Consider the following 57671-nt stretch of genomic DNA (forward strand, 5'->3'; position numbering starts at 1 on the left):
TGGTTTTAGCGATGACACCGTGATTGTGAATGTGCAAGGTGATGAGCCAATGATCCCTCCAGCGATCATCAGCCAGGTTGCCAGCAATCTTGCGAACAGCGAGGCGGGTATGGCAACGCTTGCTGTGCCAATCGATTCTGCTGAAGAAGCGTTTAACCCGAATGCAGTAAAAGTGGTGATGGACGCGCAGGGCTACGCCCTCTATTTCTCTCGTGCGACCATTCCATGGCACAGAGACCGCTTTGCACAATCGCGTGAACAGATCGGTGATTCCCTTTTACGCCACATTGGTATCTACGGCTACCGCGCAGGTTTCATCCGTCGCTACGTGACCTGGGAGCCAAGCCAGCTTGAGCAAATCGAAATGCTCGAACAGCTGCGCGTACTGTGGAATGGTGAAAAAATCCATGTTGCGGTTGCGAAAGAAGTCCCGAGTATTGGTGTTGATACACCAGAAGATTTAGAGCGTGTGCGACAAGCGATGATTTAATCCTCAGTTATCAATGCTTAGAAAAAAACCGGTGCTTAGCGCCGGTTTTTTACTATCTGAAGGCATATTGATCTGAGAGTGATGACAACCTCTGCCTTCAAGCTCATTATAAAAACACCAGTGTTGTAAGGGGTAATGAGTCATGGAGTTACTACGCAAGGAGTTGAGTCATCTGCTGGGTGAAAAACTAAGCCGGATTGAATGTATCAATGAACAGCCAAATAGCACCTTGTGGTCGCTGTATGACAGTGACGGCAATGCGATGTCATTGCTGGCTAAAAGTTTTAGTACTCCAGGTCTCGCCGCTCAGCTAGCCTGGAAAATGTCCATGCTAACGCGTTCCGGAACGATTCGCATGCCTGTGGTTTACGGCGTGGTGACACATGACGAGACGCCGGGGCCAGACGTATTATTAATGGAGCGTTTACGGGGGGTTCCCGTCGAAGCGCCAACCCGCACACCCGATCGCTGGGAGCATCTAAAAGATCAAATTGTTGAAGGGCTTCTTGCATGGCATCGTGTCGATAGCCGTGGGTGTGTCGGTAACGTCGATAGCACACAAGAAAATATCTGGCCTTCATGGTATCGGCAGCATGTAGAAACATTGTGGGCAACCATCAATCAATACCCCAATAATGGCCTGACGATGCAAGACAGGCGCATTTTGTTCCGCACCCGCGAATGTTTGCCCCGTTTATTCGAAGATTTTAACGACAACTGTGTACTGGTGCATGGCAACTTTACGCTTCGCAGTATGTTAAAAGATGGGCGCAGCGATCAGCTTCTGGCAATGGTCAATCCCGGAATAACGCTTTGGGCGCCGCGTGAATATGAAATATTCCGTCTGTTTGAACCTGGTCAGTCTGAAAGCCTGATGTGGCACTACTTACAACGAGCTCCGGTTGCGGAGTCATTTCTATGGCGACGGTGGTTGTATATTCTGTGGGATGGTGTAGCGCAGTTATTACAGACGGGCCGACTTAATCGACCCGCCTTCGATGTGGCTGCAAAAAACTTACTTCCCTGGATCGCCTGACGGACCTTTCAACCACTGCCAGATGCGGCCGAGGGTTTCGTAGCCAACCCGGTCGCTATGCATTAACCAAATTGGCGATGGAATTATGCGCTCCCAAGGATTCAGCGGTGATTCGATGGCCAGTTGGTTAGCGGGGGCTGGAATAGGGTGCAAACCGGCATTGCGGAAGAAAATCATCGCCCGTGGCAGATGAGAAGCAGAAGTCACTAATAAGAATGGTTGCTGGCCAATCGTTTTTGCTACCGCAGCGGCTTCTTCTTCAGTGTCTTTTGGTTCATCAAGGGTAATGATTTGCGAGCGCGGGACACCTAAACTTTCAGCAACTCTCGCTCCCGCCTCAGCAGTACTCACCGGGTTGGTCATTGCTCTTGCGCCCGTGAAGATAATTTTTGCCCCAGGATTTGCCTGCCATAAGCGTACCCCTTCGGCCAGCCGAGGCAAACTATTGCTGATGAGATTGGAACTTGGTGCCCAATCAGGGTTCCATGTATAGCCGCCACCGAGTACCACAATGTAGTCCACTTTTTCGCTGCCACGCCATGTTGGGTAGGTGTCCTCGATGGGCTTGAGCATTTTATCGGCCACCGGTTGTAGGCTAATCAGCAGCAAAACTAACCAACTCACGCTTAATAGCGCTTTGGCGCTTTTTTGCCAACGAGTGAACCACAACAAGCAAAGTGCTACCCCCATCATCAATAATAAAAAAGGGAGGGGCAGCAGCAGCCCGCCGATAAATTTTTTCAGGATAAAAAGCATGAATTATGGGTCCTTTTTAGCCATATAGTAGGCAAACGCTGGTGATATTACACCAGACGGGTTCATTCCTGGCGCAGCTGTGCCAAAATACCCACTTTCTCGTATGAACCCTTTTCCCTCATGGAGCCGTACCCGTGCGTGACCGCAATTTTGATGATATTGCTGAGAAGTTCTCACGCAACATTTACGGTACAACCAAAGGGCAGCTCCGCCAGGCCATCTTATGGCAAGACCTTGATGCTTTGCTGGCAACTATGCCTGAAAAAATCCGCGTTCTGGATGCGGGTGGTGGCGAAGGGCAAACTGCGTGTGGTCTTGCTGAGCGGGGCCATGAAGTTCTGCTTTGTGATGTTTCTGCACAGATGATTTCTCGTGCTCAAGCTCTGGCTGATGAGAAAGGTGTGAGCGGCAACATGCATTTCGTACATTCCTCTGCTCAGGATATTGGCCAACATTTGGAAAAACCGGTTGATCTGATATTGTTTCACGCGGTGCTGGAATGGGTCGTAGATCCGCAAGCCGTACTCAAAACACTATGGGATTGCCTTGCACCCGGCGGTGCCTTATCCCTGATGTTCTACAATGCTAACGGCTTGCTGATGCGGAACATGTTTGTCGGCAACTTTGAATATGTTCTTCAGGGTATGAAAAAGAACAAACGGAAAACGCTTTCGCCTGACAATCCGCTACAGCCAGAACAGGTCTATCACTGGCTGGAGCAAATTGGCTGGCAGATTACCGGTAAAACCGGTGTGCGAGTATTCCACGATTACTTGCGCGATAAGCATAAACAACACGATGGTTTTGAGAATTTGCTTGAACTGGAAACGCGTTATTGCCGCCAGGAACCTTTTGTTAGCCTCGGCCGCTATATCCACGTGACAGCAATCAAGCCGCTTGAGCCAAGGAAAAATTATGAGTGATGTTTCCCAGACAGTGCCGGAGCTGGTTGCCTGGGCCAGGAAAAATGACTATTCGATTTCGCTACCTACAGAACGTCTGACGTTTCTGTTGGCGATCGCGACCTTAAACGGTGAGCGGCTAGATGGCGAAATGAGTGAAGGTGAGCTGATTGACGCTTTCCGTTACGTGAGCGAAGGCTTTGATCAAACCAGCGAAACAATTAACGTTCGTGCCAATAACGCCATCAATGACATGGTGCGCCAGCGTTTGATCAACCGTTTCGTCAGTGAAATCAATGAAGGCAATGCAATTTATCGCCTGACGCCTCTCGGTATCGGCATTACCGATTACTACATTCGCCAGCGTGAGTTTTCAACGTTGCGTTTATCTATGCAGCTATCGATAGTTGCTGGTGAATTGAAACGTGCTGCCGACTCAGCAGATGAAGGTGGTGATGAATTCCACTGGCATCGCAACGTGTTCGCGCCATTAAAATATTCCGTCGCCGAGATTTTTGACAGTATCGATCTCACGCAGCGCATCATGGATGAACACCAGCAACAGGTTAAAGATGATATTGCACAGCTGCTGAACAAAGACTGGCGTGCAGCCATCTCTAGTTGCGAAATGCTGTTGTCCGAAACATCGGGTACGTTACGTGAGTTACAGGACACCCTGGAAGCTGCGGGCGATAAATTGCAGGCAAATTTATTACGTATTCAGGATTCGATTCTGGGGCGCGATGATCTGCACTTTGTTGACCGTCTGGTGTTTGATCTGCAAAGCAAACTCGACCGTATCGTCAGTTGGGGCCAGCAGGCTATCGACCTGTGGATTGGCTATGACCGCCATGTTCATAAATTCATTCGTACCGCTATCGATATGGATAAAAATCGCGTCTTTGCGCAACGTCTGCGTGTCTCGGTTCAAAACTATTTCGATGCGCCATGGGCTCTGACCTACGCTAATGCCGATCGTCTGCTGGATATGCGCGATGAAGAAATGACGTTGCGTGACGATGAGGTGATGGGCGAACTGCCAAGCGATTTGGAATTCGAAGAGTTCAATGAAATCCGCGAACAACTTGCCGCCATGATTGAAGCTGCCCTCCAGGTCTATAAAACCAGACAAGTGCCACTAGATTTGGGCATTGTCATGCGGGACTATCTGGCGCAATACCCACGCGCACGCCATTTTGATGTGGCGAGAATCGTAGTCGACCAGGCGGTACGTCTGGGTGTGGCTGAAGCAGACTTTACTGGCTTGCCGCCACAGTGGCAGGCAATTAACGATTACGGAGCCAAGGTACAGGCGCATGTCATCAACAAATATTGAAAAAGTGATGCCAGTAAAACTGGCACAGGCGTTGGCCAATCCGTTATTTCCGGCACTCGATAGCCAACTGCGCGCAGGTCGCCATGTCGGGCTCGATGAACTGGATAATCATGCTTATTTGATGGACTTCCAGGATGAACTGGAAGAGTTCTATACCCGTTATAATGTGGAGTTGATTCGAGCGCCTGAAGGTTTCTTCTATTTGCGCCCACGCTCCACCACGCTGATCCCGCGCTCAGTACTGTCTGAGTTGGACATGATGGTAGGTAAGATTCTCTGTTACCTCTATCTCAGTCCAGAACGGTTGGCGAACGAAGGTATTTTCACACAGGCCGAGCTGTACGATGAGCTGTTGACGCTTGCGGATGAAAGCAAGCTACTTAAGCTGGTAAACAACCGTTCTACTGGCTCAGATCTTGACCGTCAAAAGCTGCAAGAGAAAGTCCGTGCCTCATTAACGCGTTTACGCCGTCTTGGCATGATCTGGTTTATGGGCCATGACAGCAGCAAATTCCGCATTACCGAATCAGTATTCCGCTTTGGTGCAGACGTACGTGCTGGCGACGATGCGCGTGAAGCGCAACTCCGCATGATCCGTGATGGTGAAGCGATGCCGGTAGAAACTCGTTTGCAACTCAATGATGAAACTGAAGAGTCGCAATTGGCTTCAGATAACGCGGAGGATGAACAGGAATGATTGAACGCGGTAAGTTTCGCTCACTAACGCTGATTAACTGGAACGGTTTCTTCGCGCGTACTTTTGATTTAGATGAACTGGTGACCACGCTTTCTGGCGGTAATGGTGCCGGTAAATCCACTACTATGGCGGCGTTCGTAACCGCGCTAATCCCCGACTTAACCCTGTTGCACTTCCGTAACACTACTGAAGCGGGAGCGACATCAGGTTCACGTGACAAAGGTCTGCACGGCAAATTAAAAGCGGGTGTCTGCTACTCCTTGTTGGATGTGGTCAACTCACGTAATCAGCGTGTTGTGGTAGGTGTGCGCCTGCAACAAGTGGCCGGACGTGATCGCAAAGTCGACATCAAACCGTTTGCGATTCAAGGTTTACCGTCTTCCATTCAGCCAACTCAGTTGTTAACGGAAACATTAAATGAGCGTCAGGCTCGCGTACTGAGCTTGCAAGAACTGAAAGATAAAGTGGAAGCCATCGAAGGCGTTCAATTTAAACAGTTCAACTCGATTACCGATTACCACTCGTTGATGTTCGATTTGGGCATTGTTGCACGTCGTCTGCGCAGTGCTTCCGACCGTAGTAAGTACTACCGTCTTATCGAAGCCTCGCTATACGGCGGGATTTCCAGCGCTATTACTCGTTCACTGCGCGACTATCTGTTGCCAGAAAACGGCGGTGTGCGTAAAGCTTTCCAGGATATGGAAGCGGCTTTGCGTGAAAACCGTATGACGCTTGAAGCGATTCGCGTCACCCAGTCAGACCGTGATCTGTTTAAGCATTTGATTTCTGAAGCGACTAACTATGTAGCTGCTGATTACATGCGCCACGCCAATGAACGTCGTATCCATCTGGATAAAGCGCTCGAATTCCGTCGTGAATTATTGACCAGCCGTAAGCAACTGGCTGCGGAGCAATATAAACATGTCGAAATGGCCCGCGAGCTTGCAGAACATAGCGGTGCGGAAGGGGATCTGGAAACTGATTATCAGGCGGCCAGCGATCACCTGAACTTGGTGCAAACGGCGATTCGCCAGCAGGAAAAAATCGAGCGTTATGAAGCTGACCTCGACGAACTGCAAATGCGCCTCGAAGAACAAAATGAAATCGTTGCCGAAGCATCAGAGCAGCAAGAAGAGAACGAAGCTCGCGCAGAAGCCGCAGAGCTGGAAGTCGATGAGCTGAAAAGCCAGCTGGCCGACTACCAACAAGCACTCGATGTACAACAGACGCGTGCTATTCAATACCAGCAAGCATTGCAAGCACTTGAACGTGCGCGCGCACTTTGTCACTTGCCAGATTTGACTGCTGACAGTGCGGAAGAGTGGCTTGAAACCTTCCAGGCGAAAGAACAGGAAACAACCGAAAAACTGCTGACACTTGAGCAGAAGATGAGTGTGGCACAAACGGCGCATAGCCAGTTTGAGCATGCTTATCAGCTAGTCACCGCTATTAATGGTCCGGTGAGCCGTAGTGACGCCTGGAATGTTGCACGTGAATTACTGCGTGACAGCAATAACCAGCGCCACCTGATGGAACAAGTTCAGCCGCTCAGAGCACGCCTTAATGAACTTGAACAACGCCTGCGTGAACAGCAAGAAGCCGAACGTATGTTTGCTGAGTTCTGCAAGCGTCAGGGCAAACACTTTGATCCTGAAGATCTGGAAGTGTTGCACGAAGAACTTTCTGAACGCATCGAGACATTGCAGCAACGTGTTTCTGATGCCAGCGATCAGCGTGCAAATTTACGCCAGGAACAAGAGCAAATTCAAGCGCGCATCAAACGCCTCCAGCAGCGTGCGCCAATCTGGCTTTCCGCACAAACCAGCCTTACCCAGTTGTGCGAGCAGAGTCATGAGCAGTTTGAAAGTAGCCAGCAAGTTACTGAATACATGCAGCAACTGCTTGAGCGTGAGCGTGAAGTCACGGTTGAACGTGATGAAGTGGGAGCGCGCAAACGGGCCATTGACGAGGAAATCGAACGCCTTAGCCAACCAGGTGGTGCTGAAGACCCACGTTTAAATGCCCTGGCTGAACGTTTTGGCGGCGTGTTGTTGTCAGAGATTTATGACGACATTAGCATTGATGACGCACCGTACTTCTCTGCGTTGTACGGCCCATCACGTCACGCGATTGTGGTTCCAGATTTGTCACTGGTTCGCGATCAACTGGATAATCTTGAAGATTGTCCGGAAGACCTATATCTGATTGAAGGAGACCCATCTTCCTTCGATGACAGCGTGTTTACCGTCGAAGAGTTGAATGCTGCCGTTCTGGTAAAAACGGCAGAGCGCCAGTGGCGTTATTCTCGTTTGCCGGTGTTGCCTCTGTTTGGCCGCGCAGCACGTGAGAATCGCCTTGAAAACCTCCATGCTGAGCGTGAAACCCTGGCGGAGCGTTTTGCCACACTGTCGTTCGATGTTCAGAAATCTCAGCGTTTGCACCAGGCATTTAGCCGCTTTATTGGACAACATTTGGGTGTGGCATTTGATGATGATCCAGAAGTGGAAATTCGTCAGCTCAATACTCGTCGTGGTGAAGTTGAACGCGCTATCAGCAACCACGAAAATGACAATCAGCAACAGCGTCAGCAATTTGAACAGGCTAAAGAAGGGGTTGATCAACTTAACCGCCTGTTGCCTCGCATCAGTTTGCTCAATGACGAAACGCTGGCCGATCGTTGTGACGAAATTCGCGAACGTCTGGATGAAGCCGATGAAGCCGCGCGTTTCCTCCATCAGTTCGGTAATCAACTGGCTAAGCTCGAAGCTGTGGCTTCGGTGTTGCAAAGTGACCCTGAGCAGTTCGAACAGCTAAAAGAAGATTATCAGTACGCACAACAGGTTCAGCGTGATGCACGCCAGCAGGCGTTCGCGTTGACCGAAGTGGTGCAACGTCGTGCGCACTTTGGTTACTCTGACTCAGCCGCTATGCTCGATGGCAATAGCGATTTGAATGAAAAATTGCGTAACCGCCTGGAGCATGCTGAAGCTGAGCGTACCCGTTCGCGTGAGGCACTGCGTAGCCATGCCCAGCAGCTGAGTCAGTTCAGCCAGTTAATGGCGTCGTTGAAAAGCTCCTTTGATACCAAAAAAGAGCTGCTAACCGATCTACATAAAGAGCTGCAGGATATAGGCGTTCGTGCTGATATCGGTGCAGAAGAACGCGCCCGCGCCCGCCGGGACGAATTGCACACTGCTTTGAGTAACAACCGCTCACGCCGTAATCAGCTCGAAAAAGCGCTGACCATGTGTGAAGCAGAAATGAGCAACCTGACCCGCAAGCTCAAGCAACTAGAGCGCAGCTATTTCGAAATGCGTGAGCATGTTGTTACTGCGAAAGCAGGCTGGTGTGCCGTGATGCGCATGGTGAAAGAAAACGGCGTAGAGCGTCGTTTGCACCGTCGTGAGCTGGCCTATGTCACCGGCGATGAGCTGCGTTCAATCTCGGATAAAGCATTGGGTGCCTTGCGCCTTGCTGTAGCGGATAACGAACATCTGCGCGATGTGCTTCGTATGTCAGAAGATCCAAAACGACCTGAGCGCAAAATTCAGTTCTTTGTCGCGGTTTATCAGCATCTGCGCGAACGCATTCGTCAGGATATTATCCGTACCGATGATCCTGTTGAAGCCATCGAGCAGATGGAAATTGAGCTGAGCCGTCTCACGGAAGAGTTGACCTCTCGTGAGCAAAAACTGGCAATCAGTTCACGTAGTGCGGCGAACATCATTCGCAAGACGATTCAGCGCGAACAGAACCGCATCCGCATGCTTAACCAAGGATTGCAAAGCGTCTCCTTTGGCCAGGTAAACAGCGTGCGTTTAAATGTGAACGTTCGTGAAACGCATGCGACATTGCTGAATGTGCTGTCGGAACAACATGAACAGCATCAGGATCTGTTTAATAGCAATCGCCTGAGCTTCTCGGAAGCATTAGCGAAACTGTATCAACGCCTGAATCCGCAAATTGATATGGGCCAGCGCACACCACAAACTATTGGGGAAGAGCTGCTCGATTACCGCAACTACCTGGAAATGGAAGTTGAAGTAAACCGTGGTTCAGATGGCTGGTTGCGTGCGGAAAGTGGCGCATTGTCGACAGGTGAAGCTATCGGTACCGGTATGTCAATTCTGGTAATGGTCGTTCAAAGCTGGGAAGAAGAGTCACGCCGACTGCGTGGTAAAGATATCTCCCCATGCCGTTTACTGTTCCTCGATGAGGCGGCACGACTGGATGCGAAGTCAATTGCTACACTGTTTGAGCTGTGTGAGCGACTTGAAATGCAACTGATCATTGCTGCACCTGAGAACATTAGTCCGGAAAAAGGCACCACTTACAAGCTGGTACGTAAGGTTGTTCAGAACCATGAGCACGTCCATGTTGTAGGTCTCAGAGGCTTTGCGCCGCCGCTTCCTGAGCCGGTTCTCGGCACAATAGATGCGTCATAAAAATCGCGGGCTACGGCCCGCGTTTTCTTTTCTAAGAATTCTTAATCTTTAATTTTATTTACATTTATACGGGCAAATACTATTCGCTGTTTATATACTGATTATTAAAACCCAGCGACAAAAGCTGGGTGATGTAAAAACAGGTATAAACAGGGGGCAAGGGATGTTGCTAACAAAATTGCACGGTTTTAAGCTGTCAGCGCTCGGTTACGGGCTGGCACTGAGTTTCGCTCCACTGTTTATGGCGCAGGCCGATGAGCCAGCGGTCGTTCCTTCTGACAGCTCTGCTGTGAGCATTGAACCAACCAGCACGCCAGACCAACCATTACCGCAATCTGCTGCTACCGCTACCATGGTAGGAGTGTTACCGCTAAATTCTACCGGCATGTCTGCCGCACAAAGCCGTTCTCAGCTCGTGGCGCATTTACCTGCGGGCTACACTCCGGTTTATCTGAATGCGTTGTCCGCATTTTATGCGGCCCGCGAGATGAAACCGATGTGGGAGAATCGCGATGCCGTGAAGGCCTTCCAGCAGCAACTTGCTGAAGTTGCCATTTCTGGCATCCAACCACAGTTTACTACCTGGGTCGAGTTGCTTACCGATCCGGCTGTCACGGGGCTATCGCGCGATATTGTATTGTCTGATGCGATGATGGGTTATTTGCAATTTGTCTATGGCATCCCGACGGAAGGCAATCGCTGGTTGTACAGTGCTAAGCCTTACAAGCTGCAAACTCCACCGATTTCCGTTATTAACCAATGGCAAGTGGCAGTAGATCAAGGGACGCTAGTCAGTTTTGTTGAAACGCTAGCCCCTCAGCATCCGCAATACGCTAAGTTGCACCAGTCGTTGGTACACTTACTCAGTGACTCGCGTCCATGGCCTCAATTGACCAGCGCTGAAACTCTGCGCCCCGGTCAGTGGAGCAATGATGTGCCAGCGCTACGGGAAATACTCGCACGCACCGGTATGTTGCAGGCTGAACCTTCGATTCCATTACCTGAACGCGACAATGTTTCTAAGACAGCGGTTGCTGTCAGCCCGTCAGCTATTCAATTAGACGGCGAGCAAACCATGCAACAGATACCAGATGCAGTGGCTGGGAAGAAAAAGAAATCAACCCCAGCTGTTCGAAGTGCCTACAGCAAAGAGCTGGTTGAAGGTGTAAAACGTTTCCAGAAGTGGCAAGGTTTGGGTGTTGATGGTTCTATCGGGCAATCAACCCGCGACTGGCTGAATGTCACACCGCAACAACGAGCTTCGCTGGTAGCCCTAAACATTCAGCGTTTACGTTTATTGCCGAAGAAACTTGATACCGGCATTATGGTAAATATCCCTAATTATTCTCTGAGCTATTACCTTAACGGCAGTGAAGTATTAGCTTCGCGCGTAATCGTTGGGCGGCCAGATCGCAAAACGCCAATGATGAGCAGTGCGCTTAATAATGTGGTCGTTAACCCGCCGTGGAATGTCCCACCAACACTTGCGCGCAACGATATTTTGCCAAAAGTACGCCAGGACCCAGGCTATCTCGACAGGCATGGTTACAGCGTACTACGCGGTTGGAGTAATAATGCAGAAGCAATCGACCCATGGCATGTCGATTGGGAAACTATTACTGCCAGCAACTTGCCTTTCCGCTTCCAGCAAAAACCTGGGGTCCAGAACTCGTTAGGGCGTTACAAGTTTAATATGCCGAGTTCTGACGCTATCTATTTGCATGACACGCCAAACCACAACTTGTTCCAGAAAGATGCGCGAGCGTTGAGTTCTGGCTGTGTACGAGTCAACAAAGCCTCTGAGCTGGCAAACATGTTGCTGCAAGACGCAGGCTGGAACGATGCCCGTATTTCGAGTCAATTGAAAGATGGCAATACGAAATACGTGAACATTCGGCAGACCATCCCGGTGAGTCTCTATTACCTGACCGCATTTGTCGGTGACGATGGGCGTACGCAGTACCGTACAGATATTTACAATTATGATCTTACCGCGCGATCGGGCGCACAAATCCTTTCAAAAGCTGAACTATTAATACGCTAAATGCAGTAATTCTAATGAATTAGCGGTCGTAATAATTGCTTAATCCTTCCGGGTCCTCTGCAGGGCCCGGTTTTACTGGGTTTTGCACGCCTTGACTCGCTTTGTTTTGGCGGTTAAGGTGCGGAGCAGTGCGCCCAAAGTGCATATTATTCGATCGTTTTTTATCTGTAGACCTGGACATCATGGACAAATTTGACGCAAACCGCCGCAAGCTGCTGGCGTTGGGTGGTGTGGCTTTAGGTGCCTCGCTGTTACCAACACAAGCGTTTGCAATGCTATCAACACCGCGCCCACGCATTCTGACTCTTAATAACCTGCATACTGGGGAGTCATTGAAGGCTGAATTTTTCGATGGTAAAGGCTATATTCAGGATGAATTAGCAAGACTTAATCATTTCTTCCGTGATTATCGCGCGAATAAAATCAAATCCATCGATCCTAAATTATTCGATCAGTTGTACCGCTTGCAGGGTTTGTTAGGAACCAACAAACCGGTGCAACTGGTATCTGGTTATCGCTCCCTGGACACGAACAATGAGTTACGTGCTCACAGCCGAGGTGTAGCTAAAAAGAGCTATCACACCAAAGGCCAGGCAATGGATTTCCATATTGAAGGGATTTCGTTAAGCAATGTTCGCAAAGCAGCATTATCAATGCGCGCTGGTGGTGTAGGATACTACCCAAGCAGCAACTTTGTGCATATTGATACCGGGCCACTAAGGCACTGGTAAAACAACGGAATCCGGCGAGCGTTGCCGGTATTGGAGCATCATGAACTATCACATTATTCCGGTCACCGCATTCGGCCAAAACTGTTCTCTCATTTGGTGCGAAGAAACTCAGCAGGCAGCATTGGTTGATCCTGGGGGTGAAGCCGAAAAGATCAAACAGCAAGTGACTGCGAAAGGCGTGACAATTACGCAGATCCTGTTAACTCACGGCCATCTTGATCATGTTGGAGCGGCTGCTGAGCTGGCTGAACACTACGGTGTTCCTGTAGTTGGGCCGGAAAAAGAAGACGAATTCTGGTTGCAGGGTTTACCTGCACAAAGCCAAATGTTTGGACTCGAAGAGTGTTTGCCGCTGACGCCTGATCGCTGGCTGAACGAAGGCGACGCGGTGTCGGTAGGGAATGTCTCCTTACAGGTTCTGCATTGCCCGGGCCATACACCTGGCCACGTTGTTTTCTTTGATGCTCTGTCCCGGTTACTGATTTCCGGCGATGTGATTTTCAAAGGTGGGGTAGGGCGTAGCGATTTCCCTCAGGGTAATCATGCAGCACTCATTGACTCAATTAAACGTAAGCTATTGCCATTGGGCGATGATGTTACGTTTATTCCAGGCCATGGACCATTGTCAACGCTCGGTTACGAACGCCTGCACAATCCCTTCTTGCAAGACGAATTACCGGTCTGGTAAATCAGGTCGGAGAAATAAAAAGAGCCGCATTATTAATTTAATGCGGCTCTTTTTTTGTCGATAACTTAATTACAGTACAGCGACAATCGCTTCGCACAGTGGCGCCATGTTGTCTGGCGTCATACCTGCTACGTTTACACGTCCGGATGCTACTGCATAAACACCAAACTCTTCACGTAAACGCAGTACCTGCTCTTTGGTCAGGCCACTGAACGAGAACATGCCGTTCTGGTTGATAATGAAGCTGAAATCGCGGTTAGCGCCTTTCTCTTGCAGAGTATTCACAAACAGGTGGCGCATACGCTGAATACGCTGACGCATGTCAGACAGCTCTTGTTCCCAGAGAGTACGCAGGGCATCGTTGCTAAGAATTGTGGCTACAACCGACGCGCCGTGAGCTGGTGGGTTTGAGTAGTTAGCACGAATCACAGATTTCATCTGGCTGAATGCACGGTCAACGGTGTCTGCATCAGCAGCAACCAGCGTACAGGCACCTACACGCTCATTGTAGAGGCCGAAGTTCTTGGAATAGGAACTAGCCACAATCAGCTCTTGATGGCTTGCTGCGAAGATACGCAGGCCTTCTGCATCTTCTTCGAGACCACGGGCAAAGCCCTGGTATGCAAAGTCAAACAGCGGTAACCAGCCTTTAGCCAGTGACATCTCAGCCAGGACCTGCCACTGCTCAGCTGTTGGGTCGATACCGGTTGGGTTATGGCAGCAACCGTGGAACAAGACTACGTCGCCTGCTTGCGCTGCTTGCAGGCTGTTGATCAGTCCGTCGAAATTCAGAGCGTGATTCTGCGCGTCGTAGTAATCATATTCGCACACTTCCAGACCGGCGGAGTTAAATACACTTTTGTGGTTCGGCCAGCTAGGGTTGCTTACCCATACACGTTGGGTGTTAGTGTTTTTAGCGAGGAAATCAGCAGCAACGCGCAGTGCACCAGTACCGCCAGGAGTCTGTGCTGTGCGAGCGCGCTTGTTTGCACTAAGAGCGTTATCTTTCCCGAACAGCAATTCCTGTGTGCAACGGCCAAACTCTGGAATACCGTCGATGCCGAGGTAGTTTTTGGTGTTCTCATTTTCCAGCAGATAAAGTTCCGCTTTTTTTACACAGGTCAAAACCGGAGTTTTACCCGTTTCATCCTTATAAACACCAATACCGAGGTTAATTTTAGTCGGACGGTCATCGGCGCGAAACAGATCGGCCAAACCAAGAATTGGATCAGCAGGAGCAGCGGTAATGTTCTCAAACATGACGGGTTTCCATTGTGATATCGAGGGAGTAACGCTCTCAGGTTAACTGCTGTTTTAGCAAATGCCAACCGTTTGCAACAAAAAGAAACAGCTCCCGTCACAAGTTAATTTTTTCAGCTTTTCAGGCATAAAAAAACAGGGCCGAAGCCCTGTTTTTAAACCATCCTTGCAACTAAGTTGCTGGATAATTAGAACTGGTAAACGATACCAACAGCTGCCTGGTCGTCTGTAGCCAGACCGGTCGCTTTAGCGTAATCGTTGTCATCCAGCAGGTTGAACTTATACGCTGCGTATACGTTCATGTTTTTGTTGAAGTAGTACCAAGTACCCACTTCTACGTATTTGGTCAGGTCAGCATCGCCGCCGCTGAAGCCAGCGCGTGATTCCAGATCTTTACCTTTGGACTGTACATAGCCAACAGATGGGCGCAGACCGAAGTCAAATTGGTACTGAACAACCGCTTCCAGGTTCTGAGTTTTGTTAGCGAAGAAAGCAGCATCAGTATCGTTAATACGGCTTTCTGGCGTCATATTGTACGTCTGGGAATACATAACTGCTGCGTACAGGTTGTTTGCATCATACTTAGCAGAAGTTGCCCATGCTTCAGCTTTGTCACCAGTGCCGTTAGCTTTCTGATCAACGGTACGGTTAGAGTTCGCATAACCAGCAGACAGGCCGAAACCTTCGCCCAGGTCATAAGATACAGAGGTGCTAACGCCGTCGCCGTTCTGTTTGAACACGCTACGGGTAGAGGATTCGTTTTTACCCTGGTACTGTACTGCGAATGCCAGGCCGTCAACCAGACCGAAGAAATCAGAGTTACGGTAAGTAGCAACACCGTTAGTACGACCAGTCATGAAGTTGTCGGTGTAGTTCCAGCCGTCACCACCCCACTCAACCAGCATATCTGTCGCAGATTCTACGTCGTAGATTGCGCCGTAGTTACGACCGTAGTCGAAGGAACCTGCATCACCCATTTTCAGACCAGCGAATGCCAGACGGGTTTTAGTACCCTGGGCGCCTTCCGCATTAGAGGCGTCCATGTTGTATTCCCACTGACCATAGCCGGTCAGTTGGTCATTGATCTGAGTTTCGCCCTTGAAGCCGATACGAGCGTAAGTGGTGTCTTCGTTGCTGGTGTTACCGTTAGTAGTCCAGACGTGTTCACCAACAGCTTTACCGTAGAAGTCCAGTTTGTTGCCGTTTTTGTTATAGATTTCTGCAGCGTTAGCTGCACCGGCTACCAGCAGAGCAGGGATAACCACTGCCAGAATATTGCGCTTCATCATTATTTATTACCCTCATTGGTTTTTTTGTGACACCTGCCACTGCCGTCAATAATTCTGTACGGAACTATTGATGAGAGTTTGGTGTCTTTCTGTATCTGTCAGGCATCTTTCCATCCATGAAACCGTTTCGCTAGCCTGAAAGTGCTACAAACATCGAGAGTTAGTTACAAGAAGAAAGTATGTGTAACTAAATGTGTATTTTATTGAACTTTGTGAACTATCTCAAACTTCCTGACCGCTTCGTTTAAAAAACCACCTTTCTAATCCTATATATATGAATTACTTATGTTTAATTTGCATAACAGCAAATCTTCTTAATTTTTTGCTTACATTTGTACAATCTTTGAGTGATTTTTAGATGTCCAGACATCTGAGTGAAATTTATCCGAATGTGCTAAGTCAACTAACCGAAGCAGGAAGCAAGCGGAAATAGGGGGTGTTTTGTGATTGTTTATTTCGCGGACACAATTCGTAACTGGGGAGTTGCAGGATGGGGTTGAAATTGACGTTTGTTTAACTTTCGTTGAAGAAAAAAGACGTTTATACGGCAGACAGAAAAAAGGCCAGCAACGCTGGCCTTAGAAAAATGACTGCTTAGAAGTTCGCATTACGTGGTGTACGTGGGAATGGAATCACGTCACGAACGTTCTGAACACCAGTTACATAGGCAATCAGACGCTCAAAACCAAGACCGAAGCCAGAATGCGGAACGGTACCGTAACGACGCAGGTCGCGGTACCACCAGTAGTCTTCTTTATTCAGCCCCATCTCCGCCATACGCGCATCCAGCACATCCAGACGCTCTTCACGCTGAGAACCACCAATGATCTCACCGATGCCTGGAGCTAACACGTCCATCGCTGCAACGGTCTTACCGTCTTCGTTAAGGCGCATATAGAACGCTTTAATATCTTTCGGATAGTTCTTCACAACAACCGGTGCTTTGAAGTGTTGCTCAGCAAGGTAACGTTCATGTTCGGAAGAGAGGTCAACGCCCCAATAAACTGGGTTTTCGAATTTCTGGCCACAATTCTCGAGAATTGTAACAGCGTCGGTGTAATCAACCTGTGCAAAATCGGCGTTGATGAAACGCTGTAAACGTTCCACTGCATCTTTATCCACGCGCTCTGCGAAGAACTCCATGTCATCCATGCGCTCATCAAGCACCGCTTTGAAGACATATTTCAGCATGGCTTCTGCGAGACCCGCTACGTCGTCAAGATTTGCGAAAGCGACTTCAGGCTCCAGCATCCAGAACTCAGCCAGGTGACGGCTGGTGTTGGAGTTTTCAGCACGGAAGGTTGGGCCGAAGGTATAAACCTTAGAAAGAGCACACGCATAGGTTTCGCCGTTCAACTGACCAGATACGGTCAGGAATGCTTCTTTACCAAAGAAGTCTTTATCGAAATCGACTTTGCCAGCGTCGGTACGTGGTAGGTTTTCCATATCCAGCGTTGAAACGCGGAACATTTCGCCCGCACCTTCGGTGTCTGAGGCTGTAATCAATGGCGTAGAAACCCAGAAATAACCTTGCTCATGGAAGAAACGGTGTAGCGCCTGAGCCAGAGTATGACGAACGCGTGCAACAGCACCAATCATGTTGGTGCGCGGGCGCAGGTGAGCAACTTCACGCAGATACTCAATACTGTGGCGTTTAGCTGCCATCGGGTATGTATCAGGATCGTCAACCCAACCGGTCACTTCAACTTCAGTTGCCTGGATTTCAAAGCTCTGGCCCTGACCGAGAGACTCAACAACTTTACCGGTTACAACAACGGAGCAACCCGTTGTCAGGCGCAGTACGTCATCATTGTAATTAGGCAGAGAATTATTAATGACGGCCTGTACAGGAGAGAAGCAGGAACCGTCATAGACGGCGAGGAAGGAGATACCAGCTTTTGAATCTCTACGAGTACGCACCCATCCGCGCACGGTGACTTCTTGGTCAACGGCTACACGGCCCTGGAGTACGTCGGCTACAGGCACAACGCTCATATTTTTCTCTCTATTAAATGGTCAATGACAAAAATAAATTACCCACAACGGGGGGTTATCTATGTTACCTGTCGCGAGCCGACTGACAAGCAGAAAAATCAATATACCCTTAATCTTTCAAGTTGCAGGTGCGTTAGCTGCTCTCGCTCACCTCAGTCACTTACTAATGTAAGCACCTGGGGATTTTTTCGTTTGCCGCCTTCCCACAGCTCGAAATCTTTTGGGTATATCAGATGAAGAAATACAATAAAGAAAGGAACCCATAAACAAGTTGAATATCGTTTATGGGTTTTATCAGGACTAACTGGCTTTTTTAACTTGCGGCAAATCGAAGGCTTTACGCAGCGCGCGAACGAATGCTTTATCGTGGCAAATGGTTTTACCCGGGCTATCCGAAAGTTTAGCCACTGGCTTGCCATTACACTCCACCAGCTTGATAACAATATTAAGCGGCTTCACCTGTGGAATATCGCAGGTCAGGCGCGTACCGATACCAAAACTTAAATTGATGCGCGCAGCGAAGTGGCGATACAACTCAATAGCTTTTGGTAAATCCAAATTATCAGAGAACACCAGCACTTTGGTTTTAGGATCGATACCCAGTTTTTGATAATGGGCGATAGCTTTTTCACCCCATTCGACCGGATCCCCTGAGTCGTGACGCAATCCCTGGTACAGGCTGGCAAACGAGAGGTCAAAGTCGCGTAAGAAGGCATCCATGGTGATGCAATCGGTTAATGCGATACCGAGTTTGTCAGGGTATTCGTCAAGCCATGCCTGAAGTGCTGCACGTTGGCTGTTGGCCAGTGTCGGGCTGATTTGCTGATGTGCCTGGAACCATTCATGTGCCTGAGTCCCCATTGGGGTCAAATCCAGGCGGTGAGCCAGATCGTAATTGCTGGTGCCCACAAACCACGTTTCTTGTTGCAGACGGCTGACGATAGCCTCTTGCACTTCACGCGAAAAGCGGCGGCGCGTACCAAAATCCATCAGACGGAATGAGGAAAGGTCGATATCTGCTGTCAGTTCTTTGAATTGAAGCAGTTTACTTTCCAGGCTCTCCAGCGCCATTTGCGGTGTTACGCCTGGTGAGCGGTGCTGATGCACCACTTCACTGATCACGGCCAACAAGGGGACTTCCCACATAATCACTTCCAGCCACGAGCCGGTCAGACGAATGTCTAAATGGCCGTTGTTATTGCTGATGTGCACAGTCGTGGGGTCGTAGCGGAAGGTGCGCAGCCACGAGAGATAATCTGCTTTAAAGAACGGCAGACTTTCCAGGAAGGTGAACTCCTCATCGCTAAGCGCGAGGTGCTGCATTAAATCAACCTGTTCACGGATGTCATCTGCATAAATGCCCAGCAGATCGTCACCGCGGCAACGGAACTCGGCCGCGACGCTCACATCGTGATAACGGTGGAAAACAGCCTGCTGCATATGAAGCTTATAGGCGTCAGTATCCAGAAGCGTTTGCAAAATCGGGGAAGCGTGTCGTGTCATGGCGCGTTGCAGCATCCTCTCACAGGAGCGTTTCCATCAAGGGCTAAGCAGATAAAAGACGCAGGAGTATACCCTGATTATCTGTTTATTAAACCCGGATCACAATATAACCGTCATTCTTCGAGCTGTGGGGGGTTGGCTGCACCTACCCACCACTCGAATTATTTAGGTTATAACGAACATTTCGTGATGGTCGATGGCAATTCGTGCCGCATGTTATAAAAATGTAGCAATTCATGTGAAAAGCCCAGAAAAGATGAAGATTCTGCGTGGCAACATTAGGGCAACAGGAATAGACTGAACTTCGCAAACTTACCGATGATGTATAAGGTTTTTTATGACACAACAGCCACAAGCCAAATACCGCCACGACTACCGCGCGCCGGATTACACGATTACCGATATCGATTTGACCTTTGACCTTGATGCCACAAAAACCCTGGTCACTGCTATTAGCCAGATTACCCGCCAGGGCGCCGCTGGTGCGCCGTTGCGTCTTGATGGTGAAGATCTGACGCTTGTTTCAATTGATGTGAACGGTGCCGCCTGGGAGCATTACCGTCAGGAAGAGGGCGCGTTGATCATTGAAGCGCTGCCAGAAGCCTTTACGCTGACCATCGTTAACGAAATCAGCCCGGCAACCAATACCGCGCTTGAAGGGCTTTATCTTTCAGGCGATGCGCTTTGCACTCAGTGTGAAGCCGAAGGTTTCCGCCACATTACCTGGTATCTCGACCGACCAGACGTTCTGGCGCGCTTCACCACCAAAATCATTGCTGATAAATCCAAATATCCTTTCCTTTTATCTAACGGCAACCGCATTGCCGAAGGCGAACTGGATAACGGCCGCCATTGGGTACAATGGCAGGATCCATTCCCGAAACCATGCTACCTGTTTGCTTTGGTGGCAGGTGATTTCGATGTCCTGCGTGATACCTTCAAAACGCGTTCAGGCCGTGATGTAGCACTGGAACTGTTTGTTGATCGCGGTAATCTTGACCGCGCAAGCTGGGCGATGACCTCTCTGAAAGCGTCCATGGCATGGGATGAAACTCGTTTTGGCCTTGAGTACGACCTCGACATCTACATGATTGTCGCCGTGGACTTCTTCAATATGGGCGCGATGGAGAATAAAGGCCTTAATGTCTTTAACTCCAAATATGTGCTGGCACGAGCCGAAACGGCGACGGATAAAGACTACCTCGATATCGAGCGCGTGATTGGCCACGAATATTTCCATAACTGGACCGGCAACCGCGTCACTTGCCGCGACTGGTTCCAGTTAAGCCTGAAAGAAGGGCTGACTGTTTTCCGCGATCAAGAATTTAGTTCTGACCTCGGTTCACGCGCGGTAAACCGTATTCAAAACGTGCGTACCATGCGTGCCGCACAGTTTGCTGAAGACGCAAGCCCGATGGCGCACCCGATTCGCCCGGATAAAGTTATCGAAATGAACAACTTCTACACCCTGACGGTGTACGAGAAGGGTTCAGAAGTTATCCGTATGCTGCACACCTTGCTGGGTGAAGAGAATTTCCAGAAAGGGATGCAACTTTACTTTGAGCGTCATGACGGCAGCGCGGCAACCTGTGATGATTTCGTGCAGGCGATGGAAGATGCATCAAACGTTGACCTGTCTCATTTCCGCCGCTGGTACAGCCAGGCGGGTACGCCAGTGGTGACCGTGCATGATGACTATGACCCGGAAAACGAGCTGTATACACTGACCATCAGCCAAACCACGCCGCCAACTGCTGAGCAGCAGGAAAAACATCCGTTACATATACCGTTCGACATCGAACTGTATGACAACGAAGGCAAAGTGATCCCGCTGCAGAAAAATGGTCACCCGATTCACCACGTGCTGAATGTGACCCAGGCAGAGCAGACATTTGTCTTTGATAAGGTCTATTTCCAACCGGTTCCGTCTCTGCTGCGTGAGTTCTCAGCACCAGTGAAACTGGAATACAAATGGAGCGACCAGCAACTGACGTTCCTTATGCGCCATGCGCGTAATGATTTTTCCCGCTGGGATGCTGCACAAAGCTTGCTGGCAACTTACATCAAGCTGAACGTCAACCGCAGTCAGCAGGGGCAGCCGTTGTCGCTGCCACTGCATGTTGCTGATGCGTTCCGCGCCATTTTGCTGGATGAGAAAATCGACCCGGCTCTGGCCGCAGAAATTCTGACGCTGCCTTCACAGAATGAAATTGCCGAGCTGTTCCAGAAAATCGATCCTCAGGCGATTGCCGCAGTGCATGAAGCGTTAACCCGCACGCTGGCAAAAGAACTGGCGGATGAATTCCTGGCAGTTTACAACGCCAACAAACTCGATGCTTATCGCGTTGAACATGCGGATATCGGCAAGCGTGCGCTGCGTAATACTTGCCTGCGTTACCTGGCCTTTGGCGAGCAACAGCTTGCTGAGCAACTGGTGCGTAGGCAGTTCGAAGGTGCTGATAATATGACGGACTCTATTGCCGCTTTATCTGCATCTGTTGCTGCGCAATTGCCGTGCCGTGCAGAACTGCTTGCCGCATTTGATGAGAAATGGCATCAGGACGGTCTGGTGATGGATAAATGGTTTATCTTGCAGGCCACCAGCCCGGCAGCAGATACATTAAGCAAAGTACGTGAGTTGTTGAACCATCGTTCGTTTAGCATGGGCAACCCGAACCGTGTACGTTCCCTGATTGGCGCGTTTGCTGCAGGTAACCCGGCTACGTTCCACGCACTTAATGGTAGCGGCTATCAGTTTATGGTGGAAATGCTCAGCGAATTGAACCACCGTAACCCGCAGGTTGCGTCACGCCTGATTGAGCCATTGATTCGTCTGAAACGATACGATGCAAAACGTCAGGAAATGATGCGTGCGGCGCTGGAACAGCTGAAAGGGCTGGAGAATTTGTCTGGCGATCTGTTCGAGAAGATTTCTAAAGCATTAGCGTAATGCAAATGCCCTCTATCCTGTTTTCTCTTTATCGGAGTTAACAGGAAGAGGGCACACTTTACTAACCGGTGCGCACCACGCGTTCCGGTTCTTCTATAACCTGTCGTTTCATCACACGCTCTAATACCTGAGCTTCCAGTTCTGCCAGCCGCACAGACCCGAGCTTACGGGGACGTGGCAAATCAACCGTCAGATCCAAACCGATCTTTCCTTCTTCAATCAGTAACACTCGATCCGCCATTGCGACGGCTTCGCTGACATCGTGTGTCACCAGCAATACCGTAAAGCCATGTTCCTGCCACAAAGAGACAATCAACTCCTGCATTTCGATACGCGTCAGGGCATCTAGTGCACCCAACGGTTCATCCAGCAATAGCAGGCGTGGGCGATGAATGAGCGCCCGAGCCAGCGCCACGCGTTGTTTCTGGCCGCCGGACAGGGCGGCCGGCCATTCGGTCGCGCGATTGGCAAGCCCAACAGCTTCCAGCGCTTTCATCGCCGATTCTTTCCAGTTTCCTTTCAGCCCCAGGCCAACATTGTTAATCACCGATTTCCACGGCAGCAGGCGAGCATCCTGGAACATTAACCGTGTTTCATCCTGGCTTTCACGTAGCGGGGCGTTTCCGGCAATCAGCGAGCCACCGTTGGCATTTTCCAACCCTGCCAATAAACGTAAAAGGGTACTTTTTCCTCCACCGCTGCGCCCAACTACGGCAACAAACTGCCCGGCAGGAATATGTAACTCCAGCTCATCAAGAATCGTTTTATTACCGTAGCGTTTGGTCACGCTGTTAAGGAGCAGGGGAGTCCCCTGGTTTAAGCGGGCGGTATTCATGCGTTCTCCTCCTGCAACTGATACGCCGGATGCCAGCGCAGCCAGACACGTTCGAGTAATTGCGCGCTGATGTCAGCGAGTTTGCCGAGCAGGGCGTAAAGAATGATGGCGACGACAACGACATCTGTTTGCAGAAACTCGCGCGCATTCATCGCCAGATAACCTATTCCTGAGTTAGCAGAAATGGTTTCTGCCACGATTAAGGTCAGCCACATCAGGCCGAGTGCAAAACGGATACCGACCATAATCGAAGGCAGTGCACCGGGCAGAATCACCTGAGCGAACAGGCTAAAGCCCGACAGCCCATAGCTACGTGCCATCTCCAGCAAACCCTGGTCGATATTACGGATGCCGTGCCAGGTATTGATGTAAATCGGGAACAGCGTGCCGAGTGCCACCAGGAAAATCTTCGCCGATTCATCAATACCGAACCACAAAATCACCAGCGGGATCAGTGCAAGATGCGGAACGTTGCGCAGCATCTGAATGGAGCTGTCGAGCAGACGCTCTCCCCAGCGAGACAGGCCGCTTATCAACCCAAGTACTAACCCCAGAGAACCGCCAATACTAAAACCAATCACCGCACGCCATGAGCTGATAGCCAGGTGTTGCCATAATTCACCGCTGGCAGAAAGGTTCCAGAATGCAATCACCACCCCTTCCGGAGAAGGGAGGATGCGCGATGAGAGCCAGCCTGCGCTAGAAGAAAGTTGCCAGATTGCGATAACCGCAACCGGCAGAATCCACGGTGCCAGCCTCAGTAACAGTTTGTGCGTTGAAGGGGTCATTGGCTGCTCCTTAGCTTTGCGCCACTTTGCGCGGGATAAAGTCATTGGCTACCACTTCGCCCCTTTCATGAACCAGGCGCGGCTGTGGAATTTGTGGAATCGCGACATCAAGATGTGGGAACAGTAACTCCCCAACGCGATAAGCCTCTTCCAGATGCGGATAACCCGAGAGAATAAAGCTGTCGATTCCGAGCGCTGCGTATTCGTTGATGCGCTCCGCAACGGTGGGACCATCGCCTACCAACGCAGTACCCGCCCCGCCACGCACAAGGCCAACTCCTGCCCACAGATTCGGGCTAATTTCCAGGTTATCGCGTTTGCCGCCGTGCAACGCCGCCATGCGGTGCTGGCCGACGGAATCGGTGCGCGCAAATGCGGCCTGCGCTTTTGCGATGGTTTCATCATCAAGTTGAGAAATCAGGCGATTAGCGGCATCCCACGCTTCTTCGTTGGTTTCACGCACAATCACATGTAAGCGAATACCGAAACGTACTGTGCGACCATGAGCTGCGGCTTTCGCACGGACTTGCTCAATTTTTTCTTTCACTAAATGCGGTGGTTCGCCCCAGGTGAGATAGAGATCCACTTGTTCGGCGGCCAAATCCTGCGCCACATCTGATGACCCACCAAAATAGAGCGGTGGGCGAGGCTGTTGCACCGGCGGGAACAACAGTTTTGCCCCTTTAACCTGAATGTGTTTGCCTTCGTGATCCACCGTTTCGCCTTCCAGTAAGCGACGCCAGATATGGGTAAATTCTGCGGAGGCTTCGTAACGTTCCTGATGATTGAGGAACACGCCGTCTGCGGCTAACTCTTCCGGGTCGCTACCGGTAACCAGGTTAAATAAAGCACGCCCGTTGGAAAGTCGGTCGAGCGTTGCAGCCTGACGTGCAGCCACGGTTGGGGAGGTCACACTTGGGCGCAGTGCGACCAGAAATTTCAAACGCTGCGTCACGGGAATCATAGATGCGGCAACCAGCCATGCATCTTCACAAGAGCGGCCCGTTGGGATCAGTACACCGGTAAAGCCAAGTCTGTCCGCAGCCTGTGCAATCTGTTGCAGGTAACCGTGATCAACCGGGCGTGCTGCATCGTTACTGCCTAAGTAGTGGCCGTCGCCGTGGGTAGGTAAAAACCAGAATAAATTTAAGCTCATGATTTATTTCCTTCAGTTGGTTGCCAGATGCGGGTGCGAATATCGACTTTCTTAGGCACTAAGTGGTTGTCATAAAACAGATCTGCGGTTTGCTGTTGTTTTGCCGCAGTCTCGGCGCTGACAGGTGTAATCACCGTTGGTGGACGATGATCGAAATAGGTGGCAATTACGTTTTCCGGCAGGCCCATGGTTTTTGCCAGCAGCGCAACGCTTGCATCACGCTGGCTACGGGTCAACGCATCGGCATCGCTAAAGGTTTTCAAAACGTGTTGCAGGAAAGCGCCATTTTTCTCGGCATATGGACGAGAAGCGAGATAGAAGGAACCGGTTTGATTAAGCTCGGTGCCATCGGTTAAAACGCGCACTCCGCCATTGAGCAATGCTGCGGAGTAGTACGGGTCCCAAATCGCCCAGGCATCAACGTTGCCCTGCTGGAACGCCGCCCGGGCATCGGCCGGCGTTAAGTATGCAGGCTGGACATCGGTAAATTTCAGGCCGGCTTTTTGTAGCGCTCTTAATACCAGATTGTGGGAACTGGAACCTTTTTGGAAAGCGATTTTATGGCCTTTGAGTTCCGCGACTGTTTTTATCGGACTGTTTTCCGGCACCAGAATCACTTCGGCTTTCGGTTTTGCCGGTTCTGAACCGACATACACAAGATCGGCACCTGCTGCCTGCGCGAAGATTGGCGGAATATCACCGGTGCTGCCCAGATCGATACTGCCGATGTTCAGCGCTTCGAGCATTTGTGGGCCAGCCGGGAACTCAATCCACTGGAATTTTGTATTCGGGTACTCTTTTTCCAGCAGCTGATGGCTTTTCGCCAGCACCATGCTGACCGAGCCTTTTTGATAACCAATGCGTAGCTGCTCAGGCCCGGTTTCAGCCGCGTGAAGTGTAGCGCTCAGGCTTAATGTTCCTGCGAGTGCAAGCCAGGGAGCGGTTCGTTTCAGAAAGTTAAACATGAGCAACTCCTTGCGTCTTAAAAGGGGAGGAGACAATGAAATCCCGGCGGTGCAAAGCCTGCCAGAAGGTTTCCAACGAGTTATCGAGGCGTTGTTGTAAGTTATTACTGAACACTGGTTTGTGCTGGTAATCCGCAATCTGGCTGTCATCGGCAAACACACCATGCAGAATTTCCTGTGCTTTTAGCGCATTAAGGACAGGCTTAAGTGCGTAATCGACTGCCAGCATGTGCGCCACCGTGCCGCCGGTGGCTAAAGGCAGAACGACTTTTTTATCCAGAGCGCGCTCAGGCAATAGGTCGAGCAGCGTTTTCAGAGCGCCAGAAAATGAAGCTTTATAAACAGGTGTTGCGATGATCACGCCATCGGCCTGCTCTAATTGTTCTATTAACGCCAGAAGAGCCGGGCTATCGAAACGGGCGTAGAGCAAATCTTCAGGCGCGAAATTCTGTAGATGCCAGTGACACACCTCGATATCCAGAGCGCTCAGTTTTTCGCGGGCATATTCCAGCAGTGCACTAGAACGGGATGGGAAGCGCGGGCTTCCAGCAAGGGTAATCACACGCATATCGTTTCCTTATAACTAATTGTTTGCTTTTAAGTAACATTGATAACAATTGAGTGTGATATTCGCGCAGAACTGTTATTCCACTAAATGATTTATATGGAAAACATTTGCTAAAAAACGCATAACAACAGAGAGAAAGGTAAACGATTGCGCTGATTCAGCCTTTTTTGTCGCAGGTCAATTCCATTCACTCACGTTATCAACGATAATACGGCCCCGGTTTGCATACCGGGAATCCAGGAGAGTTCATGTACTACCCCTTCGTTCGTAAAGCCCTATTCAAGCTCGATCCAGAGCGCGCTCATGAAGTGACATTCCAGCAATTGCGTCGTGTAACAGGTACACCTCTCGAATGGCTGGTGCGGCAAAACGTGCCGTCGAAACCTGTCACTTGTATGGGATTGACCTTTAAGAACCCATTAGGCCTGGCGGCAGGCTTGGACAAAAATGGTGAGTGCATTGATGCGTTGGGTGCAATGGGCTTTGGCTCCATTGAAATTGGCACAGTAACGCCTCGCCCACAGCCTGGAAATGACAAGCCAAGAATCTTTCGTCTGGTAGAGGCTGAAGGATTAATTAACCGTATGGGTTTCAATAACCACGGTGTTGATAACCTGGTTGAGAATGTCAAAAAATCCCATTTTGATGGGGTACTTGGTATCAATATTGGTAAGAATAAAGACACTCCAGTTGAACAAGGGAAAGATGACTATTTGATCTGCATGGATAAAATTTATCCATACGCGGGTTATATAGCGATTAATATTTCATCACCAAATACCCCTGGATTACGCACGCTGCAATACGGCGATGCGCTGGATGATCTGTTAACTGCAATCAAAAATAAGCAGCAAGCGCTTCAGGAATTGCACCATAAATATGTGCCTGTGGCGGTGAAGATCGCGCCGGATCTTTCTGAAGAAGAATTGATCCAGGTGGCTGATAGTTTGGTTCGCCATAATATTGATGGGGTAATTGCCACCAATACGACATTGGATCGCAGCCTGGTTCAGGGCATGAAATATTGCGATGAAATGGGTGGCTTAAGTGGCCGTCCGGTTCAACTAAAAAGCACAGAAATTATTCGCCGCTTGTCGCAAGAATTAAATGGTCGCTTGCCGATTATTGGGGTAGGCGGTATTGATTCATTGATTGCTGCTCGTGAGAAAATGGCAGCGGGTGCCTCTTTAGTACAAATATATTCCGGGTTCATATTTAAAGGCCCACCTCTGATTAAAGAAATCGTTTCAGGTCTCTAAGTATTTACTTTCGGACAACCGGGGCTTTATTTTCAGCCCTGGTTGTTTTATATTCCATCAATGTTGCTAATTTGAACATATTAGTCTTTTATTAATGTGTTCATTTACGAAGCGGTGATAAGGATATTTCTAATCGCAGGAATATGGGGATAAGGGCAAATAATTATGCGGATTAAACCGGACGATAATTGGCGTTGGTATTATGATGAGGAGCATGATCGTATGATGCTCGATTTAGCCAATGGCATGCTTTTCCGTTCGCGTTTCCCTCGTAAAATGCTTACTCCCGATGCCTTTGAAAACACAGGATTTTGTGTCGATGATGCAGCTCTATTTTTCTCTTTTGAAGAAAAATGTCGTGACCTGGTATTAAGTAAAGAACAGCGTGCTGAACTGGTGTTAAATGCACTCGTAGCAATTCGTTATCTTAAGCCGCAAATGCCAAAAAGCTGGCACTTTCTCTCTCATGGGGAATGCTGGCAGCCAATACCGGGCGATGCTGCCTGTGTGTGGTTAAGCGACGATATGCAGCAGGTGAATCTGCTGGTGGTAGAAACGGGGGATAACGCTGCGCTCTGTTTATTAGCACAGCCAGGCTTGCAACTTGCTGGCCGTACCATGCAGCTCGGTGATGCGATTAAAGTGATGAATGACAGATTAAGGCCGCAACCAATAAGTAACGCCCTTAACCTTGATCAGGCGGTTTAATTACCCGCTAACTCTACATCTCCTGCAGGAATACAACTACAGCAAAGGATTGTGCCATCATCATTGATAGCATTTTTCTTCAACGCTTTGACTTCCCCACTGACTAACTTTATCCGGCAACTGCCACAAATTCCGGCTCGACAAGAATAGGGCACGCGAATTCCTTGTTGTTCGAGTTGCTCCAGCAAAATTTGTTGGTTGTTACCGCGAAATCGTTGGCCCTGCCAGCCGATTGCCACCATGCTTTCTTGCTGTTCAAAAGGTTCAAGAGTTTCTTCGGTCACCCCAGCGCCATAAACCTTCGCAGGTTTAGTTGCCAGTACTTCGAGCTCATCACCTACACGAATCACTCCGCTATTGCGGGCAATCAGATTTTGGCCGAAATCGACATCACCATTATCCAGTGCGGTGCGGAACTTTTGTAATGTCGCCAGCGGCTCACCACTCGGATGTTTACGGCCCCGCTCCGGGCTGACGGTGGTAAAAATGCAACGGCTGCATGGTTTTGCCACATCAAAAGTAACGCCACCAATACGCACCACTTGCCAGCTATCTTCTGCCCATGCATGCGCGCCAGTGACCACGATATTAGGGCGGAATTGCGTCATTTTGACACTTGCAGGGCAGCGGTTTTGCAAATCGCGCAGTGAGGCTTCATTAGCCAGCAAGAATGGGAAACCGTCAGCAAAAGAGAGCGGCACCTCTTCATGGCGTTTAACACGGCGCGTTAAACTTTCACCTAACCAGCGCAGTTGTACCGGGCGTGAGAAGAAACCACTCAGCCATTGATTAATTTCATCTGGCGCAATTTGCGCGGTGAAATGGTTTCCCCAGACTTCTGTGGGTGCAGCCTCCGGCTGGAAATCGCTAAAGCGTATTGTGGCGGAACTGCCGTCCGGTGCGCTCAAAAATAGACCGTCGTGAATAATGGCCGGAGTAAATAGCACCATCTGCGGGAACTGACGTGCGGTAATAAAAGTGCCGTCAGGTTCTGTCACCATAAAGATGCGGTCAAAAGCTAAACCGCTGGTTGTTGCCTGTGCATGGGAGAGCGCAAGGCCACGCATCGATTTCACCGGGTGAATATAAAGCTGGGATAGGGTGATCATGATACGCACGCGCTCCTTGCATAAATGAAGAAAAAGAGAATATAAGAGGCCAACTTTATGACATGCGTGGCGGATTGGCTATAATGCGCCACAATTTTCTTTTTATACCTGATTAAGTGACGATATGAATTCTCTGTTTGCCAGTACGGCGCGTGGGCTTGAAGAGCTATTAAAAACTGAACTGGAGGGCCTTGGTGCGCAAGCATGCCAGGTGGTTCAGGGCGGCGTACATTACCAGGGGGACTCACGTCTGCTCTATCAAAGCTTGATGTGGAGCCGCCTTGCGTCCCGCATTTTGCTGCCATTGAATGAATGCAGTGTTTATAGCGACCTGGATTTGTATCTGGGCGTACAGACTATCGACTGGCCTGCGCTGTTTGGCCCGGATGCGACCTTTGCGGTGCATTTCAGTGGTCTGAATGACGTTATCCGTAATAGCCAATACGGCGCGCTAAAAGTGAAGGATGCGATTGTTGACTCCTTCACCCGTAAAAATCTACCGCGCCCGAACGTTGAACGTGAACAGCCTGATTTGCGCATTAACGTCTGGCTGAATAAAGACACTGCCAGTATTGCGCTGGATTTGAGTGGCGAAGGCCTGCATCAGCGCGGCTACCGCGACAGCACCGGTGCGGCTCCTATTAAGGAAACGTTGGCATCCGCTATTGTTATGCGCTCAGGCTGGCAGCCGGGTACACCGCTGCTCGATCCAATGTGTGGTTCCGGTACGTTGCTGATTGAAGCTGCGATGATCGCCACCGATCGTGCGCCGGGCTTGCATCGTAAGCATTGGGGATTCCTCGGCTGGGCAAATCACGATGTTGATTTGTGGAAAGAGATCACCACTGAAGCACAGGTTCGCGCTCGCAAAGGTCTTGGCGAATACACTTCGCGCTTCTATGGTTCGGATAACGATTCACGCGTTATCGAACGCGCCCGTGCCAACACCCGTCGTGCGGGTCTGGGCGATATCATAAGCTATGAAGTCAAAGACGTGGCTAAATTGACCAATCCGCTGCCAGAAGGCCCGGTTGGTACAGTTGTCAGTAACCCGCCATACGGCGAGCGTCTGGACAGTGAGCCTGCGCTGATTGCGTTGCACAGTCTGCTTGGCCGCAATATGAAAAACCATTTTGGCGGCTGGAATTTATCGCTGTTTAGCGCCTCTCCGGATTTGCTAAGCTGCCTGCAACTACGTGCCGAACGTCAGTTTAAAGCGAAAAATGGCCCGCTGGATTGCGTACAGAAAAACTATCAGTTATCTGCGACCAGCAGCGGTGTGGTATCAGGCCAGATTGCTGACGATTACGCGAACCGACTGCGCAAAAATATTAAAAAACTCGATAAATGGGCGCGCCAGGAAGGCATCGAATGCTACCGAATTTACGATGCTGATTTGCCAGACTATAACGTAGCTGTTGACCGCTACGGCGAGTGGGTTGTGGTTCAGGAATATGCGCCGCCGAAAACGATTGATGCCAACAAAGCGCGTCAGCGTCTGTTTGATGTGATTGCTGCAACAATGTCTGTACTGGAATTACCATCCAACCGTCTGATTCTGAAAACCCGTGAGCGTCAGAAAGGGAAAAGCCAGTATCAGAAAATGGATGAGAAGGGCGACTTTATGGAAGTGAGCGAATATAACGCTCGTCTGTGGGTTAACCTGACTGACTACCTTGATACCGGTTTGTTCCTCGACCACCGTATTGCACGCCAAATGCTGGGCAAAATGAGCAAAGGGAAAGATTTCCTTAACCTGTTTGCTTATACCGGCAGCGCGACAGTTCACGCAGGGTTAGGTGGCGCTAAAACGACGACTACCGTCGATATGTCTCGTACTTACCTGGAGTGGGCTGAGCGTAACTTGCGTCTTAACGGCTTGAGTGGCCGTGCACACCGCCTGATTCAGGCTGATTGTCTGGGCTGGTTGCGTGAAACTGATGAACAGTTTGATCTGATTTTTATCGATCCACCGACGTTCTCAAACTCAAAACGTATGGAAGAATCTTTTGATGTCCAGCGTGACCACATCGTGCTGATGAAAGACCTTAAGCGTCTGTTGCGCCAGGGCGGCACCATTATGTTCTCCAACAATAAACGCGGCTTCAAAATGGATTTTGACGGGCTGGCTAATCTGGGCTTGAGCGCTCAGGAAATCACGCAGAAAACGTTGTCACAAGATTTTGCCCGTAATCGCCAAATTCATAACTGCTGGCTCGTTACTCACGTAGCCAAGGATTAATTGTCATGTCATTAATTAGTATGCACGGTGCCTGGTTGTCGTTTAGCGACGCACCGTTGTTAGATAACACCGAACTCCATATCGAAGAAAACGAACGCGTCTGTCTGGTTGGCCGTAACGGTGCAGGTAAATCCACCCTGATGAAAATCCTCAACCGTGAAGTGCCGCTGGATGATGGGCGCATGGTTTACGAGCAGGATTTGATTGTCGCGCGTTTGCAACAAGATCCACCGCGTAATGTTGCGGGAACAGTTTACGACTTCGTTGCTGAAGGCGTGGAAGAGCAGGCCGAGTACCTCAAGGCGTATCACGATATTTCCCATAAAGTGATGACTGACCCGAGCGATAAAAACCTGAATGAAATGGCGCGTATCCAGGAGATTTTGGATCACCAGAACCTCTGGCAACTGGATAGCCGCATCAATGAGGTGCTCGAACAATTAGGCCTGGAAGCGGATACTGAACTTTCAGCACTTTCTGGCGGCTGGTTGCGTAAAGCGGCACTGGGCCGTGCTCTGGTGAGCTCTCCGCGCGTTCTGTTGCTTGATGAACCAACCAACCACCTGGATATCGAAGCTATCGACTGGCTGGAAGGTTTCCTGAAAGAGTTCCAGGGCAGCATTATCTTTATCTCGCACGACCGTTCATTTATTCGCAATATGGCGACGCGTATCGTCGATCTTGATCGCGGCAAACTGGTCTCTTACCCTGGCGATTACGATCAGTATCTGCTGGCAAAAGAAGAAGCTCTGCGTGTTGAAGATCTGCAAAATGCCGAATTTGATCGCAAACTTGCTCAAGAAGAAGTGTGGATCCGTCAGGGTATTAAAGCACGCCGTACGCGTAATGAAGGCCGTGTGCGTGCCTTGAAAGCAATGCGTAACGAACGTAGTGCTCGTCGTGAAGTGTTGGGTAGCGCCAAAATGCAAGTTGGCGAAGCGGCGCGTTCCGGCAAGATCGTCTTTGAAATGGAAAACGTGTTTTACCGAATCGCTAACAAAAACCTGGTGTCGGACTTCTCAGCGCAGGTGCAGCGCAGCGACAAAATCGCGCTGGTGGGGCCAAACGGCTGTGGCAAAACCACATTGTTGAAACTGATGTTAGATCAGTTGAAAGCAGATAGCGGGCGCGTGCATTGCGGTACCAAGCTTGAAGTGGCGTACTTTGACCAGCACCGCGCGGAGCTCGATCCTGATCGCACGGTAATGGACAACCTGGCGGAAGGTAAACAAGAGGTGATGGTAAACGGCAAGCCGCGCCATGTGCTGGGTTACTTGCAGGACTTCTTGTTCCATCCTAAACGTGCCATGACCCCTGTTCGTGCGTTGTCTGGTGGTGAGCGTAACCGTCTTTTACTGGCGAAGTTATTCCTAAAACCAAGCAACTTGATGATTCTCGATGAACCGACGAATGACCTGGATGTCGAAACGCTCGAATTACTTGAAGAGTTGATTGATGGTTACCAGGGCACGGTTATGTTGGTGAGCCACGATCGTCAATTTGTCGACAATACTGTTACCGAATGCTGGATTTTTGAAGGCGAAGGTAAGATTGGTCGTTACGTCGGTGGTTATCATGACGCAAAAGGCCAACAGGCATCTGCGCAAACTTTGCGCCACTCTGTGGCAGATAAGGCGCAAAACAACCAGCCTGCTAAGGCTGAAGTTGTTAAACGGGCAAGTAGCAAGCTAAGCTATAACTTGCAACGTGAATTAGAGCAATTACCACAACGTCTTGAACAACTTGAGGCGGAACTGGAAGCTATCCAGGCGAAGGTGGGAGATGCTGAGTTCTTTAACCAGCCACACGACGTCACACAAAAAACATTGAGCGACCTGACCGCAGCCGAAAAAGCACTGGAAGAGGCTTTTGAACGTTGGGAATATCTTGAAGCTCTGAAAAACGGCGCGTAACACAAGGAGACACGATATGTGTGCCACGCATCACCATCGTTCACACATATTATGCTCGCAATGTGACTTACTGGTTGCGCTACCGGTATTGGAGGACGGCCATAAGGCCGTCTGTCCACGTTGCGGTACAACACTTCTCACTCAGTGGTCCTCGCCACGTCAACGTCCTACAGCTTATGCGCTGGCCGCTCTGTTTATGTTGCTGCTTGCCAACCTATTTCCCTTTATCAACATGAAAGTAGCAGGACTCAGCAGTGAAGTTTCGCTGCTTGAAATACCAGGCGTCATGTTCAACGAAGACTACGCAAGCCTTGGCACCTTCTTTATGGTCTTTGTGCAGGCGGTACCTACGTTCTGTTTAATCACGATTTTGTTATTGGTTAACCAGGTGGCATTACCACTGACGTTTAAAAAGCGCCTGGCACGTATCCTGTTCCAGCTAAAGTCATGGGGCATGGCGGAAATTTTTCTTGCGGGCGTTCTGGTGAGCTTCGTCAAATTAATGGCTTACGGCGATATTGGCGTCGGGAGCAGTTTTATTCCGTGGTGCTTATTCTGTGTGTTGCAACTCAGGGCTTTTCAGTGCGTAGATCGCCGCTGGCTGTGGGATGATATTGCGCCTGAGCCGGAGATTTCGGTACCGCTTAAAGTCGGTGTATCGGGGCTTCGTCAGGGGTTGCGTTCTTGTTCATGCTGCACAGCAATCGTGCCAGAGGATCAGGAAGTTTGTCCGCGCTGCGAAACCAAAGGGTACGTTCGTCGCCGTCATAGCTTGCAATGGACACTCGCTCTGCTGCTGACTTCAATTATGCTTTACCTACCCGCAAATATATTGCCCATCATGATAACCGAAGTACTGGGCAGTAAAATCCCGTCGACGATTATTGCCGGGGTTATCTTGTTGTGGAGCGAAGGCTCTTACCCGGTTGCTGGGGTTATTTTCATCGCCAGTATTTTGGTTCCGACCCTTAAAATGTTGGCGATTGCCTGGTTGTGCTGGGATGCTAAAGGCCACGGGCAACGTGACAGTGAAAGAATGCATTTGATCTATGAGGTGGTCGAATTTGTCGGACGCTGGTCAATGATCGATGTGTTCGTTATAGCGGTATTGTCGGCCCTGGTGCGTATGGGAGGATTGATGAGTATCTACCCCGCGATTGGTGCCGTGATGTTTGCATTAGTAGTGATTTTGACAATGTTTGCAGCGATGACCTTTGACCCTCGCTTGTCCTGGGATCGCGCACCGGATTCAACTCATGAGGAGTCGTCTGAGCATGGAAAATAAAAGCGGGGAAGCAAAAGTAGCAAAGGTGAAAAATTGGTCCCCGGTATGGATTTTCCCTATCGTAACCGTGCTAATCGGCGCGTGGATCTTATTTTATCACTACAGTCATCAAGGGCCTGAAGTCACGCTGATTACCACTAATGCTGAAGGCATTGAAGGTGGGAAAACCATGATTAAAAGCCGCAGCGTTAATGTGGGTGTGGTGGAAAGCGCGGTGTTGTCAGACGATTTGCTACATGTCGAAATTACAGCCCGGCTGAACTCCGGGATGGAAAAACTTCTGCATAATGACACAGTCTTTTGGGTCGTGAAGCCGCAAGTTGGGCGTGAAGGTATTTCCGGGCTTGGTACTCTGCTCTCCGGTGCTTATATCGAACTGCAACCGGGCAGCAAGGGGTCTCAATCCACTAAATACGATTTGCTGGATGCTCCTCCACTGGCACCACCTGATGCTAAAGGTATTCGCATTACCCTCGACAGTAATAAAGCAGGGCAGCTCTCTCCTGGTGACCCGGTGTTGTTCCGTGGCTATAGAGTCGGTTCAGTTGAAACGAGCACCTTTGATCCGGCGAAACGTAGCATCAGTTATCAGTTATTCATCAGTGCGCCGAACGATCGCCTGGTGACCAGTAACGTACGCTTCTGGAAAGACAGTGGCATTGCCGTTGATATGTCTTCACAAGGTATGCGCGTAGAAATGGGTTCTCTTACAACGCTGTTTAGTGGCGGTGTAAGTTTTGACGTACCAGAAGGTTGGGAGCTTGGTAAACCTGCGAAACCGGGTAGCGAGTTTAATCTCTTCGATGATCAGAAAAGTATTCAGGATTCTCTGTATACCGATCACATTGATTACCTGATGTTCTTTAAAGATTCAGTGCGTGGCCTGCAACCAGGAGCACCAGTTGAGTTCCGCGGCATTCGATTGGGAACCGTAGCGAAGGTGCCATTCTTTACGCCAGGTATGCGTCAAAAAATTAATGATGATTTCCGTATTCCTGTTTTGATTCGTCTGGAGCCAGAACGTTTGCAAAATCTCATTGGAGACGATGTTCGTATTCAGGAAAATATGGCTGCGCTTATCAAGCGTGGTTTACGGGCTTCAATGAAAACGGGCAGCCTGGTGACAGGAGCGTTGTTCATCGATCTTGATTTCAATCCTAAAGCTCCACCTGTTACCGATTTACCGACTTTTGGTGGTTATCCGATTATCCCAACCATGAGCGGTGGTCTGGCACAAATCCAACAACGCTTGCTGGAGACACTGGATAAGATTAATAACTTGCCGCTCAATCCGATGATTGAACAAACCACCAATTCGCTTGCTGAAAGTCAGCGAACCATGAAGCGTTTGCAGCAGACGCTCGATAATCTGAATAAGATTACCGCGAATAAGTCGATGCAATCGTTGCCTGAAGATATGCAGTCAACACTGCGTGAACTTAATCGTAGTATGCAGGGCTTCCAGCCGGGTTCTGCGGCCTACAACAAGATGGTGGCCGATATGCAGCGTCTTGATCAGGTTCTGCGTGAATTGCAGCCTGTACTGCGCACGTTGAACGATAAGAGCAATTCGCTGGTCTTTGAAGCGAAGGATAAAAAAGATCCCCAGCCGAAGAGGGCGAAAGAATGAAAAAATGGCTCCCGCTCTTTGCTGCATTGGCTCTAACGGCCTGTAGCAGCACCGATAATGGAAAGACCTATTACCAGCTACCTCAAAGCTCCGCACCTGCTATGCAGGCTGCGAGCCAGCCTGGAACCCATTTATTGTGGGTAGAGCAGGTTGCGGTTCCTGATTATCTCGCCGGCAATGGCGTGGTTTATCAGACCAGTGAGGTGCAGTACGTCATTGCTTCCAGCAACTTGTGGGCAAGTCCGTTGGATCAGCAATTGCGTAACACTCTTGTAAGCAATCTGAGTAGTGCGTTACCTGGTTGGGTTGTGGCATCACAACCACTAGGCAACGATCAGGATACTCTGAATGTTAACGTGACCGGTTTTCACGGACGTTATGACGGGAAAGTGATTGTAAGTGGCGAGTGGCTGCTCAAGCATCAGGGGCAATTGATTAAACGTCCGTTCCACGTTGAGCTGAAGCAAGAAGCTGATGGTTACGATGCCATGGTGAAAACCTTAGCACAGGCCTGGCAGCAAGAAGCGAAAAGTATCGCTGGTGAGCTGACACGCTTTAACTAATCACCTCAGTAGCACAAAAAAGCTGCGTCATTCGCCTGCAAAGCGGAACGCAGCTTTTCTTTTGGCATTAATTTGTTACCCACGCGTTCTCACACTTTTTGTGCAAAACAAAACTCTTGTAGCTCACATTTATGACATTGGCGTGAATTTTGCGCATTGACGATAGAGTCTTTAGGAGTTATTGCTTATATGTGGTTGCACGTTTTGTGGCCACTGTTTTCTTTCCACCAGATTATATAGAAATGAGGGAAACGAGGCATGAAGAGACAAAAACGAGATCGCCTGGAACGGGCTCATCAACGTGGTTATCAAGCAGGTATCGTCGGACGCTCCAAAGAGATGTGTCCCTATCAGACACTGAATCAAAGGTCGTACTGGATGGGAGGCTGGCGAGAAGCCATGGAAGACAGGGCGGTTACCGCGTAATCACTGTCTCTTTAAGAAAAGAAACCTCCGCATTGCGGAGGTTTCGCGTTTATACCCTTCATACTTCGCGCGGCTTCTATGTTGGCTCGCTCACGCGCCCCCCGAATCACTTACTTGAGTAAGCTCATCGGGATAGGCTCTCTTTCCGCCCACCTGCAACTTGAAAGCTAGCGGGTATGAATGACGGTATTGAGAGCTTAGAAAGCGGTGGTGTCTTTGAATAGACCCACTTTCAGATCGGTAGCGGTGTAAATTACACGGCCGTCAACCAGCACTTCACCATCAGCCAGGCCCATAATCAGGCGGCGATTGATAACGCGTTTGAAGTGAATACGGTAGGTGACTTTCTTCGCTGTAGGCAGGATCTGTCCCGCGAGTTTAACTTCACCCACGCCCAGTGCACGACCTTTACCTTCACCGCCTAACCAGCCGAGGTAAAAACCTACCAGCTGCCACATCGCATCCAGACCCAGGCAACCAGGCATAACTGGATCGCCAATAAAGTGGCAACCGAAGAACCACAGGTCAGGATTAATATCTAATTCTGCTTCAACGTAACCTTTATCGAAGTTACCACCGTCTTCGGTCATCTTGACGACGCGGTCCATCATCAGCATGGATGGCGCAGGCAAACGTGGGCCTTCAGCACCAAACAGTTCGCCACGACCAGAGGCAAGGAGATCTTCTTTTGTATAGGATTCGCGTTTATCTACCATGTTTACAGTAAGCCTTATTGTAATGAAGCACGCATGTTAGCTAACACGTGTACGCTCAACAAGTCCGATCAGTTTTGATTGAACCAATTGAGCCAACGCAGTGGCCATGGATAGCGGTGCCGAATATCTTGCGCAGATGCCTGAGCGATTCGCTCTTGTACCGCACGCATGAGCGTATTTTGCCCTTCGCCATCCCAGGGCAGATTTGTTAATAAGGGTAGTGCATCAGTGACATCATCGATGGCCCAAATAGTGAACTGGCCCTGTTCTACGGCATCCAGAACATCCTGGTGCAGACAAAGGTGACGCACGTTGGCAACCGGGATAATCACGCCTTGTTTGCCGGTAAACTCGCGTTGTTGGCAAATTCGGAAGAAACCTTCGATCTTCTCATTCAGGCCGCCTACCGGTTGCACTCGACCAAACTGGTCTACGGAGCCTGTCACCGCTATATGCTGATAAATCGGTACATTTGCTAGCGCACTGATTAATGCGCACAGTTCAGCCATTGAGGCGCTATCACCATCTACTTCACTGTAAGACTGTTCAAAAGTCAGAGATGCAGAGAAGGGAATTTGCTGGTCAAGTTGCAATTCAGACATTAAAAATGCCTGCATGATCATCATGCCTTTTGCATGAATATTGCCGCCTAACTCTGCTTTGCGCTCAACGTCAGTAAATTCACCATCGCCGACATGAACAACACAGCTGATACGGGAAGGTTCACCGAATGCGCGAGGATGGCCTGGGAATTCAATTACCGAAAGTGCATTGATCTGCCCGACCATTTCACCTTCAGTTTCGATGAGGATCTGCTCAAGCAGAATTTCATCCTGCATGCGTTCAGCAAGATAACCTTCACGCCACTCACGTTGTGCCAACATTTGCGTCAGTTCTTCAGCACCAAAGCTTTCTTCTTCAGTAAATGCTGCTACTTCGCGCAGCTGACGGCTAATCCATGATGGGCATAGCGGCAGTGTTTCCTGGTCGCCGGTATAACGCACGGCTTCACGGATTAACACAGGCCATGCATCGGTAGCAGGGGCTGGGAGTGTTTTGGATTTAGCAACCGCGTAAATCCATTGACACCACAACGCCATGTCGTCAGCAGAGGCAATCTGCAGGTTTTCTTCAAATTCGCTATAAATCGCTGAAGTCGCTAGCTCAGGTTCCATATCCTGGAAGTCTGCCAGCGATTCGCGCTCGCCAACCAGAACCAGTTTCAGGCTCAATGGTAACGAAGGAATATTAATTGGAAGAGGACGTGTTTCGTCAGGTGAAATCCAGTCGAAGCGACCCTGAATGACCATTTGCTTCAGGCGTAGCCACAATAGCGGTTGTGCTAACACACTACGCAATGACAGCACCAGAATACCACCGTTGGCCCTATGAACCAGGCCAGGAGTCAGGGTAACTTCGCCGGCAAACTGACGCACGCAGCCAAACAGTTGCTCTGCTTCAATCCAGTCGGCAGCGACCACCTCGGATAGCCCTGCAAAATTGTCTTCTGCTGACTCGGCCGGGCGTAACGTTACGTGACTGCCTTCTACTAGATAATGGCCACCCGTCAAAGCCTTGTCTTGTGACCAGCATTCGCGAGCCGCTTCGGTAATAAGATTGAGGTATTCGGCTTCTTCAGCAGCTTTTACCAGCATCAGATCGGCCGAGGCTACCGGTTGGCTGAGCTGCACCAGTCCGTAAGACAGACGGGGTTGCACAGCGGAGAAAGGGGCTGTTTCGGAATCATAAGGCTGTGCGAAAATTTCCTGATAACTTTCGGTATCAGGTACAAGAGCACGCCATTCAAGTCGATTAGTCGTCAAAGTCGCTATTTATTAATTAGATGTCAAAGGCGCGATTATACAAGAATAGGGGAGGTAGCACACGGTTTATGCGGAGCGGCAAGTTTACTTAGCTCACAGCTTTCATTTTTCAGGTAAGCGAAAATAAAAAAAACTGTTATTCTGAAATGAGTTACACGGTCACACTGAGATCGCAATGAAATATCAACAGTTGGAAAATCTCGAGAGCGGCTGGAAGTGGAAGTATCTGGTCAAAAAACACCGCGAAGGCGAATTAATTACACGCTATATCGAAGCTAGTGCGGCGAAAGAAGCCGTTGATGAACTTTTACGCTTCGAAAATGAACCTGTGCATGTGTTGAGCTGGATAGAGAAACATATGAATCCAGATCTTCATAATCGTATGAAGCAAACTATCCGCGCGCGACGTAAACGGCACTTTAATGCTGAGCATCAACATACGCGCAAGAAGTCCATCGACCTTGAATATTTGGTTTGGCAGCGGTTAGCAGGGCTTGCTCACCGACGAGGATGCACACTTTCAGAAACTATTGTGCAGTTGATTGAAGATGCTGAGCGTAAAGAGCAATACGCCAGTCAGATGTCATCACTCAAACAGGATCTCCAGGCTTTGCTAGGCAAAGAGTAGATAGTCGATTGTATTGACGCAGAGTTCTGTTGTTCTGTTCTGTGTATTCTCCCAAGAATAAAAACAAAAAACCCCGCCTGGGCGGGGTTTTTTTATAACGGTAACTTATGCCGCAGGCTGAGTTACAACGTCTTTGATACCTTTAACTTCGATCTCTACGCGACGATCTGGAGCCAGGCAATCAATCAGTTTAGCTTTAGGAGCTACGTTATCACAGGTGTTGCCAGTAACTGGGTTAGATTCGCCCATACCGCGTGGGGAGATCTTGTTAGCTGGGATACCTTTAGAGATCAGGTAATCAACAACAGACTGCGCACGTTTGTCAGACAGTTTCTGGTTGTACTGGTCAGAACCGATACGGTCGGTGAAGCCCAGAACTACAACAGAACCATCTTTCGGGTCGAGGTTGCTCAGCTGAGTATACAGCTGATCCAGTGCCTGCTGACCTTCTGGTTTCAGAGTTGCTTTGTTGAAGTTGAACAGAACATCAGACTTCAGAGTGAAGTGCTTGGTCTGTACTTCTGGAGCTGGAGCTGGAGCTGGAGCTACAACTGGTGCTGCAACTTCGCCCTGACCGAAACGGTAAGAAACACCCAGGCTCAACATGCCGTTGTCTGGACGAGTACCAACGGTAGCAGCGTCACCGATGTTGTTAGTCCACTGATATTCCAGACGGGTAGCGATATCGCGGGTAACTGCCCACTCAACACCACCAGCAGCCAGTGGAGATACACCAGTGTCGTGATCGCTTACACGGTTACCAGCAGCATTCACAGCTGTAGAATCTGCACGCCATACCATACCACCCAGACGAGTGTAGATGTCCAGATCGTCAGTGATTGGGTAGCCCAGTTTAGCGGTCAATTGAACGCCTTGCGCTTTGAAAGCACCGTTTTCTACGCTGCCTTTATATGGCATACGACCTAACCAGTCATAACCCATTTCAAAACCAACGTACGGGTTAACCTGGTAACCACCGAACGCACCAGCACCCAGTTGGCTTTCGTGAGTTGGGCCATTACCGATGCCGCTATCATAGCCGTTCTGGTTAGAGAAACCGGTGTCGTGGAATTGGGACCAACCCAATTTACCACCTGCATACCAGGTGTTATCTTTCGGTGCGGCCTGCGCTACGGTAGCGAAGCCAGCCAGTGCCACTGCAATCGCGATAGCTGTCTTTTTCATTTTTTGCGCCTCATTATCATCCAAAAAGGCCATGAGCTTTAAAATCGCTCTAAAGCCCAGGGTTAAATCCTTCGCCCGAGTTTATGCTCACTTGTTACTCTACCGATCAATCGGTGTTATGAAGAGCAACCCTGGCGAGCTAAAGTCTACAACGTAGTTTAAAACTTACAAGTGTGAAGTCCGTCAGGCATATGAAAAAAAACGACTTGTATACACATTTTCTAACATCTTTGCGCGTAATTCACACTCTAAAGATTTGCTGGAAGGCCGCCTGGAGCGGCTTGGGACGCGGATTCTTGATAATTCACAATGAATTGTCAAGAGTTCATAAAAAGTTCCAGGAATTCTCTTAAATTTACTTAATGATACAAACTAGAATGAATTTTTAGCTCACTTCGTGGTCGACACCCTGTTTCCGAGATACGGGTTGGACGCATAATGAAGCCGATCGCATTCCCCATTTCGGCGGCAGATGACAGTTGCAAATGCTCTTCATCGGTCAATTCTTTGGGTAACCAACCGATAACAACACTGTAATTTCCTGTCTGCAACGCTTTTACCATAGCATCTACGGTGAAAAGTGGATCTAACTGGCTTACCTGCATAACTTTTGCCAGCGGCAGACCTGCTGATTGTACCCACTGACGACTTAATTTCTGCTGTGGTGTTAGCCACAGCTGCCAGCGTGACTGTTGCCCAAGCTGTTGAAGTAGTGGCAATAAAACCAGCTGTGTAACCCATGGCTGATCTTCGCTGTAGATCACTTCACTGATCAACCCTTTAATTGTGCTACCTGCTGATGACTGGGCCACAGAAGGCACAGTATTGGGAACAGTGGCAACCTGAGTTAGAACGTTATGTGAATGCATAGTTAATCCCGCCTGATGGGTTACTGTATGAATATACAGTAATGCCTGTTTGGATAAAGATCAATCTAAATTTCGGAAAGTGTCTCGCAATTTCATCATGTAATTCCACGGAAAGTGAGAATGTGATTGCCGTGAGTGATTAGGTTACTTATTTTCGTATTACGGGGAGTGGTAATAAACCGTGATGCTGCGTTACTACATGATATTTAGGGATATATTCATGAAAAATAAATCATATGCAAGGATTCATCAATCCAAAGAATACTTATCTCCACTAGGAGAGATTGGCTGCCGATCGCTATTTGGAGGATATAGCCTAACGGTAGAAAACGTTGTATTTGCCATGGTTTCTGAAGGGGAGCTCTATTTGCGAGCATGCGAACAAACGGAAGTCTATTTTGTTAAACGAGCCTCACAACCACTGCTTTACAATAAACGTGGACGTACTATCGAACTCAATTATTACCGCGTTGATGAGGGGTTGTGGAGCGATCGGGAAAAGCTAGTGCAACTGTCAATGGATGCTCTATTCAGTGCCCGGCGCGAAAAATCCCGCCAGCGTGCTCAGCAAAGACTCAAAGATTTACCTAATTTAACGCACAGTCTGGAAATGATGCTGTGGGAAGTGGGTATTGCTGATGTGCGCACCCTTCATGCCTACGGCGCAAAGCGCTCCTGGATAAAGCTCAGGGGTGTTAAGAAAGGACTTGGCGTGCAGGTATTGCTGGCATTAGCTGGTGCTATTTGCGGAATTCACGAGGCGGCACTCCCGGCGGCAACGCGCCAGGAGTTGGTCGAGTGGGGACATCATTACGAGCAACGCCAAAGGCGTTAATCGTGTTGTTGTGACACAAGTTGTTGAAGGCGCGATATCTCTGGTAATAGCGCAACCAGCAGACCAATCTGCTGAAGCACAAGTGGCTCTTTGGAGTCTGGTTGCGGTTCAAGTGTGGTTATGCGTTCAGATAGTCCCTGAAGTGCCTTTTGAACTCGTTCTTCATCCGTTGGTAGGTGATGAAGTGCATCGTCGACGTAGCACACCGCATCATCAAGCAGTAGTAAAATATCCTCGTTGGTCAGTCTTTCACGATGTGCACCTAACGCTGAGATATAACTATTGAAGGTATGATTCAGGCACAATAAGCGAAAGGCTGTTTCCCGCATCTCCGGTGAAACACGCGGTTCAGACGACATATTAGACACAACTGAAGCCAGTTCAGCATCTTTGTTATGTGCATCCCGGCGTGCAATACGATACTCCAGCCGATTGTCACGGCCCTGGTGGTATTGCTCAAGAATTGCGTCCAGATAACGGCAGTTAGCGTTAAATGCACGCTCAACCACTAATGGTAATCTGCGAAAACGCCAGTCAGGCCAGATGAAACTTACGGCGGCCCAGGCGATGGCACATCCTAATAAGGTATCAAAGATACGTGGCATTGCGACTTCAAACCCTTCGCCCAACAGGTTGAAACAGAGCAATACCAGCAAGGTGATGAACATGGTGGCGTGCGCATATTGCACGTTGCGAAAAGCAAAGAAGAGCACACCAGTAATCACAATTAAAACAAGCTGTCCTTCAATTGATGGCACAAAGAACAATACGGGAAGCCCGACGGCCACGCCCACCAACGTACCGATAATACGCAAAGCCAGGCGTCGGCGAGTAGCGCTGTAGTTAGGCTGGCAAACGAAGAGGCTGGTCAATAATATCCAGTAGCCATGTTTTAACCCGGTGAATTGAATAAACATATAGCCGACGCACAACACAACAGACATGCGCACCGCATGGCGGAATAACGCAGATTCTGGTGTCAAATTGCGTCTTAATCGCTGCCACATATCACCAAATCCAGTTAAGCGATCATCTAACAGGCGGTTTTCTATATCGCTGTGCGGAGCGGCGAGCGCTTGTTCAGACTCAATAGTTGCTAACTGAGCATCGATGGCGCGCAAATTACTCACCAGAAAGCCAAGTGCTTTTAACTCACTTGCCAGATATTGATCCGTTTTTAATCTCTCAATGGCGGCATCAAGATGGGTAAACGCCCGCTCGAACCGTGGGTCATGTTGATATTTCACGCGTAATAAAACGGAACGTGAAAGCTGCAAACAGGCTTGAGATTGCATGGTTAACAGGCGTTGAAAGCGAAACATGATGTCGCTGTAGCGAAACTTATCGCGCAGTGCCTGGTACTGGATGTGAGAAGAGCTGGCCCGCTCGTGAATATCCTGTGCGACAAAATAGTAGTGCAGAGTCCGCCGAGTGCCTCGCTGCCCACGATCTCCGCGTAAACGCGTCAGCAACGATCCTTTGGTTTGATTCAAAACTGTCACAAGCTGGCTATTCGCCATCGCAAGTTCAAGCATTGGTGCCTGGCTTTCTTCTTCGATATCGGGGTCGAAGAGTGTTGCTTTGACTTCGAGATAACGTGCGAGGCTTTCATAACAGCGTGCCAGGTTATCCTGAAGCGGTCGAATCGGGAATACAAGATGTCCGGCAAGTGTTAGTAAGTTGTACCAGATGGCACCTGCCAGCAGCAAAATGGGTTGCTGATACCAGTGATCGTACAAAGAAATGCCGAGCATAGTATAGATGGCGATAAGCAGCGCCCCAAAAGCGATAGTGGCGTAACGCTGACCTAACCCACCCAGAAGAATGAACCCGCTCGTGGAAACCATTAGCCCGATACCAAACAGCACGGGCCATGGATATAACAGCTCCACCGATGCGGAAGCGATGAAGAAACTAATTAGAGTAATCAGAAGATTACGTAAACGTCCGGCGAGACGGTCATCTAAATCTGCAAGAGCTGCCGCAACAACGCCGAGCGTCAACGGAATAGTGAGTTTGACCTCGCCCAACCACCATGGGAAGGCAGCGGTGCCCGTAAGCGCAATGAAAATACGTAAGTTATAGAGCCAGGTGCTGTTCCAGGTATAGCGGCGCAGAATTGGGCTAAGCATTAATACTCACTATTCTTGTCAAATTTTACTGGAAACGACGTCGTGCATTAGCTTCACGTGCAGCCTGGGCAGTTTCTACAGAAACAACACGGCGACCAACGGGCCAAAGTGCAATCGCGGCTATCTTGAAGTTAGCGATTCCTACAGGAATGCCGATAATAGTGATGCACTGCGCAATCCCGGTGCAGATATGAAGCACACAGAGCCACCAGCCGAAAAACACCAGCCAGAGAATATTTAGCAGCGTACCGCCGGTATTCAGGATGGCACTTTTACCCTGTGGATTGAGTTCATCAACATGAACAGCTTCGTTGCCGTACGGAACGAACGAAAGTTTAGTTATCTCCCAGCAGGAACGAGTCAGTGGGAGAGTGAAAATAAAAATGATACTGACGAGAGTGGCCAGCAACCAAGAGAGAGTGGTGAGAAAACCACCCAGTACAAAGTTCAATACATTAAGGACTGTACGCATAATCACTCTTTGTTGGCATGAATATAGATAAATGAATAACCACAGCAATTGTAACGCGTTTTTACCCTGGAGCGTCATTCCTTCGGCGAGTAAACTTAACCACAACCATTTTTTGGATCAGGCAAAGCGTAATGGAATTGAAAGCGACCTCCCTTGGCAAACATTTAGCACAACATCCCTACAATCGGGTGAGATTACTGACTGCGGGTGTAGAGGTAAAGGGCGATCGTCATGAATACCTTATTCCATTCAATCAGTTAATCGCAATCAATTGCAAGCGCGGGCTGGTTTGGGGCGAACTGGAATTTGTCTTACCCGATGATAAAGTCGTGCGTTTGCATGGTACGGAATGGAGTGAAACGCAGCACTTCTATCATCACCTGAACGAACGCTGGCAGAACTGGAGCACTGAAATGAGCGAAGTGGCAGCTCAGGTGCTACAACAGCAATATGCCGAAATAACGCGCAGGGTGCAGCAAGAGAAATGGTTCAAACGCAGTGATATGCAGGCGCTACAGCAAAATGTTCGCGCTGCGTTTTCAGCGCTACCGCTGCCATTAGCACGGCTTGATGAATTCGAAAATTGCCGCGAGCTTTGGTTTCATTGTAAAGCCTGGCTTGAACAAGGTGATACGCGACGCCATCAGCGCAATACCGCTTTTACCAACCATATGCTGGAAAAATATGCTGACTTTTTCCAGCGCATCGAAAGTTCTCCGCTGAATCCTTCGCAGGCTCGTGCCGTCGTCAATGGCGAAGATTCACTATTAGTGCTCGCGGGGGCGGGGAGTGGCAAAACTTCCATTCTGGTTGCTCGTGCCGGTTGGCTATTACAACGTGGCGAAGCCAGTGAAGATCAAATCCTGTTGCTGGCATTTGGGCGCAAAGCCGCGCAGGAGATGGATCAGCGAATTGCTGAACGCCTGAATACCGATGCTATTTCCGCGCGTACGTTTCATGCTCTTGCTCTGCATATTATTCAGCAAGGAAGCAAAAAAGTGCCACGGGTTAGCGAGCTGGAATCCGACACCACGGCACGCCACCAATTGCTAATTGAAAGCTGGCAACAGCAGTGTGGTGAGAAAAAAGCACAGGCAAAAGGCTGGCGGGAATGGTTACGAGATGAGTTGCAATGGGAAGTGCCAGAAGGTGAATACTGGAAAGATGAACGATTAGCTAAACGTCTGGCAAGCCGTTTAGATCGCTGGTTGGGGTTAATGCGTATGCATGGGGGTTCGCAGGCAGAAATGATTGCCGCAGCGCCTGACGAAATCCGCGATCTCTTTGCCAAACGCGTCAAGCTGATGGCCCCTTTACTGAAAAGCTGGAAAACAGCGCTGAAAGCGGAAGACGCAGTCGATTTTTCGGGCTTGATTCATCAGGCTATTAATGTGCTGGAAAAGGGGCGATTTATTAGTCCGTGGAAGCATATTTTAGTGGATGAATTTCAGGACATCTCGCCACAGCGTGCAGCGCTTCTTGCGGCACTTAGAAAACAAAACTCGCATACTTCGTTATATGCGGTGGGTGATGACTGGCAGGCAATTTATCGATTCAGTGGTGCAGAAATGTCGCTAACAACCGCCTTTGCTCACCATTTTGGTGATGCAGACCAGTGCGCATTAGATACCACTTACCGCTTCAATGATCGCATAGGTGAAATAGCGAATCTATTTGTACAGCAAAATCCGCATCAATTAGCTAAGCCATTAAATAGTCTGTCTAAAGGCGATAAAAAATCCGTTACATTGTTGGCTGATGATCAGCTTGAAGCCCTGCTGGATAAGATGAGCGGATATGTGAAACCGGAGCAGCGTATTCTCGTTTTGTCCCGTTACCATCACTTACGCCCTGCGATTCTGGAAAAGGCCGCAACACGCTGGCCAAAGCTCGCCATTGATTTTATGACTATTCATGCCAGCAAAGGGCAGCAGGCTGACTATGTTGTAGTGCTTGGGCTGCAGCAGGGGAAAGATGGTTTCCCGGCACTGGCGCGAGAATCGGTAATGGAAGAGGCATTGTTGCCGCAGCCGGAAGATTATCCAGATGCTGAAGAAAGGCGATTATTGTATGTGGCGATGACGCGGGCACGTCATCGAGTCTGGCTTTTATTCAACAAACAGGAACCGTCCAGTTTTGTCGATATCCTGAAAAATCTTGGCGTGCCCGCAGCAAATCGACCGTAATTACTTCAGTCGTTCTGCCAGATAACGTGCGTAATCGGGGATTAAAATTTCAACTGCCTGATTAAAACCCGGCGACTGAATAATAAAATCGGCGGTTGATAAGTTAGTTGCAACAGGTATGTTCCACACAGTTGCCAGACGTAGCAATGCTTTAACGTCAGGATCGTGTGGAACTGCATTAAGCGGGTCCCAGAAGAAAATCAGCACATCAATTTTCCCTTCGGAAATCAAAGCACCGACTTGCTGATCGCCGCCCATAGGGCCGCTTAACATGGCGTTGACATCCAGGCCACTGCCGCGCTGGATGAGATTTCCAGTGGTGCCGGTTGCGTACAATACATGATGAGAAAGATTGGCTTTATGGCGCTCAACCCATTTCAATAACGCATCTTTGCAGTGATCATGCGCAACCAGCGCAATATGTTTTTTTTCCGCCAGGGTGCGGGTCGTTAATTCCATTGGTTAATCCTGATTGATTTATATTGGCTACAGCTTACTGGAAGCCACTGATGCTGCAAGAGAAGGGTGTCAAAAATGCAGGATTTGGAAGTCAATTATTGCGTTGGATTATCTTTTGCCCATTGCAAGAAACGGTCGCGGGTAGGTTTATCTGCTTGTAGAAACCAATATCTGAGGCGCTGCTCGATTAATGTATCGGATTGACGAGGGGGAGTGTCGAGTTCAGATGTTTTCGAGAGTAGTTCGCTATCGTCAGCCATCATCGTAGCGAACCCTTTTACCGCCGCAGTTTTCCCGGACTTGTTGTAAAACTGAGTATCCCGTTCGTAATCAATTCCCTGTGGTGTGATTTTTACCGGCAAAATATCCACTTTCAATGGGATTACCGCAGCATCACCATCAAGCAACTGAAGATTGGGCGCCAGGTCAAATTCATCGCTGTCTTTATCATTTTCAATACGTGGGATATTGAAATTTACCTGGCTGACTTCTTTAGTGTTAAAAGTAACCACTAAAGGAGGGGAGATATAAAGACGCTGATCTCGTGTGTTGCTCCTGATATTTTTTTCCACACGAAAGACTAACTGATGAGGACCATTGTCCAACTCAATGCTATCAGCACCTCTTAGCAAGGAACTGGAAACTTTTTTCCCATCCAGTACCAGCAAGTCGATCTCGGTGGACAGGCGCAGGGTTGTCGCCCTCGATTCACCAGGCAAAAGAAGGAGCCAACATAGTGCGATAAAGAACACGGTTCTCATCAATTTCTCCTGCCTGAGGTTAAATAGGACCATCCCTTACTGAATGTTTCAAAGTTTTTCATATGGGCGGTTCATTAACATATAGACATATTCCCGAAAATTGCTCTACTACCTGTGTATGGGAAAGATGGTGAGTCAGTAACGGATGGCATACACTTCTAGTTACTGAGTCCCTGCGGAGAGAGTGATGAAACAGGTTGATATCGAAACTATTCTAAAAAACACCCGAACAATTGCGCTGGTGGGAGCCAGTGATAAGCCAGATCGCCCAAGCTATCGGGTGATGGCGTATTTGCTCGATCAAGGATATGAAGTGATCCCGGTGTCCCCAAAAGTGGCGGGTAAAACCCTGCTAGGGCAGCAAGGTTATGGCTCACTTGCAGACATCCCTAAGAAAGTCGATATGGTTGACGTGTTCAGAAATTCGGAAGCAGCATGGGAAGTCGCGCGCGAAGCGATAGCCATCGGCGCCAAAACGTTATGGATGCAGTTGGGCGTGATTAATGAGCAGGCTGCTGTCCTCGCGCAAGATGCCGGATTAAATGTGGTGATGGATAAATGCCCGGCGATTGAAATACCAAGACTAGGACTGGCTAAATAATAAAAAACCCCGCGATTGCGGGGTTTTTGCTAATTACGCAGGCGAGGTGCCTGAAGCTGTTGCCGTATCGAAGCCGCCAATTCATCCATCGACGGTTGTTCGGGATGCTCGTCTTGTGACTCCCCACTTAACTGGGCTTCAGCAAGATAGGTATGCACTGCCTGGCCATCATCATCTTCCATCACTACATGATACCAGGGGGCACTGCGGAGGGCATCGTTATCGGCCAGTTCATCTTCTGCTGGTTCATCCAGAGAGTATTCCGGGTCGATATCGACCACTACCCCCAGATAACCCAACAAAGAGTGTCGTACTTGCTGGCCTATGCCGAATTTGCTGGCAATCATAGTCACCTCCTGAGAAACATTACCTGCCATTAATGTGCGGGCAACATTCCATTTTTCAAGTTACATGACGCGACAGGCAAACCCTTTCAAATACAGCCCTTCCGGGTAGGTAGCGATCACTGGGTGATCGGCCGCCTGACGGAACTGCTCTATAAATTGTACATCACGCCCGGCATCTACGGCGGCATCAGCGATGATTTTCTGGAATAAATCTGTCGTCATTAAACCAGAGCAAGAGAACGTCATCAGAATACCATCCGGATTTAACAACTGAATTGCCAGCATGTTGATATCTTTGTAGCCACGGCAGGCGCCCATTAGCTGGTTCTTATTTTCGACAAATTTTGGTGGATCCATAATGATTACGTCGAACTTCTCACCCTGATCGCGGTATTTGCGCAGCAGTTTGAATACATCATCACGCACGAATTCAGCTTTGCTCAGGTCGAGTTTGTTCAGCTCAACGTTTTGCTTCGCAACATCCAGGGCATCCTGAGAGGTATCAACACTGACAACCTGGCGACATCCACCCATCAGTGCGGAAACCGCGAAACCACCGGTATATGAGAAACAGTTCAGTACTCGCTTATCTTTCACATATTGGCGAGTCGCAAAGCGGCTATCGCGTTGGTCAAGGTAGTAACCAGTTTTATGGCCGCCTTTAATATCGACCAGCAACTTCATGCCGTGTTCTTCGATTGGCAACAAATCAGGTGGCAGTTCACCGCTGACCGGGCCTTGCGCCAGTTCCATTCCTTCTTTCTTACGCACCGCAACATCGGAACGGTCGTAAATAGCGCATTCCGGATAGAGCTTTTGCAAAGCAGCAACCAGCGCAGGGCGTTGATATTCAGCACCAGCGGAAAGTAATTGCAGCACAAGGAAATTGCCGAAGCGGTCAATCGTCACACCGGGCAAACCATCAGATTCACCAGCAATCAGACGATAACTATCCAGCCCGTCACGAGCGGCGAGCCATTCACGCCAGACCTGTGCCTGCTGCAAACGACGAGTGAAGAAATCGATGTCGATACTTTCATTAGCATCGAAAGTCCAGACGCGTGCACGGATTTGCGAAGATGGGGAATAAGCGGCGCGTGCCAGCCATTTGCCATTGCTGTCAACAACATCAATTGTTTCACCGAGGTTGGCTTTGCCTTCCATACGTGCAACAGCACCAGAAAACACCCACGGATGACGGCGCAATAACGATTTTTCGCGCCCTTTGGTTAACACTAAACGTACACTCATAATTTGCTATGCTTTCTTGCTAAGAATTTGGCGCCATTTTCCGGGTTAGACCGGTTAAATGCAACGCAAGAACCCGAAACGGAGGAAGTTATGGCCACAGTATGCACACTTGCCTGGGTCCACGGCCTGGTTCAGGGGGTTGGGTTTCGCTACAGCACCCAGCGTGAAGGGCTAAAACTGGGGTTAACCGGTTATGCCCGTAATATGGATGATGGCAGCGTTGAGGTATTAGCCTGCGGCGAAGCGCAGCAGGTTGATAAACTTATCGCGTGGCTAAAATCAGGAGGGCCGCGCAGCGCTCGGGTTGATAAAGTACTGACGGAGCCGCATCAACCCGATCAACAGTGGACTGATTTTAGTATTCGCTACTAAATGCACTTCACCGGTTTTGGCAGGCCAGCAATTTTTGTCGCCTGCTTAGCCGGTCCTTTTGGGAACAAACGGTACAGATAGCGGCTGTTACCTTTCTCTTCGCCGAATTTGTTAGCCATTGCTTTGACTAGCATTCGAATTGCCGGGGAGGTATTAAATTCGAGGTAAAACTCGCGCACGAATCTCACTACTTCCCAGTGTTCAACTGCAAGGGTAATGCCTTCATTAGCGGCGATAACTTCGGCAAGCGGCTCGCTCCATTCCTTGCTATTTTTCAGATAGCCATCGGCATCTGTTTCTATTTCTCGGCCTTCAAACATCAACATAATTATTCTTTGCTCCAGACAAACTGGCGGCAGTGTAGCAAATTTTGGCGTATCAGAAAAAACAAAGCCCCGCGATAGCGAGGCTTTGGATGGGGAACAAACAGCGATTAGTCGCGGCTTGCGAAGCCCAGGATGCTCAACAGGCTGATAAAGATGTTGTATAGAGAAACATACAAACTTACCGTTGCGCGGATGTAGTTGGTTTCGCCACCACGGATGATATTGCTGGTCTCAAACAAAATCGCGCCAGAAGAGATCAGAATAAATACTGCGCTGATTGCCAGGTGCAGAGCAGGCAGTTGCAGGAAGATGTTCGCAACCATACCCACCAACACCACGACTACGCCTGCCATCAGCATACCGCCGAGGAAAGACATGTCTTTTTTGGTGGTCAGCACATAAGCCGAGCAGCTAAAGAACACCAGCGCTGTGCCGCCTAATGCCATACCAATCACATCGCCCATACCGGCAGAGATGTAGGAATTAAGCATTGGGCCGAGGATGTAACCCAGGAAGCCGGTGAACGCAAAAGCAGCAAGAATACCCGTCGGTTTATCAGCCAGACGGTAAGTTAAAAACATCAGACCATACATACCTACCAGCGTCAGAATCAGACCTGGAGATGGCAGCATCAACACGGTGCTTGCGGTTGCGGTAATCGCAGAGAACGCCAGCGTCAGGCTGAGCAAGAAATAGGTATTACGCAGTACCTTGTGGGTACTTAGCAGTGACGAACGGTCACGCGAGGAAGTAATTATGCGATCCATTCAGAAACTCTCTCTTATTACAGGTGTATATGGTGAGTGAGAATAATAGCCTCCTTTATTGCAAGGAAGCCCTTTTACCCATCTTTACCTTGCTCTGATTTAATTCACAGATTCGATATCTGTCATAAAACTCACTTATATGTAGCTGAAAATTATTGCTTTAATCATTTCGGATGCTAAGAGTGTTAACCGTACCGTCGTTAATAACTCAAATAAGGCGTGTTTAATGAAAGCAAATAACCACATCACAATTATCAGATCGTTTGTCGCTATTGGCGTTGCTTGTGCAATTTCTGGGGTCTGGGCTGCCAATGTGCCAGCAGGAACAGAACTGGCTACGAAACAGGAATTAGTACGTAACAACGGCAGTGAGCCAGCCTCGCTTGATCCTCATAAAGTCGAAAGTGATGTTGAGTTCAATCTTATTAGTGACTTCTTTGATGGGCTAGTGGCCGTGCGCAACGATGGCTCGATTGAACCTAGGCTTGCTGAAAAATGGGAAGAGAAAGACAACACCGTCTGGACATTTCATCTTCGCCCTGGCCTTAAATGGTCCAACGGTGAGCCGATTACTGCCGAAGATGTAGTCTGGAGCTGGCAACGCCTGGCCGACCCAAAAACCGCCTCCCCATATGCGAGTTATCTCGGTGGTATGCATATCGCGAATGCGGCGGATATTGCACTTGGAAAACAAGCCTCTGATACTTTGGGTGTTAAAGCGCTCGATGCCAATACGCTACAAATTACTCTGACACAACCGACGGCTGCTTTCCTTGCCATGCTGGCTCACCCATCTTTGGTGCCAGTTGATAAATCGGTTGTTGAGAAATTTGGTGATAAGTGGACGCAGCCGGGTAATTTCGTTAGCAGCGGTGCATATACGCTTTCACAATGGGTGGTGAACGAAAAAGTTATTGGCTTGCGTAACAAGCAGTACTGGGACGACAGCGACACCGTTATCAATAAAGTGACTTATTTGCCGATCGCGTCTGAAACTGCGGATATCAATCGCTATAAAGCGGGAGAGATAGACATTGTTTATACTTTGTCGCAAACACAGTTCGGCTCGTTAAAAAAATCCATTCCTGATCAGGTTCATGTTACGCCGAAACTGGCGACTTATTATTACGAGTTCAACACCACCAAAGCGCCTTTCAATGATCCGCGTGTACGCCGGGCACTGAATATGGCGCTAGATAAAGACATCATCGCTGAAAAAGTGTTAGGGCAGGGACAAATCCCTGCCTGGGTGGTCAGCCAGAAGAAAATTGGCGGTGTAGAGATAAAATCCCCTGAGTACGCAAGCTGGAGCCATGAGAAGCGTGTAACTGAAGCCAAAAAACTGCTTGAAGAGGCGGGGTTCAATGCATCACATCCATTGAGTTTTAATTTGCTCTACAACACCTCTGAAAATCACAAGCGTATAGCCATTGCAGTCAGCTCGATGTGGAGCAAAAATCTGGGTGTTGAAGCGAAGCTGCAAAATCAGGAATGGAAAACCATGCTCGATACCATGCACAACGGGACATTTGACGTCGTGCGCTATGCGTGGATTGCTGATTATGACGATGCTTCCACCTTCCTGAATACCTTCCGTACCGGTAATAGCGAGAATAACTCAAAGTTCAGTAATGCGGCTTACGATGAGGCGCTGGATAATGCGGCTAAGGCCGACAATGTTGCAGATCGCGGCAAGTTCTATCAGCAAGCCGAAGACCTGCTGGCGAAAGATGTGCCAGCCATTCCGGTCTACCACTATGTTTTAGTCCAGTTAGTGAAACCTTATGTCGGTGGGTACGCGCCAAATAATCTTGGCTTCTATTACACCAAAGATATGTACATCAAAAAGCACTGATAGTGGGGCGGGAATAACAGGTAATATCTGCTGTTAAACCAATCAAATTGTTGTAGTTTTACCCAAACGATACGGGATTGGTGATTAATCAGGCGAACGAACAAAATCGTGCTTTACATGAAGTATGGGGATGTTTATAGTTCGCCTCGTTGGAAGCGTGGCCGAGTGGTTGAAGGCACCGGTCTTGAAAACCGGCGATCCGAAAGGGTTCTAGAGTTCGAATCTCTACGCTTCCACCAACATTTCAGCCCCAGCTTAGAAATAAGCTGGGGCTTTTTCGTTTCTATTTGTTGATGTTTCAAACAAATAAACCAGATTTGATGATTTTTCAGGCGAACGAACAAAATCGCTCTTTACATGCAGTTTGGGTATGTTTATAGTTCGCCTCGTTGGAAGCGTGGCCGAGTGGTTGAAGGCACCGGTCTTGAAAACCGGCGATCCGAAAGGGTTCTAGAGTTCGAATCTCTACGCTTCCACCAACATTTTAGCCCCAGCTTAGAAATAAGCTGGGGCTTTTTCGTTTCTGTCGTTTACCACTCCAGGCTTACCCCTTCATCAGCAACGCTTCACCCACCAGTTCTGATATCAGCGCTTTTTAAATCATCTGCAAGGTTGATCACATAATGATCAATTTAAAAAATGATCAACATCACATTAATATTTCATTAACATATCTACCATTGGTATTACCACTACAGACCACTGGTAATATTGTATGCAAATCAGTCGTGAAAAGACGGAACACATCAGCGGCTACGACAGGGTTGTTAAATTTTTGCGTGAGCAATTACTTTCCGGAGAGCTCAAAGCTGGAGACAGTTTGCTGCCTGAACGCGACCTCTCTGCAAGGCTTGGGGTTAGCCGGCCAGTATTACGTGAGGCGCTAAGAGCATTAGCTATGATCGGTGCTGTAGAAATCCGGCATGGAGTGGGGACGGTTGTAACTAAACCAGATGTCTCCATCCTGGGCGAGTTTTTCACCTTTGTTCTGGCACACCAGCCAAACGTGGTTGATGACGTGATGCAGGCACGTATCGCGATTGAACGCCAGGCAACGCGCCTTGCCTGCCGCAGGGCTGTTCAGAGTGATTACGACCGCCTGGCCGCATGTCTTAGCGATATCGTCGATACCATCCATATTCCTGAATCAGGCGGTCTTGCTGATTTTCGTTTCCATGAAGCCATCGTTAATGCTTCAGGCTCCCCAACGCTTATCAATATGTATCAATCGATCAGTGTGCTGATGCATCGATCCCACCTCGACAGACGCGAACAGATTATTCAACTCGAAGGTATTGAAGAGTTTCTTATCGATCACCATCGCGCCATTTTTGCCGCCATCGTCGATCGCAACGAAGAAAAAGCCGATGAATTACTGGGCCGCCATTTTGAGATTGGGGCCGATTTTCGCCGTCGCGCCACCATTCGCATGGTAGGCGGAGCCCCATTTGCAAACTAAAACTCACTCAAAAGGAAAGACAGATGCAGATAGTAATTGGTAGCGATCATGCCGGATTTCATCTCAAACAAGAACTCTCTCAATGGCTACGCCAGTGTGGGTATGAACTCGAAGATATTGGTAGTCATGACCCGGAACCTGTGGATTTTCCTGATATTTCTTACGCTTTATGCAGCAAAGTCCGTGAGGGTAACGGAAAACGCGGAATCCTGGTGTGTGGTACCGGTGTGGGCGCGGTGATTGCGTCAAATAAGGTGAAAGGTATTCGTGCCGCTGTCTGCCATGACGTCCATTCAGCACATCAGTCTGTCGAACACGATGACGTCAACGTCATGTGCATTGGCGCGCAAATTGTTGGCCCGTGGCTGGCTCGCGATCTCATTGCTGCTTTTTTAGAGGCTGAGTTTGTCCAGGATGCCGACTTCATTCGTCGCGTAGAGAAGTTATCCCAGCTTGAGCAATCCAACTAATTAGCAGCAAGGAGAATGATGATGAATAACAATATTTCCGGCATCGTTGGTTTTCTAGGTTTAGGTGTAATGGGGCGGGAAATGGCCCGTAACCTTGCTCAAGCAGGCTTTACCGTACGCGCTTTTGACATTATCCCTGGTGCCGGTGATGCATTGCGCTCGTTTGGCGTAGAAATTGTCTCCGAGATTAGCGCTGTAACCCGCGACGCCGATATTGTCATTTCCATGCTGCCGGATACACCCCAGGTTGAAGATATTGTTCGTGGGTCCGACGGGTTGTTGTCCAATCCTCCTCGCGGAAAGTTGTTTGTCGATATGAGTACCATCGCTCCAGAAGCTACGCGAAAGTTAAGCCAGGAACTATTAGCCGTCGGGGTCACTATGCTTGATGCCCCCGTTTCCGGAGGCCCAATTGGTGCTAAAAACGGCACGTTGAGCATCATGGTCGGCGGTGACGCTGGTGGGTTTGAACAAGCCACTCCTTATCTCAAAGCAATGGGCACCACTTTGAACCACGTTGGGGCATCTGGTGCCGGGCAGACCGTCAAACTCTGCAATCAGCTTATCTGCGGTATCAATATTCAGGCT

Annotated in this window: 50 protein-coding genes and 2 tRNA genes (2 of these 52 cut by a window edge); 29 read left to right on the forward strand and 23 right to left on the reverse strand. The window is 49.2% G+C overall.

Translation table 11 applies throughout. The features are described from left to right. Positions 1-490, forward strand: the 3' portion of a protein-coding gene (gene kdsB, locus M979_RS03100; protein ID WP_064553666.1) for a 3-deoxy-manno-octulosonate cytidylyltransferase. 257 nt of this gene lie to the left of the window's left edge; the window shows 490 of its 747 coding nt (coding positions 258-747); its start codon lies off the left edge, out of view; its stop codon occupies positions 488-490. A 142-nt stretch (positions 491-632) separates the two neighbouring features. After that, entirely contained in the window at positions 633-1526 is an 894-nt protein-coding gene (locus tag M979_RS03105) for a YcbJ family phosphotransferase (RefSeq protein ID WP_034456353.1), read from the forward strand. Here M979_RS03105 and elyC read toward each other — a convergent pair. Then, positions 1506-2282 (reverse strand): envelope biogenesis factor ElyC, encoded by a 777-nt coding sequence (gene elyC / locus M979_RS03110; RefSeq protein WP_034456351.1) that lies wholly within the window; start codon positions 2280-2282, stop codon positions 1506-1508. The two genes, M979_RS03105 and elyC, sit on opposite strands and share 21 nt — an antisense overlap. Before the next feature lie 134 nt (positions 2283-2416). Between elyC and cmoM the strand changes: the two genes are divergently transcribed. The 7 genes from cmoM (at position 2417) to M979_RS03145 (ending at position 13125) form a co-directional block, all read left to right on the forward strand. Next, a complete protein-coding gene (gene cmoM / locus M979_RS03115; RefSeq protein WP_064553668.1) occupies positions 2417-3205 on the forward strand; it encodes a tRNA uridine 5-oxyacetic acid(34) methyltransferase CmoM in 789 nt (262 codons plus the stop codon). Further along, positions 3198-4520: a chromosome partition protein MukF gene (mukF, locus tag M979_RS03120; RefSeq protein WP_034456348.1), complete on the forward strand. Its 1323-nt coding sequence runs from the start codon at positions 3198-3200 to the stop codon at positions 4518-4520. Before cmoM ends, mukF begins: the two co-directional genes overlap by 8 nt. Then, positions 4501-5217: a chromosome partition protein MukE gene (gene mukE / locus M979_RS03125; RefSeq protein WP_034456346.1), complete on the forward strand. Its 717-nt coding sequence runs from the start codon at positions 4501-4503 to the stop codon at positions 5215-5217. The genes mukF and mukE overlap by 20 nt, the downstream gene beginning before the upstream one ends. Beyond that, on the forward strand, positions 5214-9662 hold the full coding sequence (mukB, locus tag M979_RS03130; protein ID WP_064553670.1) for a chromosome partition protein MukB: 4449 nt from the start codon (positions 5214-5216) through the stop codon (positions 9660-9662). The genes mukE and mukB overlap by 4 nt, the downstream gene beginning before the upstream one ends. A 163-nt stretch (positions 9663-9825) precedes the next feature. Continuing rightward, entirely contained in the window at positions 9826-11706 is a 1881-nt protein-coding gene (gene ldtD / locus M979_RS03135) for a L,D-transpeptidase (protein ID WP_034456342.1), read from the forward strand. A gap of 182 nt (positions 11707-11888) precedes the next feature. Next, on the forward strand, positions 11889-12437 hold the full coding sequence (gene mepK / locus M979_RS03140; protein ID WP_034457197.1) for a peptidoglycan L,D-endopeptidase MepK: 549 nt from the start codon (positions 11889-11891) through the stop codon (positions 12435-12437). A gap of 40 nt (positions 12438-12477) precedes the next feature. Beyond that, complete coding sequence (locus tag M979_RS03145; protein ID WP_064553673.1) at positions 12478-13125, forward strand: MBL fold metallo-hydrolase; 648 nt, start codon at positions 12478-12480, stop codon at positions 13123-13125. A 69-nt stretch (positions 13126-13194) separates the two neighbouring features. Here the strand turns inward: M979_RS03145 and M979_RS03150 are convergent, their stop codons facing one another. The 4 genes from M979_RS03150 to pncB form a co-directional block, all read right to left on the reverse strand. Further along, positions 13195-14385 carry an amino acid aminotransferase gene (locus M979_RS03150; protein ID WP_034456339.1) on the reverse strand — a complete coding sequence of 397 codons (1191 nt, stop codon included), beginning with the start codon at positions 14383-14385 and terminating at the stop codon, positions 13195-13197. Positions 14386-14573: 188 nt separating this feature from the next. Then, positions 14574-15674 (reverse strand): porin, encoded by a 1101-nt coding sequence (locus M979_RS03155; RefSeq protein ID WP_034456337.1) that lies wholly within the window; start codon positions 15672-15674, stop codon positions 14574-14576. Between the two features lie 594 nt (positions 15675-16268). Further along, positions 16269-17669, reverse strand: a complete 1401-nt coding sequence (asnS, locus tag M979_RS03160; RefSeq protein WP_034456336.1) for an asparagine--tRNA ligase — start codon at positions 17667-17669, stop codon at positions 16269-16271. 300 nt (positions 17670-17969) lie between these two features. Then, positions 17970-19172: a nicotinate phosphoribosyltransferase gene (pncB, locus tag M979_RS03165; RefSeq protein WP_064553777.1), complete on the reverse strand. Its 1203-nt coding sequence runs from the start codon at positions 19170-19172 to the stop codon at positions 17970-17972. A gap of 337 nt (positions 19173-19509) precedes the next feature. On the opposite strand from pncB, the gene pepN reads away from it, so the two are divergent. Continuing rightward, positions 19510-22122 (forward strand): aminopeptidase N, encoded by a 2613-nt coding sequence (gene pepN / locus M979_RS03170; protein ID WP_064553675.1) that lies wholly within the window; start codon positions 19510-19512, stop codon positions 22120-22122. A gap of 61 nt (positions 22123-22183) precedes the next feature. Here pepN and ssuB read toward each other — a convergent pair whose 3' ends face one another. From ssuB to ssuE, 5 genes are read right to left on the reverse strand one after another with little or no spacing between them, the layout of a single operon-like run. Next, positions 22184-22957 (reverse strand): aliphatic sulfonates ABC transporter ATP-binding protein, encoded by a 774-nt coding sequence (gene ssuB / locus M979_RS03175; RefSeq protein ID WP_034456333.1) that lies wholly within the window; start codon positions 22955-22957, stop codon positions 22184-22186. Continuing rightward, positions 22954-23745, reverse strand: coding sequence for an aliphatic sulfonate ABC transporter permease SsuC (gene ssuC, locus M979_RS03180; protein WP_034456332.1), 792 nt, complete (start codon positions 23743-23745; stop codon positions 22954-22956). The genes ssuB and ssuC overlap by 4 nt, the downstream gene beginning before the upstream one ends. 10 nt (positions 23746-23755) lie before the next feature. Then, a complete protein-coding gene (gene ssuD / locus M979_RS03185; protein WP_064553677.1) occupies positions 23756-24901 on the reverse strand; it encodes an FMNH2-dependent alkanesulfonate monooxygenase in 1146 nt (381 codons plus the stop codon). Further along, positions 24898-25866, reverse strand: coding sequence for a sulfonate ABC transporter substrate-binding protein (locus M979_RS03190; protein WP_064553680.1), 969 nt, complete (start codon positions 25864-25866; stop codon positions 24898-24900). The genes ssuD and M979_RS03190 overlap by 4 nt, the downstream gene beginning before the upstream one ends. Then, positions 25859-26434 carry an NADPH-dependent FMN reductase gene (gene ssuE / locus M979_RS03195; protein ID WP_034456329.1) on the reverse strand — a complete coding sequence of 192 codons (576 nt, stop codon included), beginning with the start codon at positions 26432-26434 and terminating at the stop codon, positions 25859-25861. Before ssuE ends, M979_RS03190 begins: the two co-directional genes overlap by 8 nt. A gap of 248 nt (positions 26435-26682) precedes the next feature. Here ssuE and pyrD point away from each other — a divergent pair, with 248 nt between their 5' ends. Further along, positions 26683-27693: a quinone-dependent dihydroorotate dehydrogenase gene (gene pyrD / locus M979_RS03200; protein ID WP_064553681.1), complete on the forward strand. Its 1011-nt coding sequence runs from the start codon at positions 26683-26685 to the stop codon at positions 27691-27693. Positions 27694-27858: 165 nt separating this feature from the next. Beyond that, on the forward strand, positions 27859-28401 hold the full coding sequence (gene zapC, locus M979_RS03205; RefSeq protein ID WP_064553683.1) for a cell division protein ZapC: 543 nt from the start codon (positions 27859-27861) through the stop codon (positions 28399-28401). Here zapC and M979_RS03210 read toward each other — a convergent pair. Next, positions 28398-29510 carry a YcbX family protein gene (locus tag M979_RS03210; RefSeq protein WP_064553684.1) on the reverse strand — a complete coding sequence of 371 codons (1113 nt, stop codon included), beginning with the start codon at positions 29508-29510 and terminating at the stop codon, positions 28398-28400. The genes zapC and M979_RS03210 overlap by 4 nt on opposite strands. 124 nt (positions 29511-29634) lie before the next feature. On the opposite strand from M979_RS03210, the gene rlmKL reads away from it, so the two are divergent. The 6 genes from rlmKL (at position 29635) to rmf (ending at position 37569) form a co-directional block, all read left to right on the forward strand. Beyond that, the gene (rlmKL, locus tag M979_RS03215) at positions 29635-31752 is read left to right on the forward strand and encodes a bifunctional 23S rRNA (guanine(2069)-N(7))-methyltransferase RlmK/23S rRNA (guanine(2445)-N(2))-methyltransferase RlmL (RefSeq protein WP_064553685.1); all 2118 of its coding nucleotides are present in this window, start codon (positions 29635-29637) and stop codon (positions 31750-31752) included. A 5-nt stretch (positions 31753-31757) separates the two neighbouring features. Further along, positions 31758-33665 (forward strand): ABC transporter ATP-binding protein, encoded by a 1908-nt coding sequence (locus tag M979_RS03220; RefSeq protein ID WP_034456323.1) that lies wholly within the window; start codon positions 31758-31760, stop codon positions 33663-33665. Between the two features lie 16 nt (positions 33666-33681). Further along, positions 33682-34950 carry a membrane integrity-associated transporter subunit PqiA gene (gene pqiA, locus M979_RS03225; protein WP_064553687.1) on the forward strand — a complete coding sequence of 423 codons (1269 nt, stop codon included), beginning with the start codon at positions 33682-33684 and terminating at the stop codon, positions 34948-34950. Beyond that, positions 34940-36580 carry an intermembrane transport protein PqiB gene (gene pqiB, locus M979_RS03230; protein ID WP_064553689.1) on the forward strand — a complete coding sequence of 547 codons (1641 nt, stop codon included), beginning with the start codon at positions 34940-34942 and terminating at the stop codon, positions 36578-36580. Before pqiA ends, pqiB begins: the two co-directional genes overlap by 11 nt. Beyond that, positions 36577-37143, forward strand: coding sequence for a membrane integrity-associated transporter subunit PqiC (pqiC, locus tag M979_RS03235; protein ID WP_064553691.1), 567 nt, complete (start codon positions 36577-36579; stop codon positions 37141-37143). The genes pqiB and pqiC overlap by 4 nt, the downstream gene beginning before the upstream one ends. Before the next feature lie 258 nt (positions 37144-37401). Further along, on the forward strand, positions 37402-37569 hold the full coding sequence (gene rmf / locus M979_RS03240) for a ribosome modulation factor (protein WP_034456319.1): 168 nt from the start codon (positions 37402-37404) through the stop codon (positions 37567-37569). 197 nt (positions 37570-37766) lie between these two features. On the opposite strand, the gene fabA is transcribed toward rmf, so the two are convergent. Continuing rightward, positions 37767-38285 carry a bifunctional 3-hydroxydecanoyl-ACP dehydratase/trans-2-decenoyl-ACP isomerase gene (gene fabA / locus M979_RS03245; protein WP_034456318.1) on the reverse strand — a complete coding sequence of 173 codons (519 nt, stop codon included), beginning with the start codon at positions 38283-38285 and terminating at the stop codon, positions 37767-37769. Positions 38286-38353: 68 nt separating this feature from the next. Then, positions 38354-40108, reverse strand: coding sequence for an AAA family ATPase (locus M979_RS03250; RefSeq protein WP_064553692.1), 1755 nt, complete (start codon positions 40106-40108; stop codon positions 38354-38356). Positions 40109-40283: 175 nt separating this feature from the next. Here M979_RS03250 and matP point away from each other — a divergent pair, with 175 nt between their 5' ends. Beyond that, a complete protein-coding gene (gene matP / locus M979_RS03255; protein WP_064553695.1) occupies positions 40284-40736 on the forward strand; it encodes a macrodomain Ter protein MatP in 453 nt (150 codons plus the stop codon). A 105-nt stretch (positions 40737-40841) separates the two neighbouring features. On the opposite strand, the gene ompA is transcribed toward matP, so the two are convergent. Both ompA and sulA read right to left on the reverse strand, forming a co-directional pair. Further along, positions 40842-41921, reverse strand: a complete 1080-nt coding sequence (ompA, locus tag M979_RS03260; RefSeq protein ID WP_034457194.1) for a porin OmpA — start codon at positions 41919-41921, stop codon at positions 40842-40844. Positions 41922-42280: 359 nt separating this feature from the next. Beyond that, positions 42281-42790 carry an SOS-induced cell division inhibitor SulA gene (gene sulA / locus M979_RS03265; protein ID WP_064553697.1) on the reverse strand — a complete coding sequence of 170 codons (510 nt, stop codon included), beginning with the start codon at positions 42788-42790 and terminating at the stop codon, positions 42281-42283. A gap of 220 nt (positions 42791-43010) precedes the next feature. Here sulA and M979_RS03270 point away from each other — a divergent pair, with 220 nt between their 5' ends. After that, entirely contained in the window at positions 43011-43625 is a 615-nt protein-coding gene (locus tag M979_RS03270) for a TfoX/Sxy family DNA transformation protein (protein WP_034457193.1), read from the forward strand. On the opposite strand, the gene yccS is transcribed toward M979_RS03270, so the two are convergent. Further along, complete coding sequence (gene yccS / locus M979_RS03275) at positions 43622-45757, reverse strand: YccS family putative transporter (RefSeq protein WP_034456314.1); 2136 nt, start codon at positions 45755-45757, stop codon at positions 43622-43624. The genes M979_RS03270 and yccS overlap by 4 nt on opposite strands. Before the next feature lie 25 nt (positions 45758-45782). Continuing rightward, positions 45783-46229: a YccF domain-containing protein gene (locus tag M979_RS03280; RefSeq protein WP_034456313.1), complete on the reverse strand. Its 447-nt coding sequence runs from the start codon at positions 46227-46229 to the stop codon at positions 45783-45785. Positions 46230-46360: 131 nt separating this feature from the next. Here M979_RS03280 and helD point away from each other — a divergent pair, with 131 nt between their 5' ends. Beyond that, positions 46361-48415 carry a DNA helicase IV gene (gene helD, locus M979_RS03285; RefSeq protein ID WP_064553699.1) on the forward strand — a complete coding sequence of 685 codons (2055 nt, stop codon included), beginning with the start codon at positions 46361-46363 and terminating at the stop codon, positions 48413-48415. Here helD and mgsA read toward each other — a convergent pair whose 3' ends face one another. Further along, complete coding sequence (gene mgsA, locus M979_RS03290) at positions 48416-48874, reverse strand: methylglyoxal synthase (RefSeq protein ID WP_064553701.1); 459 nt, start codon at positions 48872-48874, stop codon at positions 48416-48418. It abuts the gene before it with no gap. A gap of 95 nt (positions 48875-48969) precedes the next feature. After that, positions 48970-49635, reverse strand: coding sequence for a curli synthesis inhibitor (csgI, locus tag M979_RS03295; RefSeq protein ID WP_034456309.1), 666 nt, complete (start codon positions 49633-49635; stop codon positions 48970-48972). Positions 49636-49822: 187 nt separating this feature from the next. Between csgI and M979_RS03300 the strand changes: the two genes are divergently transcribed. After that, positions 49823-50236: a CoA-binding protein gene (locus M979_RS03300; protein ID WP_034456307.1), complete on the forward strand. Its 414-nt coding sequence runs from the start codon at positions 49823-49825 to the stop codon at positions 50234-50236. A gap of 29 nt (positions 50237-50265) precedes the next feature. On the opposite strand, the gene hspQ is transcribed toward M979_RS03300, so the two are convergent. Both hspQ and rlmI read right to left on the reverse strand, forming a co-directional pair. Next, positions 50266-50583 carry a heat shock protein HspQ gene (gene hspQ / locus M979_RS03305; RefSeq protein WP_034456306.1) on the reverse strand — a complete coding sequence of 106 codons (318 nt, stop codon included), beginning with the start codon at positions 50581-50583 and terminating at the stop codon, positions 50266-50268. A 60-nt stretch (positions 50584-50643) separates the two neighbouring features. Then, entirely contained in the window at positions 50644-51834 is a 1191-nt protein-coding gene (gene rlmI / locus M979_RS03310) for a 23S rRNA (cytosine(1962)-C(5))-methyltransferase RlmI (protein ID WP_064553703.1), read from the reverse strand. Between the two features lie 90 nt (positions 51835-51924). On the opposite strand from rlmI, the gene yccX reads away from it, so the two are divergent. Then, positions 51925-52206 (forward strand): acylphosphatase, encoded by a 282-nt coding sequence (yccX, locus tag M979_RS03315; RefSeq protein ID WP_064553705.1) that lies wholly within the window; start codon positions 51925-51927, stop codon positions 52204-52206. Here the strand turns inward: yccX and tusE are convergent. Continuing rightward, positions 52203-52532 carry a sulfurtransferase TusE gene (tusE, locus tag M979_RS03320; protein WP_064553707.1) on the reverse strand — a complete coding sequence of 110 codons (330 nt, stop codon included), beginning with the start codon at positions 52530-52532 and terminating at the stop codon, positions 52203-52205. The genes yccX and tusE overlap by 4 nt on opposite strands. Before the next feature lie 107 nt (positions 52533-52639). Further along, on the reverse strand, positions 52640-53299 hold the full coding sequence (gene yccA / locus M979_RS03325; RefSeq protein ID WP_034456301.1) for an FtsH protease modulator YccA: 660 nt from the start codon (positions 53297-53299) through the stop codon (positions 52640-52642). 226 nt (positions 53300-53525) lie between these two features. Between yccA and M979_RS03330 the strand changes: the two genes are divergently transcribed. The 6 genes from M979_RS03330 to M979_RS03355 all read left to right on the forward strand — a co-directional run. Then, positions 53526-55154 (forward strand): ABC transporter substrate-binding protein, encoded by a 1629-nt coding sequence (locus M979_RS03330; RefSeq protein ID WP_064553709.1) that lies wholly within the window; start codon positions 53526-53528, stop codon positions 55152-55154. Between the two features lie 151 nt (positions 55155-55305). Next, positions 55306-55393: transfer RNA gene (locus tag M979_RS03335), tRNA-Ser, on the forward strand. 152 nt (positions 55394-55545) lie between these two features. Beyond that, a tRNA-Ser gene (locus M979_RS03340) sits at positions 55546-55633 on the forward strand. 236 nt (positions 55634-55869) lie between these two features. After that, entirely contained in the window at positions 55870-56613 is a 744-nt protein-coding gene (locus M979_RS03345) for a FadR/GntR family transcriptional regulator (RefSeq protein ID WP_034456299.1), read from the forward strand. Between the two features lie 23 nt (positions 56614-56636). Next, on the forward strand, positions 56637-57083 hold the full coding sequence (gene rpiB, locus M979_RS03350) for a ribose 5-phosphate isomerase B (protein WP_034456298.1): 447 nt from the start codon (positions 56637-56639) through the stop codon (positions 57081-57083). Positions 57084-57104: 21 nt separating this feature from the next. After that, a protein-coding gene (locus M979_RS03355) for an NAD(P)-dependent oxidoreductase (protein WP_064553711.1) crosses the window boundary here: on the forward strand, positions 57105-57671 show its 5' portion. 333 nt of this gene lie beyond the right edge of the window; only the first 567 of its 900 coding nucleotides appear in the window; its start codon is at positions 57105-57107; the stop codon falls past the right edge of the window.

It is taken from the genome of Buttiauxella noackiae ATCC 51607, from assembly GCF_001654865.1.
GTDB lineage: Bacteria > Pseudomonadota > Gammaproteobacteria > Enterobacterales > Enterobacteriaceae > Buttiauxella > Buttiauxella noackiae.

Coding starts and splice junctions, on each gene's coding strand:
- yccA (WP_034456301.1), bottom strand. CDS start 53,299: ATGGATCGCATAATTACTTCCTCGCGTGACCGTTCGTCACTGCTAAGT.
- M979_RS03330 (WP_064553709.1), top strand. CDS start 53,526: ATGAAAGCAAATAACCACATCACAATTATCAGATCGTTTGTCGCTATT.
- rpiB (WP_034456298.1), top strand. CDS start 56,637: ATGCAGATAGTAATTGGTAGCGATCATGCCGGATTTCATCTCAAACAA.
- M979_RS03150 (WP_034456339.1), bottom strand. CDS start 14,385: ATGTTTGAGAACATTACCGCTGCTCCTGCTGATCCAATTCTTGGTTTG.
- M979_RS03220 (WP_034456323.1), top strand. CDS start 31,758: ATGTCATTAATTAGTATGCACGGTGCCTGGTTGTCGTTTAGCGACGCA.
- rlmI (WP_064553703.1), bottom strand. CDS start 51,834: ATGAGTGTACGTTTAGTGTTAACCAAAGGGCGCGAAAAATCGTTATTG.
- yccS (WP_034456314.1), bottom strand. CDS start 45,757: ATGCTTAGCCCAATTCTGCGCCGCTATACCTGGAACAGCACCTGGCTC.
- mukE (WP_034456346.1), top strand. CDS start 4,501: ATGTCATCAACAAATATTGAAAAAGTGATGCCAGTAAAACTGGCACAG.
- pncB (WP_064553777.1), bottom strand. CDS start 19,172: ATGACACGACACGCTTCCCCGATTTTGCAAACGCTTCTGGATACTGAC.
- pqiC (WP_064553691.1), top strand. CDS start 36,577: ATGAAAAAATGGCTCCCGCTCTTTGCTGCATTGGCTCTAACGGCCTGT.
- ldtD (WP_034456342.1), top strand. CDS start 9,826: ATGTTGCTAACAAAATTGCACGGTTTTAAGCTGTCAGCGCTCGGTTAC.
- mukB (WP_064553670.1), top strand. CDS start 5,214: ATGATTGAACGCGGTAAGTTTCGCTCACTAACGCTGATTAACTGGAAC.
- elyC (WP_034456351.1), bottom strand. CDS start 2,282: ATGCTTTTTATCCTGAAAAAATTTATCGGCGGGCTGCTGCTGCCCCTC.
- M979_RS03105 (WP_034456353.1), top strand. CDS start 633: ATGGAGTTACTACGCAAGGAGTTGAGTCATCTGCTGGGTGAAAAACTA.
- M979_RS03345 (WP_034456299.1), top strand. CDS start 55,870: ATGCAAATCAGTCGTGAAAAGACGGAACACATCAGCGGCTACGACAGG.
- M979_RS03270 (WP_034457193.1), top strand. CDS start 43,011: ATGAAAAATAAATCATATGCAAGGATTCATCAATCCAAAGAATACTTA.
- ssuC (WP_034456332.1), bottom strand. CDS start 23,745: ATGACCCCTTCAACGCACAAACTGTTACTGAGGCTGGCACCGTGGATT.
- csgI (WP_034456309.1), bottom strand. CDS start 49,635: ATGAGAACCGTGTTCTTTATCGCACTATGTTGGCTCCTTCTTTTGCCT.
- ompA (WP_034457194.1), bottom strand. CDS start 41,921: ATGAAAAAGACAGCTATCGCGATTGCAGTGGCACTGGCTGGCTTCGCT.
- mukF (WP_034456348.1), top strand. CDS start 3,198: ATGAGTGATGTTTCCCAGACAGTGCCGGAGCTGGTTGCCTGGGCCAGG.
- hspQ (WP_034456306.1), bottom strand. CDS start 50,583: ATGATTGCCAGCAAATTCGGCATAGGCCAGCAAGTACGACACTCTTTG.
- rlmKL (WP_064553685.1), top strand. CDS start 29,635: ATGAATTCTCTGTTTGCCAGTACGGCGCGTGGGCTTGAAGAGCTATTA.
- M979_RS03145 (WP_064553673.1), top strand. CDS start 12,478: ATGAACTATCACATTATTCCGGTCACCGCATTCGGCCAAAACTGTTCT.
- ssuE (WP_034456329.1), bottom strand. CDS start 26,434: ATGCGTGTGATTACCCTTGCTGGAAGCCCGCGCTTCCCATCCCGTTCT.
- M979_RS03155 (WP_034456337.1), bottom strand. CDS start 15,674: ATGATGAAGCGCAATATTCTGGCAGTGGTTATCCCTGCTCTGCTGGTA.
- M979_RS03210 (WP_064553684.1), bottom strand. CDS start 29,510: ATGATCACCCTATCCCAGCTTTATATTCACCCGGTGAAATCGATGCGT.
- mgsA (WP_064553701.1), bottom strand. CDS start 48,874: ATGGAATTAACGACCCGCACCCTGGCGGAAAAAAAACATATTGCGCTG.
- fabA (WP_034456318.1), bottom strand. CDS start 38,285: ATGGTAGATAAACGCGAATCCTATACAAAAGAAGATCTCCTTGCCTCT.
- M979_RS03190 (WP_064553680.1), bottom strand. CDS start 25,866: ATGTTTAACTTTCTGAAACGAACCGCTCCCTGGCTTGCACTCGCAGGA.
- mepK (WP_034457197.1), top strand. CDS start 11,889: ATGGACAAATTTGACGCAAACCGCCGCAAGCTGCTGGCGTTGGGTGGT.
- matP (WP_064553695.1), top strand. CDS start 40,284: ATGAAATATCAACAGTTGGAAAATCTCGAGAGCGGCTGGAAGTGGAAG.
- M979_RS03280 (WP_034456313.1), bottom strand. CDS start 46,229: ATGCGTACAGTCCTTAATGTATTGAACTTTGTACTGGGTGGTTTTCTC.
- pqiB (WP_064553689.1), top strand. CDS start 34,940: ATGGAAAATAAAAGCGGGGAAGCAAAAGTAGCAAAGGTGAAAAATTGG.
- asnS (WP_034456336.1), bottom strand. CDS start 17,669: ATGAGCGTTGTGCCTGTAGCCGACGTACTCCAGGGCCGTGTAGCCGTT.
- helD (WP_064553699.1), top strand. CDS start 46,361: ATGGAATTGAAAGCGACCTCCCTTGGCAAACATTTAGCACAACATCCC.
- pepN (WP_064553675.1), top strand. CDS start 19,510: ATGACACAACAGCCACAAGCCAAATACCGCCACGACTACCGCGCGCCG.
- pqiA (WP_064553687.1), top strand. CDS start 33,682: ATGTGTGCCACGCATCACCATCGTTCACACATATTATGCTCGCAATGT.
- M979_RS03300 (WP_034456307.1), top strand. CDS start 49,823: ATGAAACAGGTTGATATCGAAACTATTCTAAAAAACACCCGAACAATT.
- zapC (WP_064553683.1), top strand. CDS start 27,859: ATGCGGATTAAACCGGACGATAATTGGCGTTGGTATTATGATGAGGAG.
- pyrD (WP_064553681.1), top strand. CDS start 26,683: ATGTACTACCCCTTCGTTCGTAAAGCCCTATTCAAGCTCGATCCAGAG.
- ssuD (WP_064553677.1), bottom strand. CDS start 24,901: ATGAGCTTAAATTTATTCTGGTTTTTACCTACCCACGGCGACGGCCAC.
- tusE (WP_064553707.1), bottom strand. CDS start 52,532: ATGTTGATGTTTGAAGGCCGAGAAATAGAAACAGATGCCGATGGCTAT.
- ssuB (WP_034456333.1), bottom strand. CDS start 22,957: ATGAATACCGCCCGCTTAAACCAGGGGACTCCCCTGCTCCTTAACAGC.
- rmf (WP_034456319.1), top strand. CDS start 37,402: ATGAAGAGACAAAAACGAGATCGCCTGGAACGGGCTCATCAACGTGGT.
- sulA (WP_064553697.1), bottom strand. CDS start 42,790: ATGCATTCACATAACGTTCTAACTCAGGTTGCCACTGTTCCCAATACT.
- yccX (WP_064553705.1), top strand. CDS start 51,925: ATGGCCACAGTATGCACACTTGCCTGGGTCCACGGCCTGGTTCAGGGG.